Here is a 57671-nt window from a genome sequence, read left to right on the forward strand (position 1 = left end):
AATGCATTGGCAGCGGCTGGAATACAACCAAATAAAAATAATGATGCGCAATTATCTGAGGCAATTAGGAAATTAATTTCCAGTGGAGCGCTCGAAAAATCCCGTAACGGCGCAGATATCCCCAACAAATCTGAGTTTGTGAAAAACCTCGGTTTAGCGGGAACCCAGCGACTGGCGGAAAATGCCTTATCCAAAAAAGCGAATGGGGCAGATATTGAGGATAAAACAAAATTTATTGATAACATAGGGTTAAAAGATACTGTTAATAGGGCATATAACGCGTTAAACAAATACGCTAACGGTGCGGACATTACCGATAAATCGGTGTTTGTGAGCAACCTAAATTTCATGGACCAGGTAATTCGAACTGATCTGATTAACGGTAATCAACAACGTATTCAGAGCGAGTTAATAGTAGATAATCGTCTAACTGTGACGAACGAAGTGTACTGTCAGTCGGGAAATGCAGCTATTGCATTGAAATCAACAAAAGGCGGTCCCCACATAGCGTACACTTGGAATAATTCCCAATGGCATGATGTGCGCTTTCCGGAAGGCAAAGGAACCGCCATCGTTTTAGGCGCTAATTGCTGGATAACCGGGGATGGTTACCTGAAATTAGCCTCGCCCATTATCAAAATTTGGCGTGAGGGTAAATTTGAAACCAATAACGAGTCTGAAGGTGCTATCGTGGAGCGTTTGTCCGAGGGTATTTATCTCATCAAAAACGTGCTGGGATTCAATGCCGATGCCGCATGGGGCGGAGTCGATGGTGGGGTTGAGATACCGCTGTGCAAAAATAAATTACCGTTGATTTGGGTCGATTACCGCGTGTTACCCGACGGTTCAATCAAATTGATGACCTATCACCGTGAACATGCAGATGCCCCCGCATTCGCCAGAAATGTACGTGAGGGCTATGCCGACGGCGACCCAATTGATATTCCCAGTGGTAGATTTATTTCCGTTCGTGTACAAATGCCGGAAAATTCTATTTGGAATCAACAGCAACGGAAATTAGCTGAATCAAAATAGTGTTTAGGGGCACGCAGCCCCTAATTGCTACTCCGGCGCTTTAGGCCAGTCAATGTTTGGTGCTGTCGAACAATCTACGCGGTTTAATAAAACGCAGTACCGTTTCCATTCTGTCAGTTTGCTCTGTTCCGTATCCGTCGCCATCTGGAGATCGACAGCGTATTGCAGCGGGGCAATGGCATTTGCCGCCTGCGTCATTAGGTGCCGTTTCCGGGATTCCGCCTGTTGCTGTTCATGCTGGCGTTGTGCCTGAATATCTGTTACCCACCATTTGCCATTCCATTTGTCAAATGGTGTTGTGGGTGCCTCCGGCGCTGTTTTCGACGGATAATCACCGAGCGCTGTAATCACCTGTGCGGCACCTGTTTCAATACTGTAAACAGTTTCGCCGCGGTGATCTGCGACGTACTCCCACGCGGACAAATCTGCCGTTCGGCAAATGGCATAACCCTGTTTGTGGTCACCCGGCGCATCAATACACGAGTGAGCCGGAATCCCCAGACCGACGAGTAAAAACTCCACAGATGCAGAACTATATTCTCGCGTTTCGCTGTGATAATTATAAACAGTAATATTACCTGCGACAGTGGCGATATGATTTTTGTCTAATTTTGCCGTCATTATACAGCCCTCACAATGTAGTTAAATGCAATGTTACGGGGACGAGTTTCATTTCCACCCCCATTCCTAGTTTGATATCTGTTGTTGACGGTTCCATTTTGATCACCTCCACGTCCAATTGCGTTGTCGGTTGACAGTAGTGCGTCCCCTAATCTGTCATTGGGTGTCAACACCGTGGGATTCCAGGCATCAAACGCGGTGATTCCATGATCATGTGCGCGAAAACTATCATCCTGCCAGCTCAGTAGTTCGCGTCCGTCATCTATCCCGCGTCCGTCATCCCACCCACGAATAAATTCCCCACGCAAATCCGGTAATCTCAGTGAGGGGTATACACGCGCCAGTTCGGGATATTGAGCAGCGGTAAACGTCGCACCATTACATTTCATCCACCCAGCAGGCGGGGTTTCTAATGGCCATGGAATGGGGACTCCAACCGGTAATGCCGAGCCTGCCGTTAAACCGAGGTTTTTCACAAATTCGTTCTTATTTGGAATATCCGCGCCATTTTTGCTTTTTTCCAAACGGGTGTTGGCATTATTATTTGCATTAGCCGCATTTTGGTTTGCAGTGTTAGCTAATGCTTTAGCTTCATTTACTTTAGCGTCAGTTTGTGCTGTGTTATACGCACCAACATCTGTTGCATTCAGTGCAATATCCGCCGACAGTACTTTTCCATTTACTTTGCGGGTAGAAGGCACGCGAGTGTTTGCATTAGCATTTGCGGCATTTGCCTGTTTTATCGCTTCCCCAACCTTAGTATCTGTTTCGCCTTTAGAATAAGCTCCAACATCCCCCGCATTCAGTGCAATATCCGCCGACAGCGCCTTACCATTTACCTTACGCCCTGCCGGAACGCGGCCATTGGCATTATTATCCGCCGCTTTCGCCAAATCATAGGCCGCCTTCACCGCTTTCGGTGTTGCCGCATGAGTTTCGCTATTGCTGTCCACCGCGCTGCTTAGGATCACAAATCCCTTTTCTTTCAGCGTCGCATCAGGATGGTTACGGCTATTTGCATGTTTCTTAATAGAATCATCAACATACTCACGCGTAGCCAAAATCACAGACGGGTCAACTTTCAACGTTACCGCGTTAGCGCTGCTGACAATCAGGATCATGCGGATTGTCTGGGTACGGCCGGAACCTTCCTGTAATTGGGGTTTGTAGGTTTCCGCGCAGTTACCCACAGCAATCAGAATGCCGTCTTTGTCATACAGGCCAATTTCACGGATCCACCAGCCACCTTCATTTTCAGGAATAACCTGTTCCGCAATGATTTGGTTGGTGTTTTTCGGATCAATGCTCAGCGTGTTAATCGCTGCACGACGCTTTTCATTAATCAATTTGGTTTGTTTGGTGTCCGGTGTCGGCAACTTGCCACCACCATCACCAACGGCCATATGGGTAATTTCAATTTTAGTACCCAAGGCCGCAGCATTTGCTAACTTATCTGCGCCTAACTGCGTCAGTAGCGCAAAATATTTGGTACTCATGATCTAATCCTCATGTCATCAATAATATGTACGCCCGCGCCCACGATTTCTGAGCCGGAGATTGTTACTTGTTCCGGAAAATAAGGGTAAACCGTTAGTTCGTCACCACTGTAAGTCGCCGCCGAATAGTGATATCCACCGCGTGTATCCAGGTTGATGTCCAACCCAATCAAATGTCGGCTCACTGGCTTGGCATCAAAAATCAGGTTTTCCAACTCCTCGAACATTTCATGGGTGATGCCGTTTTCCAGTACACCGATATCCAGCCGGAAGGTGCCTGGAGCATCGTTGGTTTGCCACCACTCTTTTACGCGGATGAGATAACCCAATGGCTCGACAACTCGCCGAATCGCACCAATTGTTCCTTTATGTTTATGCAGGAATAACGAACTTTTGATCACTTCCCTTTTGGTGCTCTCAGACCAACGTTCGTCCCAGCGATCGACTGACCACGCCCAGGCCAGATAAGGCAGTAGTGATGCCGGACAAGTGTCTGGGTCCCACAACTCGCGTAAGGGAACCTTGACCTGCTGCAATTCAGCGCAGGCTTTGGCCGCTGCAAGTTCTAGCTGAGTCGAGCCCATCGGCAGAAGACGATCACTCATCCGAACCTCCCATCGTCAGGGTAGCTTTGGTGCAGTAAGATGCCTGAGTTTTATCCAGCACTACGTCTTTCAACGGCGCTTTCAATTCCACACGCTGGATACCTTCCACATGCAGTGCGGCATAAATCGCTGACAAACGAATGTCACGCCCCAGACGGTGCTGTGCTTCAACATAGTGTTTCAATCGCTGTTCTGCCGCCTTGCGGATAGGTTCTGACTCTGGTGTAGGGAAGATGTATAACACCGCGTCAATTTCATATTCCACAATGCTTGCTGACTGGACTTTCAGACGATCCGCCACTGGACGTACGTTCTCATCGTTCAGCGCTTTTTCGACTATTTCCAACAACTCTTTGGAAGCAACCCCCTTGTCTTCCCGCGACATAATGGTCACGGTGACATTCGCTGGCGACGGGCTGATAGCCGAAGCGTCAGCGACACGGCCATCCGCACTGCGTGCATGGTATTCATACGCGCCAACGGGACCGGCAACGCTCAAACCTTCAAACGCCTGTGGAATGCGTACGCGGTAATCGTTGTCAGATTCCATCACCGCTGGTGTCGGTGGCACGGTAGAATTATCCGCAGGATGCAGAACCATACGGGATACATTGTTATTCGCCCCCAACTGATCCAAATCGCTGCCTGTTGAATAGGCCACCATCACCGCCCGCGCTGCTTCGTTAACCCGTTGACGCAAAAGCAGCTCACGATAAACGTTCTCTTCCAACAGCTTGACCAAAGGTTCAGATTCCAGTTGCAAAGTACGTGCAATAGCGTCTTGCTGATCTTCTGGATAGAGCGAGATCAAGCCTTTTTTACGCTCTTCCAGCAGTTGTTCGTAATCCAGTGACTCAACCACATCCGGTGGTGGCAACTGGCTTAAATCGATTGTTGGCATGACTTATTACCTCACCGGGAATGCCTCACCGGAATAGAAAGTGAAAATTCCTTGGCGGATTGATGATAAGTACCCGTAATATCCACCACCATTTTGCCGTCCTGTCGGGTTTCCATCGTGATGGAGGTCAGCATCACGCGTGGCTCCCAACGGCTGATTGCGGTATAGCTGGCCGCCATAACCTGAAGCCGGAGCGCTGCGTTTTGCGGCCAGTCAATCAGCTCTGACAGCAAAGAGCCGTAGGTACGACGTGCGATACGGCTGCCCACAGGGGTTAATAAAATATCGCTGACGGATTGCCGGATATGTGCCAAATCTGTCAGCTCTCGGCCCGTCTGCCGATTCATCCCCAGATACATCATACGGGGCCTCCTGATGTGTCACCGCCTGACCTGATGCCGGTGTGTTTATGGGAATCCACGACCACGCCATTGGAACTGAATGTGCCTCCGGTGTGTTCAATATTGCCTGTCATTTTGCCGCCGTTGCGCACAATCAAGTTGCCTGTGCTCATTAGCTGCGTACAGATGACCTCCGGTGTGTCCAGCGTAATTCGGGTACTGGCGACACAGGTGATTTCCGGCGCGGTAATATGGACGGAATCCGAAGCAGTCACTGTCGCGGTTTTGATGCCAGTCACAGTCAATGCGCCAGATTGCGGTTCATACTCCATTACGGCACCATCTGGAAACTTGATATGCGTCGCTTCAGGTGATGTTGATGGCGCCGGAAACTCATCTGAAAAAATCGCAGGCAATACAAAGGCGGTGGTCAGCTCTCCGCCTATGGACAGTAATAAAACCTGCTCACCGACACTGGGCGCCCACCATGTGCGGGAGTTTCCCGCTCTGGATGTCAACCAGTGCAGCCAGTTGGTTTCAAGATTGCCTGTCGCGACGCGGCACATTCCCTTTGTGGTATCCACTTGGGTAATGACGCCGGTTCGGATCAGGTTGCGCAATAAGCGCATCAGTTCAGTGAGTTGTGTGTTCATGACGTAAGAATGCCATGAAATAACAGGCTGGACATTAAACTGGGTTTGTAGGAAACAGCATACAAATCCAGAGTGAAAATTGTTTTATGCGCATAAAACTTCAAGTTGCAATTTACAACACGCTATGAAGCTTGATATCTCCCCCGCGAAGCGGGGAGATATCACATGCATCTTGAAGTGAGATTGGTATAAATCAATAAAATAAAAGGCCCCCTTTGGAATAAAAGAGGGCCTTGAAAACAGCATTGCAAGTAAGATGCGATCATTCTGATTTACATTGCCGAACAACATCCCGCACATATTGTTGTAAATAGTCTAATTTGGCTTGGTCTTTGATGATGCCGGTTCGGATATCGTAAATAGCGCGTCCAGCTTTTGCAGTGAGTTCGACTTGGGTTCCATCGCCCATGCTGCGGGGGCGGGGATCTCGGTTTTGGGTGAGCTGACAGGTAGCAAGGTTGGCGGCGGCGATTTGCACCCGCCGATGACCAGCAACAATGTCAGCACGTAAAACCGTATTTTCTTCGGTGACATGCGCTAATTTTCCTGAATAATATTCATCCAATTGTGCAGCCCGATTTTGTGCATCTTTCATTTGCTGAATAGCTGCCAACGTTTCTGAATGGGCTTGTTGATTGATGGCAGCAAGCTGTGTAGCATGTTGCTGTTTCAAATCCGCCACTTCGCTGAGAAACAGGGTGCGATGTCCCCACCAGCCAAGACTCCCACCAATAACCAAGCTCATGATTAAGGGCATCTTTTTTAGTGTGTTTATTCCCAACAAACGAGTTCAGCCTCCCCTCAATCCCAAAGCTGGATGATCGGTTTGCTGGCAACAGGAATAAAATCCGGCATTTCAATTTTCGTTCCATGAGGCAATACTGCACCAAAATCCGCCAATCCAGGGTTTGCCAACAACACACGCTCAGTCATTCCCAATGTACGGCCATAATGACGCCAACAAATGGCATCAACCGTCTCATTTTGTTGTGCGATAACTTGCATACACGCTCCTTTCTCTTTGCCAAAGTCAGTTAGTAAATCGGAGAGTTATGATCAAATAATTAGCGAACTGCCTCAATAAGGTGAAATTGTTAGGTCAATAATACATAAGCCAAGGGCAGGAAATGGTTTCCTGCCCTTGGCTATTATCTTTTATTACAATGACATGCTATTCATTGGAGGATATTGCCCCTTTGTCAGCGTTCATCTGATAGCCAACTATCATCCTCCCAAACCTCTTGAATAAGTTCCATCATACGATCATGTTCACTACTTTTTTTAGTCCCTGTCACTTTTACGGAGGTGCTACTGCTAATTCCAATTCTAAAATTTGTATCAGGATAGTGTGGTAATATTCTTCTTTTTAGTTCACTTTCTAATGAAGATATGACTGATTCAGAAACGTTAGCTCGTTTATCGAAAAGTATTTCTACTCGCATGCTTTCCCCCGCCAAATCTATTCTTCTATTGTTGCACCTGCATTCCCTAATATTGTGTTGCTGCTCACCTCATTACCTAACAGATCGCTTTCCTGTTTACCCTGGTAACTGTTAAACCTTTTTTCATAAGGTGCAGATAGCTCTGCTATCCAAACCAGTGCCAGCTCTTTGTCTTCCGCATGATTGCATTCGCAACTTGTTGCCATTCTGGCAATGAAATTGATACGTTGCGCTACCAATGATTCTATAAGAGATTCCACTGATCTATCTGCCTCCATATAAGAAACTGTATGTATATACAGTACACGTAATAAGACTAAAATTAAAGTAGTTTTTACCTGTTTTAGTCATTAAATTTAATAGTTAGTAACTATTGTTTGTTGTTTTGGCAGAAATATTTGCCAATTTGATTGTTTTTTCCGCTATGACAATTCTACGGTCTATATAACCCGCTATTTCCCTACCTCCCTGTTCATCCGTACAGTTATTGACAGAACTCCAAGAGGAAAAATTTTTGCTTCTTTTATAAACTATTCGTTCAGATGTCACTGCCGATTCTGATTTTGGCACGATGGTCCATTGGTGGAGCCGCGTACAAATAAATCCTGCATGAGACAAAAATGGTGAGGTCACGCCCTGTATGGATTGAACATCTTCACCATAAGGACTGCCAAAAGGGATCTTTTTGTAAGATAAGCGAATAACTAAATCACGACGTGAAACCCAAGGCCCACCCTGTGCTTGGGTATAAGCAGCCCAATTCCCTTCATCTGCCGCCTGTAATACTGCGTTTATCTTGTGATCAGACAAACGGACTTCCCTGAGCCGACGCAATTCGCGCCAAACCGAAACTGGAGCGCCACCGATTTGTTGAAATTGGCGAATACGCCAGCGACTCGCCCAGGCAGTCACTGATTTTGCCATATCGCGCAGGGATTCACCGGTTTCATGGTCTTTTTCTTCTTCCAGCGCATAACCATCAATATTTTTAGCAATATACTTGGCAATATAACCTGTTGCACTGCCTTTATTGGGATCGATCGCCCGATAATTAAAACGCGCCTTTTTAGCTTCATCGTTCTGCAACTCTTCCTGCTCTTCCTGACAAGCGTAATGCTCAAGCAAACTTCTGACTTGCTGCAAATACTCCGGCAACATAAACAGCACCATATGCCAATGAGGAGTGCCATCATGATGTGGTTCCACCACACGGAAACCAAATAGATTAATACCTGCCCGTGCCAACGCCGCCCGAGCTTTTGCCCAAACACCGCATAAATAACGTTGAGTATCACGTGGCGTTGCGCCATTCCAGGATTTGACAAACCCGCCCTTGTGCTGGACAGCATGATATTTTGCAGGGGCTGTGATGGTATAAAATTCCCCAACACAGTGCATCTTATTGGCAACATCTTCGAAACCGCGCATTCTGACCATCAGTTCACAACGTCGGATTGCTGGATTCGCGTTGCTATGAACAACGGTTTCTGCCAGTGAGATTCGTTCCCCTTTTTCATTTTCCAAATCAAAATGCTTAAAAAATTCACGATTGCGGCGCTTTTGTTCCACCCATTCCCGCAATGCCTGGCGTGAAACATATGGAGAAGCGACTTGCTGTACCTGTCCAACCGCAATTGCCATATGTTCAGCTTGGATATCACGCAAACGCTTTAAACGGAAATACCACCAACGGGCAGACATCATGCGCAACATGCCAGAACAGAGTTGATCAACCGATGGCATTTTGCGGCCATGATTGAAACGCTGCCAATAAGGAGGATGAGTACCACATTGCAAAGTCAGCTTTGCCAGTAATCGGTACAACTTAGCGACACGAGAAAATGCCTCATCTTTGCAGCCAACAGACGTTGATGAGTGTTTTTGGGAAACACGTAAAGAATAGTGCTCATAATTACCAGAAATAAAAACGGAAATATCGTGAGCAAGTTTCAAGAGACGTTTGCGATCATACGTCACCATATTTTCCAATTGATCAATAAAAGGAAAAGGCGTCATACCAGAAACACAGTGACTAAACTGATACCTTTCTTTTACCCGTTGCAATCTCGGCAGGACATTCTGTCCAACCGTGTTTCTCAGAAAAGAATTTGCATCACGGCGGCCTGAGCGATTAAAGATATCGATATAACGGCGGCTAAAGTATTTAGCCAGGAAATCTGGCATTTGTCCTATATACTGGTGACGCCATTGATGATCTTCCGCGTTAACCTCCCATAACAGGCGCTCCGCCATTGAGACACCCAACGGTATGTTTTGTTTATAAGTGATAGCGTTACTATTCATCAATTTCACCATATTCAGGACGAATCAGAGCCTGGCGTATTCATGCCATTTGTTCAAAAAGAGATAATTTGTTTAGAAAGCGGTAGTTAATTAGGTAATGTCAGGTACTTGGGAAATTGGCTGACAACGACCTTGATATGATTCATCGCTTTGATCAGCGCCCGCTTTTCCTCTTGAGTAAAATGATTGTATTCACTGTCGTGGCGGGAGCGCGGGATATTCGCCAAATAGAAAATGGCAGATAACGCTCGTTTATTTTCTTCGTAGTAATCGTCTCTTTTATCGCGCATATCGGCAAAAAACCGATTTAGCTCCTTTTCATTGTCACCCCAATATGTCGCCCTAATCCTCGACAGGTAATTCAATCCTTCCAGCCGCTGGCCGAGGTTAATCTGGGCAAACTTTTCTTTCTCTGTATTCGCCATATTTTCCCTCAACATTTTTCTACAAACCGCTCCTCAAAATTCCCCGCGATTTCCAACATTCTCTTCATTTCAAACTCTCCACCTATCTTCAATGGCATTTCCGAAATACTTCGATATCAGGCATAAAGATTGAAATTTGGGCGTTCATGATGCAATATCTCTCAATGGTTTTCGTCTTAACCAATCTGGGCTCACCAAAGATCTCATATCGAGAACTTAGGCGGGATACTAATAGCTCTTATCTGTACTGTCAATGAAAAATACCAATATTGAGATCAAAATGGGGGCCGATAGTGGGGGAAGACCTGCTATTGAACGTCTTGTCCGCGCATATGGATTTAAATCACGTCAGGCCCTAAGTGACCATTTGGGCGTTTCCAAAAGCACGATGGCAAACCGCTACCTTCGTGATAGTTTCCCTGCGGATTGGATCATCCAGTGCAATCTCGAAACTGGCGCTTCACTGCTGTGGCTGAGCACGGGTCAGGGAGAAATGTTTCCAGATGGAGAAAGCAACAAAAAAGCGGAACGGTTGGAAGATATCATTGCCCCATCCATCTCTCGTGTAAAATTATCGGGCGGTAAACTCAACGAAGTTAGCCCTGTGATTCTGGACAGCGAGTTGATTTCCAAGGAACTCAAAAATCCACTGATTGTTGATGATGGTGCCTCATGGTATCTGCTAGACACGCAAGAAGACAATATTCAAGATGGTTTATGGCTGGTGGATATTGAAGGTATGCACAGTATCAAAAAGATTGCCAAAATCCCAATCAGCAAGATTCGGGTCAGCGATAGCGACGTTACTTTTGATTGTGCAATCAGCGATATCAAATTTATTGGCCGCGTCGCTCTGGTCATATCCAGGCAGTAATAACCTGACATAAAACCGCTTCCATCAAGGTTATCTCTATCCGTTAGGATAACCTTGATGGCGTTCAACCATTTTCATACAAAATCTGAACGCCGAAGCCGATACAGGACATGCTTGTCCAGACGCCAGCCGATTTCAACAAAAGGCGAGAATGAAAATTTGATGTTCGGAACATTCAGTCCTACAGAGCCGATAAACTCACCATTTTGTTTTAATTCAACCGCCCATAATCCCCAGCCACCCTGCATTTCAAACTTGCGAATACAATTATCAATAAAAGTATCGCTCTGCGTTTTAGTCAGTATGTCAGGAAAAAATTCCATTACGTCGGGATTACTACTTAAGCGAAAGAAAGGCTCTCTGTCTTCGGCTTTCCAGGCACGGAGCCGCAATCTTTCTGTTTCTAATTCGACAACCACAACGCCTCCTTGATTATCGATTATCAAGCGTTACTTTTTGCTTTTGGCTTATCACCTTGATTTTCTCTAATGGAAATAACTCGTTCCATTTCTGGTTTTTTCTTATTATCAACCTGTTCGGATTGGCCAAAAAACAATCCACCGCGTCGAATTGACATACTGCCACAACGACTAATGCCCCGTAACTCGCCATGTTCAAGGATATCTAACGTTTCCGCACAGCATGTGCCTTCAACATGACCATCAATGATAATTTCAGGTGCATTCAGCTCACCTTCTACTTTGCCGGCATGCATAATCCGAATGGCACCACCTTTTACGCGAATATTGCCAACAACTTTACCCCAAATCTGGATATCGCCTTCCATTTCGACATCCCCTTTGAAGACTGAGTTTTTTGCAATAATAGTATTAGGGCGGATCTCAGCTTCAGGTAATTTTTTCTCTTCAGGCTTGATACCCATAGTGGATGTCGCAGAACTGGCAGTTGCTGCCTCGGTTGTTTTTTTTCCAAACATAGCGTTTATTCTCAATTTCATTTTCATAAAGTAAAACACTAAGGCTAAAAAAGATAAAATTGCTGTCATGGCGCAACTAAAATGCGCACCATACAGATACAGTCCCAATGCAATTCCCCAAAGGAGCCATACACTGTATAAAAAAGCGTTATCTAAAAAACGATACATTGTCATATTGTTCTCGTTTTTGTGGTTTTTTCTTATATTCCATCAGCAAAATATATCTATACATATGCCTTAGCAGGTAACAAAAACAGGCTGTGGGAGCACATCCTACCATTGTACAAGTATAAAAAACAATCTACGAAGCTATAACAGAGGGATTTATAGCGTTATTACACGGATAAAGTTTCTATTTGAGTTTAATCCTCTGATTTATCGTTGAATTTTCTCACATTTATGAAAGAAGAAAAGCCAGAAATATAAATTTAATTTCTTATTTCATATCACAAATCACAAAAAAACAACTCATTAACAATTAACACAAAAAGTTAATAAATACATCATGGTTAAAACCTGAAAACACATCATCCCCAATAATTATTTGATTTATGGTTATTTTATCTATACCCATCTCACTTCAAGATGCCCCCCCGCTTCGCGGGGAGAAACAATGAGTTATGTTATCTTATAATGAGCAACTTGAAAGGTAACGCGTATATACCAATCCAACTTCAAGATGCGTCTTATATCTCCCCGCGAAGCGGGGAGATATTAAGTTTCATATCGTGTTGTCAATTGCGACTTGAAGTTTAATGCGTATATGCCAATCCAACTTCAAGATGCGTGTTATATTTCCCCACGTAGTGGAGAGATATAAACAATCACATTGATTTGCAAGCTGCAACTTGAAGTTAGATTGATATATATTATTACTACACAAACATTTAAATGAATAAAAACACTTATAACGAAATTCATCTCGCCATTGATATTCTCCACGACTAAAAACATTCAAAATAAATAACCCAATAAAAAAACCCTATAAAGAAATAAAAATTATTTTAACATTAACAACATCTTAAAATTGGCCATGCAGATATTGTTCAATATAAGGTAAAAAAACAGACAAATCATTTTTAATCACAAAAAATTACACTTAAATCTAACACAAATATTTATTTAGCTATATAATACCAGCGGTTATTTAATAATAAAAAACACTTCATGCACTCATCAAAAAATGATTACTCACGATACGGAAAATTAGGAGTATTAGATGAAAAGGACGACGGGCTTAAACCAAAAGAATATTTGTACGTTCCAATTAATTATGCCGGATTTCAATATCCTGGAGCATAAACAAAGAGGGCTATATATTTTACTTGATGGCGAAATGGTGTGGAAAGATTGTATAAACACTTATCACATTAAATCGAATGAAATCCTTTTTACCCATCCTGGAAGTTATGCAGCTAAAACCAATACAGAAAGTTGCCAGCTATTATGGTTACCCTTACACATGGAGTTTTTACGTAGTTTTTTACAACGTTTCGGATCATTATTAAGTCAGTTAGAGCGACAAGAATTTCCTGCTTATAGGTTGATTCCTTTTAACCAGTTTCCCTTGTTAACGGAAAGCATTCGCGGGCTGGCGAACTTACTGGCGCATGATTCCCCTCCTGCTTTGGTTCAACTAAGAGTTGAAGAGTTATTGTTGCTGCTTTCCTTGGGTAAGCAGGGAACACTACTAATGTCTATTCTACGGAAATTAAGCAACCGTCCGGTAAAACGCCTGCAAACATTTATGGAAGCTCACTATCTCAAAGAATGGAAATTAAATGACTTCGCACGTGAATTTGGTATGGGATTAACTTCTTTTAAGGAGCTTTTTAACAGTGTCTATGGTACTTCACCCAAAGCCTGGATTAGTGAACAACGCATTCTTTATGCACATCAATTATTACTCAATAGCGAAATGAGTATCGCCGATATTTCACTGGAATCGGGTTTTTCCAGTCAGTCCTATTTCACTCAAAGCTATCGCCGACGTTTTGGTTGTACACCCAATCGCTCCAGATACGGCAAAGATTAGTGATTCATTTAATAACTAATCGTTAGTGTGATATTCCATAAATCAAGGCTTTCCAGTTTCATATAAACTCGTTTAGATCAAACTGAAAAGCCGCAACCACAATTAAGCGAAGATATTATGATCGTTTTTATCGATCAATCTCCTCTTATTGATCTGTGCAATCCATTGGACGACGGTATCTCATATCACATATAGTCATGGTGACTCATCACTGTTTAGAGCTAATCCGACTAAGCTCTAAGTCACCACCAGGGATTTTTATATTTGCCGTATCTTTGGCCTGCTTCCGCGCAGGCTTTTTTATTCTTTTTTCTTGCTATCCGCACTATAAAAGACCGTACCTAATTTAATTCTTTCACGGCCGGTAGCCAGGCGATGACGATTAGTATCCCGCAGCGAGTAAATACAGCCACAATATTCCTGCTGATAGAACTCTTCTCGTTTACTGATTTCTATCATACGGGCAGATCCGCCCCCTTTGCGCCAGTTATATTCCCAATACATTAAGTCAGGATAACGGGAAGCGGCACGAACTCCACATTCATTGATTTGTTGCATATTTTTCCAGCGTGAAATACCGAGTGAGCTGGTAATCACTGGAAAACCATGTTCATGGGCATAAAGCGCCGTTCGTTCGAAACGCATATCAAAACACATTGTACAACGAATACCACGCTCAGGTTCATTTTCCATTCCTTTCGCGCGTTCAAACCAATTATCACGGTCGTAATCGGCATCGATAAAAGGAATACCCATCTCCTGCGCAAAACGGATATTTTCATCTTTGCGCAACTCGTATTCTTTCAGGGGATGAATATTCGGGTTATAGAAAAATATTGTGAAATCAATCCCTGAAGCCAACATTGCTTCCATCACTTCCCCAGAACATGGTGCACAACATGAGTGCAGCAGCACTTTCTTGTTCCCATTTGGCAATGGAAGAGGTTTACGCTCATAATTCAGTGACATAATATTTCTTACCTGATTCAGACAATAAAAAATCAGGAAGAGAACAAATCCCCTTCCTTGTGTTTACTGGGTAGACATTTTACCTTCTTCTACTGTCTTACGACAATCTTTGTAAAAGGATCAAGCCTCTGGTACTTCTGGTAAAACTTGTCCACCATCAACGACTATCGTTTGTCCGGTAATATATTTCGCTTCATCGGAAGCCAGGAAACAGGCAGCATAGCCAATATCTTCTGGCGAACCCAAAGCCCGCATTGGCGTGATCTCTTTCGCATAACTGAGGAATTCATCACCAAATGACTTTAAACCTTCCGTCATGATCATACCTGGCATAACTGCATTAATGGTGATGCCTTGTCCCGCGTATTCCAACGCGGCACTGCGCATAAACCCGAGTTGCCCTGCCTTACTGGCACCATAGTGGCTGTAACCCTGAATGCCTGTTATTTCCCCCGTTATTGATGACGTGATAACAACACGCCCGTAACGCTGCTTTTCCATGACATTCAATGCCGCCTGTACCAGGAAAAATGTCCCTTTAAGGTTGACCGTGTGCACTAAATCCCAATCCGCCGCTGTCATATCTTTCAGATAATGCTGTGGAAAAATACCTGCATTGGAACAAAGAATATCGAGCCTACCGTACTTTTCAACAATCTGGGCAATCACGTTTTTACATGCTGCTTGATCAGTCACATCAAGGGGAATGAAATCAACTTCCAGCGCTTTGGCAATGGTTTTTCCTCTCAGCTCATCAGTGCCGGCAATAATAGTAACAGCCCCCGCTTGCTTCAATACTTTGGCAATGCCCGTGCCAATACCTTTGGTGCCGCCTGAAATGAAAGCAATTTTTCCCGCTAAATCGAACATAGCTTTTCCTTTTATATTTAGTAGTGAGCGTTTTTTTATTATCTATACCTATTTCACTTCAAGATGCACATTGTTTCTCCCCGCTTCGCGGGGAGAAACAATGAGTTATGTTGTCTTATAATGAGTAAATTGAAAGGTAACGCGTATATACGCATTACAATTGATAACATTATATTAAACCTGATATCTCCCCCTCTTTGCGGGGAGATATCAGACGCACCTTGAAGTTAGATTGGTATAAAATGGAATTATTCAATTTATTTTTAAACCGTAACTTTATCAGGTTTAATTAATGAAAGCTGCATATTAAAAAAATAAAATAAAGCCGCATTATTTACATGAAAAATTGAAATAAAACACCCTCCTTAAATTTTTCCGACATTGCTTATTCTTCTGCCAGAGATTATTTTTAAAGTACGTAACATTTTATTAACGATAATGAGATGGAGTGAAGAGTATGACTCTCAATAATTCATTCTTACGTGAATATACCGGTACAGCATTATCACCGATTTTATTTCTTAAAAGGGCTGTATTAAGCAATGGTAGTGATATTGCCATTATTGATGGCAAACAACGTTGGACCTGGCACCAATATGCCAATCGCTGTGAAAGGATTGCTATCTCTCTCCAACAATTGGGAGTAGATAAAGGGAGCGTAGTCTCGGCTATTTTACCCAATATCCATGAATTGCTTGAGTTACATTTTGCTGTTCCTTTATCCGGCGGTATTCTTAATGCCTTGAGCACCCGAACAGATGCAGCCACATTAAATTTTGTTTTTGAAAAATTGCATCCCAAGATATTATTTATCGACAAAAACTATCTTTCGCTATTAAATAATGTCTCTTTCAATAATCCAATTAAGATAATTATTGTTGATGAAAATAATTTAGCGATTCCTATATCCCCTGCCAGCCATGAATTTATCGCTTACGAATCACTGGTAACCGAACACTCATCAAAGTCACTCTCATTTATCCAAATTGACGAACAAGCCACTATTAGTATCAATTGCACTTCGGGCACCAGCGGGCAACCAAAACTGGTTGTGTATTCTCACCGTGGGGCATTTTTAAATGCTATTTCCAATATCCTGGATTGGGACATGCCTAAACGTCCCATCTTTTTATGGACTCTTCCCATGTTTCACTGTAATGGTTGGTGTTTCCCCTGGACAGTTGCGGCACGGGCTGGCACACACATCTGTATCAGAAAATTTGATGCAGAAGAAGCAATGCAACTGATCCAGGAACATCACGTTACCCATTATTGTGGTGCCCCGATTATTCACTACTCTTTAGGCAAGATAACGCAAAAGCATAAAAAGCATTTTAATGGTCGTGTTTATGGCCTGATTGCTGGTGCCCCACCGACAGAAATGATGTTTTCATTGCTGGACGAAGTCGGTATCAATGCAACGCATGTTTATGGATTAACCGAAACTTATGGCCCTATTGTTGTTTGTGAAAACAAGCATGAATGGCAATCACTGCCAAAATCAGAAAAAGTCTTAAAACGGATGCGTCAGGGAATAGTCTCTAATTTACAAGGTCAGGTGAGCGTTATTGACGAAAATAACTCAGCAGTGCCTTTTGATGGCAAAACCATCGGTGAGATCGCAATCCGCGGTAATATCGTAGCAGCTTATGATCCTGTACGTCATGTTACACCGGAGGTCACTAACCAATGGTTTTATACGGGTGATTTAGCCGTCGTCGATCCTGATGGCTATATCAAAATCATCGATAGGAAAAAAGATATCATTATTTCCGGTGGTGAGAATATTTCCAGTCTTGAACTGGAAAATGCCTTATCCAGTTACCCAAGTGTATTAGCGGTTGCTGTTGTGGCGAAACCCGATCCCTATTGGGGAGAAGTTCCCCATGCTTTTATTGAACTCGATGAAAATACAACAATCACAGAGCAAGAGTTAGACGATTATATTTGTACGGTAATAGCACGCTATAAACGCCCTAAAGGATATACTTTTTTAACTTTACCGCGAAATGCCAATGGCAAAGTGGTAAAAGATCAATTGAGAAAACGTGTCAAAGACTAATATAGCCAGCATAAAGAGAATAACGATAAATTAATCCCTTGGGCTTAATTTACGGCGCTATTACGTGCGGCCTTTCTAACGCCGGTAAATTGATCCCACTGCTTGCCAATTTCCCCATATGGCAATACATCGAGCAGGCTGCATCAATCAGCGACATCGCCATGGCCGCACCACTTCCCTCACCAAGGCGTAAATCTAAATGCAAGTAGGGTTGCAAATTCAAATATCGTAGCGCCAACGCCGCACCTTTTTCTGCCGACAGATGGGAAGGGATGCAATACTCCCGTGCGATGGGAGATAGTTGACATGCGGCTAATGCTGATGCATAGGACAAAAAACCATCAAGTACCACAGGTACACCAGAAGCCGCTGCCCCCAGAATCACACCAGCCATGCCGACAAGTTCAAATCCTCCCACTTTTGCCAACACATCAATGCCGTTATTGTGATCTGGCTGATTGATGGCAATAGCCTGTCGCACAATGGATTGTTTATACGCCAGCCGCTCAGAAGGAAAATTAGCGCCTAACCCAACCACATCACAGGGATCATTGCCTGTCAGGACACTGATAACCGCGGCTGCCGCAGTCGTATTGGCAATTCCCAGCTCACCAATACCAAATACCGTTATTCCTGCTGCAATACGCTGTTGCACCAATTGTGCGCTTGCCAGCAACAACATTTCAGCGTGTCCATAATCCATCGCAGCCCCCTTGGCAATATTACCGCAGCCCCGTGCGATTTTAAGGGACAACATATGTTCGATAGGATCACAATCTATGCCAATATCCACCGGCAAAACATGTGTTCCACTGTTTTTCGCCAGCACACAAACACCTGTTAATCCTTTCAACATATTGCGTGCCTGTATGGCCGTAACGTTTTTAGGTGAAATAGCCACACCTTCGTCATATACACCATGATCAGCACACATGACGATAATCTCTTTTTGCAGATTTTGTAGGCCAACAATACCTGGCATACCCGATAATTGTATCGCCAACGTTTCAAGACGCCCCAAACTTCCCAATGGCTTGACTAGGCTGTCAATGTGCTGTGCCGCTTTTTCCATATTTCCCCGATCCAAGGGTTGGATCGCATCAATCAATGATTGTAGTGTCATGTTTATCCATCCAACCGACATTCTGTCGAAGCGTTGAATACGTACAAAGTGGTAAATTCCGCATGGTGATGGCTCCTTGCTGGAAGGCAAAAGACCACACAGCATTGATAGGTCGTTATTGCCAAATCATTGCCAGCAAAAAAACAACTTCCCCTACCTCAATGGAAGCTCCCAGCGTATCGCCCGTTTGTCCACCAAGACGATAATTGAAATAGAGGGCAAGCCCGTAAACCACAAGCAATGACACCATCATTGCCGACAAAGTTTGCCAATTCCCCAGCACCATCACCAATACAATACCAGCCAACAAAGTCAGCGTAGTTGCAGAGAAGCTAATTTGGCCAACGTAACTGCTTCCCATTCCCTCGCCTTCACGGGCGTCACGTTGCGCATACATTAAAAGCACCACGGCTGTTCGTCCGACAATCGATGCACAGGTCAACAAGGCAAGTAAATAAAAGGGAGGATGATAAGATAATTCAACAACAGCGAATGTTTTGAGGGCAAGACAGAAAATTAACCCAACACCACCATACGTTCCAAGTCGGCTATCGCGCATAATTTCCAGCATTTCCTTACGCTGTCGGGAGGAAAAAAGCCCATCACATGTGTCTGCCAGTCCATCTACATGTAAGCCTCCCGTCAATAACACCAAAGCCAACACATAACCCATCGCACCAATATACATTCCCCCACCCGACTGGCTGATCGAAAGTGATACCAGCCCAGCCAGACCACCAACAATGAACCCAATCAACGGGAAATAAGGCACACCACGCCAATATTGACGAAAATCGACACCTGTCGCCCACTTTTTGGGGATCGGAAGCCGTGTCATAAACTGTAGTGTGGCCCAAAAAAGATGCAGTTTCATTTGATCTTGACTCCAATGCCCGAAACTATCAGCCAGACTTCTTTAGCCGCTTGTGCCAACTTTTGGTTGGCACGTCCAGCAATATCGACAAAATGGCGTGCCAGTCGATTTTCAGGTGTAATGCCCATCCCCAACTCGTTGGTCACCAAATATACTGGCATCGGACACATCAAGCTAGCATCAATCAGGTCATCAATCTGACGATGGATAATCACCTCTAATGAAGTGAAATCAAGTTCATCAGGTGATACACCATCCGATAAATCAAACAACAAGTTAGCAATTAGTGTGGTAACACACTCTAGTATAACGCCCTCTTGGGGTTGGCGGTGCTGGCGGATAACAGAGCCTAAATTTTGATGACCTTCCCAGGTTCGCCAATGTGCTGGACGCTCCTGTTTATGTCGCTTAATACGCGCCGCCATCTCTTCATCTGTGACCTGTGCCGTCGCGATATATAACACTTGCTCGCACTGTTTAGTGAGCAAGCGTTCAGCATAGCTACTCTTGCCACTGCGAGCACCGCCAGTCACCAAAATCATGGCATCACTCCGCCAGAGGTGTGTTCATGCATTAATTGATAAATCCGCGCGATATCCAGATGCTCACGCATACTGGCAGCCAACCTATTGAATTGTTTTTCTTTGTGCTGGAAGTAATTAAACGCCCCATTTTCCAGTGGAACGTCGCCTTTTCTGATACGCAATTGATTTAATAGTGGGCGGGTAAACGTGTTTTGATCAAACAGGCCATGCAGATAACTGCCCATTACCAACCCATCTTGAGCAACTGCACCCTCAAATCCATTTTTTTCCCCACTATTGCGCCAATGTATTTGAGCAAAAGGTGTTGCCTGCTGGCCAAGCCGAGTAGTTCCCATATGGATTTCATAGCCCGCAATGGGTTGTTCGCTGCATAGTTTCAGCATACCCGACAATGCAGGCATAACTACGCCCTCAACCTGCGCGGTCTGCTTTTCATTGGCAAAGTGGGTTTGTGTATCCAATAAACCTAATCCGGCCATTTGAGTTAAGCCGGATTCCACGCCATCCACAATCTGCTTACCTAACATTTGATAACCACCGCAGATCCCGATAATCGGCACATTTTTCTGCCGGGCTATGATAATTGCCTGCTCAAAACCCTGGCTTTTCAACCATGCCAAATCTGCCAATGTATTCTTGCTGCCAGGAAGAATAATAAGATCGGCTTCCTGAAGTTCAGAAGGTTCGGAGACATAATGCAAAAACACATCCGGTTGAGCAGCCAGCGCATTGAAATCGGTGAAATTGGCAATATGAGGGTATTGGATGACAGCAATATCCAGACAGTCTTCTGTTTTTTGTTGCTGTCGATCATATTTACCTACCTGTAACGCGACGCTGTCTTCATCTTCCAGATCAAGCTCCAACCACGGCAACACCCCCAATATCGGTACTTGTGTCAAGGCTTCGATCTGATCGATGCCTGATTGCAACAAGGCGATATCACCGCGAAATTTATTGATGATCACCCCCTTGATACGCGCTTTTTCCGCAGGTTTAAGCAAGGCTAATGTGCCGTAGATGGATGCAAATACACCACCCCGATCAATATCTGCTACCAAAATGACTGGAGCATCCACTAATTCAGCCATCCCCATATTAACAATATCGCGATCACGCAAATTGATCTCAGCCGGACTGCCCGCCCCTTCTAACACCATGATATCCGTTTCTGCCGCTAACCCGTTATATGCCATCAAAATCTGCTGGAGCAATTGCGGCTTATATTCGTGATATTCCACCGCATTCATGCTGCACATCACTTTCCCCATAAAAACCACCTGGGCCTTGCGATCGCTGGTGGGTTTTAACAATACAGGATTCATCCGTACATCCGGCGCAATCCCTGCTGCTTCCGCCTGAAATATCTGCGCTCGTCCCATCTCTTTACCGTCTGCGGTAACCCCAGAATTAAGCGCCATATTCTGTGATTTAAAGGGAGTGCAGCGATAGCCATCTTGGGCAAATATCCGACAAAATCCCGCTACCAGCACACTTTTACCCGCATCAGATGCCGTTCCCTGAACCATCAGCGATAATGTCATTCTATTTTCTCCTGTATTTTAACCCACCCTCACCACTTACCTTGATAACTGCCCGTTTTTATTAACCAAAATCGTTGAAAAATATGATAATTCCTGCATCCTCTCTTTTTCGCTGAAGGACAGTGTGGCGAGATTATGCCAACATTGCTCAGTCGGCAAAGTCGCATCAGCCATCATCAACGCATGTTCTAACAGATTGTGACGTTGCAGCAGGTCACTGATCTGGGGAAAACGCGAGTAGACTTTCATCAGGACAATGCAGTCGTAATTGAGTAATGCTTGCTCTAAGACAGCTTCAGAAGCGGTACAGGCAATCACAGCCAATGTTTGATCTTCCATCGCCAGTGGCATCGCACTGGCGGCAGCAATAGCGGAAAATGAGGTGATCCCTGGCACAATTTCCAGCCATGAGGGAGAAGTCATCTGTTGCGACACCAACCGCTGCAAAAGAAATACCCATGTACTAAACAACATAGGATCGCCCAAAGTGATAAAACCGACTTTCCTGCCATTCGCGACTTCCTCTTTCAAATTTTGCGCCACTTCGTCCCACACCGCTTGTTTTGCTGACATGTCGGCTTTCATTAAAAAGTGATAAGTGCAAACGTGAGTGTTCGGCGAAAGGTATTCTTCAATGATGGAGTGGGCGAGACTTTTGGTGCCTTTTTTTCCCGTCGGGGTATAGATCACATCAAGCTCAGAAAGAATACGCGCAGCCCGTACAGTCACCAGATCACTGGCTCCTGGGCCAACACCCATAACATACAGTTTTCCTGCTGTTGCAGTTTCGTTCATAAGGCTTTCTCCTGATCATTAAGCGCATAGGCAAGGTGATCGACGAACATCTGCCGAATCATCGGGTTTTCTCCCAATCCCTGTAACCAGGGGATCGCAACAATTCCCGCATCCTCCAACTGTGATTTCCAGGAGTCGTCTTCATTGGAAGCCATATCATTAGTGGCATGATCGCCTGCCACCAGCATCAATGGCATCAAATAAGCCTTGCGGATTTTTTGCTCTTTTAATCCTTTGATGATCAGAGGAAGTTCGGGGTAACTTTCGACCGCGCCTACCCGTGCCGGAAAATGGGAGTGGCTCATCAGGTGATCTAAACAGGCGTAGGCAGAAAAAGCCGGGTGGGTTGTACCGTGTCCCATAAAAACGACACATTCATTCTCTGCCAACCGCGGAAGCTGGTGGCGCAGTGCCCGCATCAATTGCAGATAGTCATCAAAGTGGCTAAGCAGAGGCGTACCCAGCACCAACCGCTTAAAACGAGGGCGAAATTTCTCAACCTCGCGCCGCACTTTTTCATATTCATCGCCATTAATGATATGCAGGCATTGAACAGCAACATCGTGATAACCTGCGTGATGCAATCTGGTCAGTGCATCGTGGGGAGTATCAATGTGAATGCCATCGCGCTGACGCAATTTGCGAATGATCATGCCAGAGGTAAAGGCCCGAAATAGTTCCCTGTCTGGAAACACTGAGGCTAATTGCTGCTCACAGGCTTCAATATTGTTTTTCAGCGTTTCGGGATAACTGGTTCCGAAACTTATCACCAATAATGCTTTTTTCATTTCGCTTTTCCTTATTGGTTTATTTACGTACCAAAATTCGCCAATAACTGTGCCATCTCTTCCAATCCATTGGCCTGCGTGATCCCTTCTCCGGCAAATTGCTGCCCTGGGCGACAAAGCACAATGCAGGGCAACCCAAGGGAAAGGCAAGGCTCCACTTTTTCCCTGAATCCTCCTTGCTCACCAGACTCTTTGGTAATTACAACCTCTGCCTGACAAAACTGGTAAAATGCCCGATTGAAATCGGCACTGAATGGCCCTTTCAGGGCAAAAATCTGATCAACTGACAAACCACAAGATTCACACAACGCCAAAACTTCTGCGGTGGGCAATACACGGGCCAGTACGGTTTTTCCTGGCAGGTGCGTCACGTAATCGGCCAATTGCTTACTGCCGGTTGTCAGCAAAATACGGGTTGCCAAACTGGTTGCTATTTCACACGCTTGCTTAATAGTTGCCACTTTATAGATAAGGGGATGTTCAATAGCATCAATATCGCTGGGACGAATATAACGAATAAGAGGGATGCCTAGCGTTTGGCAAGCATCGACAATGTTTTGGCTCAGCCGTTCAGCATAAGGATGGGACGCATCAATGACCATTTTCGTCCCTCGCTTTCGCAAATATTCGGCCATCTCTTCGGCTTCCATCCTGCCGGTAACAATTTCACCGCGAACCCCCATCGCCTGCTGTGCCCCCGTCGGCGTTGCCACTGATAAGCCATAATCTATTCCGGCAACATCCATCATCACACAAATCTGGCGGGCATCGCTCGTACCGCCAAAAATGTGAATCAATGGTTGTCTCATAGCTTGTATCCTCTCGGCGTGATCATCAGGCCATCACGTATATACGTTGACTGGTTACCCACTATTACCAGACTGCGCATATCAACACGGGAAAAATCCATTGAGCCAAAAGTCGTCAGCCATTTATCTTCCTGTTTGCGCCCTGCCGCTTTCACCACACCAACGGGCGTTTCTGGTGATTTCCACGGCGCCATCAAGGAAAATGCCCGTGCCAAATGCTCTTCCCGTCCGCGACTGCGCGGATTATAGAAACAGACCACAAAATCGGCTTCTGCCGCAGCCTGAACCCGCTTTTCAATGACCTCCCACGGGGTGAGCAGATCACTTAGGCTGATATGACAAAAATCATGCATCAATGGTGCACCAAGCAAGGCAGCGCAAGCCGTACTTGCCGTCACTCCCGCCACCAACCTAACGTCTACATTGCGCTTTTGCTGGCTGACCAATTCCAAAATCAAGCCTGCCATGCCATAAATACCCGCATCACCACTACAAACTACCGCCACATTTTTACCTTGCTCAGCCAACTCAATGGCTGTCTGGCAACGTTCAATCTCTTTGCACATGCCAGTTTTGATAATTTCTTTATCACCGACCAGTGGTTTCACCAGATGGGTATAGGTTTTGTAACCCACCACGATGTCAGCCGCTTTCAATGCCGCAATCGCCTCCTGCGTCATCATGGCTTCACTGCCGGGACCAATTCCAATGACTGTTAACATGGATGCAATACTCCTAATGTGATGGTGACGCCCTGCTCACGCAGGGTATGGCCAACCAGATGCCCCTGACTCATTAGCCAGGCCACAGGTTGGGAGACACAGCCTATGCCCACCGTTTTTCGGACAAACTCAGAAACCGGAAATGTCTGTTCACACTGAGCAAGCTGATTAACAGAGAAGATTTGGTATGGAATTTGGCGCCCTTGTGCCAATTGAATTAACGCCGGTTCATTTTTTTTCAGTTCAACACTGCCGACGGCTTTTAACGCCAAAGATTCAAGGTTATGTTCCGCCAGATGGCGATCTAATAATTCGGCGAGCCGCTCCGCTTCCACACCCCGCCGGCAACCAATGCCTGCAACAATACGGCAGGGGATTAATTTAAAAGTCGGGATTGCCAGTGCCAGATTTGTCCGTTCATAGCTGATGTATACCAGAGCATCCAGCTCAGGCCGCTCTTCCAGAGAGTCAACGGGAATAAACCCACGCGTGTCATAGCGATCTTTTTCATCACTCAAGTTCGGGTGCCACCATATTCCTACCCGCTTGCCATTAACCAGCATTTGATTAACGGTTTTGACATTCGTCCGGAAATTCTCCATTGTCCCATCAATTTCTTGCGATAACAGATCCAATGCGGCAACCTGGTTAACATCGGTTGCAGTGGTGATCACCGCCTGACCATCGAGAATATCTGCAATTTGTTGTGCCAGTTTATTCGCGCCTCCCATATGTCCCGATAATAAACTGATAGCAAATTGTCCTTTTTCATCCAATACGACGACCGCTGGATCAGTCATTTTGTCCTTGAGCAGAGGAGCGATAATCCGAATGGCAATCCCCGTCGCGCCAACCATGATCAACGCACCATATTGGGTGAATACCTTGCGTACCGTATTGGCAAAACCGCCTTCAAATGCCTTGAACCCGTTACCACCATCTATAACGTCACTTGCCACCAAGTCCGGGGAAGTGAAACAATCCACCGCTAAGTGGGTTCGCAAACGACGAGCCAATGCCATTCCCCCTTCTGTCAGGCAAAACAAGGCATATTCTTTGTTAGGTGACATTATTTTAGGTAACTCAGTCTTAGATAAGATTAAGTTAGGCGCTACGGTATTCATGGCTGAACCTCGCATCGTACAATTTCGAGTAGTGATACTCTTCGCCAAGAAAAGCCCCTACCAGGATCAAGGCCGTTTTATGGATGCCGGCGCTGCGTACCTGTTCAGCAATCGTCGCCAATGTTCCCCGCACTATCTGGCAATCCGGCCAGGTTGCCTTGTAAACCACCGCAACCGGGGTTTCCTGTCCATATCCTCCCTGAATCAACCGAGCCACAACCTCTGTTATGTTTTGTACCGAAAGGAAGATCGCCATTGAAGTTTGGTGAGCAGCGAAGGCTTCCAACGTTTCGCGTGGCGGCATTGGCGTTCTGCCTTCCATACGAGTGATAATCAAACTTTGCGCGATTTCGGGCACGGTGTACTCCACGCCCAACTGTGCAGCAGCCCCAAGAAACGAACTCACTCCGGGCACAGAAACAAAACCAATAGCATGATTTGCCAGTTCTTCGGCCTGTTCACGTATGGAGCCAAACAGCGATAAATCCCCCGTTTGCAGGCGAACCACCAATTTGCCCGCTTTCACGCCATTTACCATCAATGCCGTGATTTCCGCTAACGTCAATCTCGCACTGTCATGGCATTCGGCATCTGCACGGCAATAATCCAGTAACTCCCGATTAACCAACGAGCCGGCATAAATCACCACGTGCGCCTGACGTAATAATTGATAGCCTTTCAGGGTAATCAAGCTCTTATCCCCTGGCCCCGCACCAACAAACCAGACTTTTTCAGGATCAAAACTGACGTTATCTATCGGTTCAGAATTAATATATTCAGGCATCATCCCCCTCCTTTTGCTCAGACTCTTTCTGGCAGGACAGTAAATAAGTGGGATTGTTGGGTTTGAAATAATGTCCTTGCCCTAGTGCCGTCAGTTCTCCCACCTGAATTTCACGCCCATCAAGCGCTGTCACCCGACAAGATTTCAGGTGCGATAATGCTTGCGTGAAGTTTTCCAGCAGGATAAAAGTCATGACTAAACGTCCACCTGAGTTCAGGTGCAATAATGCCCAATCAATGATTTCTGTCAGATACCCTCCCGTTCCGCCAATGAAAATAGCATCCACGGTATTGTCCAATGGAATAGGGGCAATACCAGACTGGATACAAACCCGATGGCAGCCAAAATGCCGAATATTTTCAGCAAGCAATAACAGGGCCTCTTCCTTGCGTTCGATGGCAAGAATATCCAATTCGGGATAGCGCAAGGCCGCTTCAATACTGACGCTACCTGTACCTGCACCAACATCGATAAAACGGTGGGCTTTTTCCAGTTCCAATCGTTCCAATGCCAGCGCCCTAACGGCTTCTTTGGTCATGGGGATGCGATGACCGCGCAAAAACAGTTCATCTTTCATTCAGGTTCACCATTTAAAATCACCACTGCATTCAGGCCATAATCAATGTCGCCGCGTTGCACAACCTGTTCCGCCTGCAAACAAATAATTTGTTCCTGTTCATGGGATAAATTTTTACCAATCACCATGCGCCGCTGCTGCCCGCGTGCCAGAATTTCTTGCGCAATCTGGTAAGGGCCAATGGCGTCATCCGTTACCATGGCGATTTTTTCGTGTTGCAGGAGCCAATCAAAATCCGGTTTGCGCCCGTGGCTGCTGGTGAGATAAATGTCGTTCATATCCAGCAAAATTTGGGCGCATAAATATTGGATTGAACTGATGCCAGAGATAATGCGGATATTTTGTCCAAAAAAATGCTCAGTGATCCGTTTGCCAATGCCATAAAAGAGAGGATCACCCGATGCCAGCACAATAATTTGCCGATGCTGATTCTGTTCAAGCCATTGCATCAATCCATCTACATCAGCATCCAAACGGCGGGTTTCCCCGTTGAAATGAGAAAATTCGGCAAGATGGCGTTTTCCTCCGACCAATACTTCCGCCTGTCTGATTGCTTCCAACGCCGCCAGTGTTTGGTTTGCAGCAGCGCCGGGGCCAATACCAACAACGGTGATCATCGGCAATCCTCCATAAAATCCTTCACTATCGAGTCCACAAGCCGATTGCAGCCCAAGATCTGGTTATCAAAAGAGAAGAGAATGGCATCACACTGCGGCTTACCACTGGCGAAACGTAGCATTTGGTCAATACGCCCGCAGATTTTACGGGCAATCTGTTGGTATACAGCCTGCCAGCCTCGTTCTGCAATCAACTCAATGGCCGCTTCGGTGGTATCACATTGATCCACGGCCTGAATCAGTTCGAAAGGTGCTCCTATCAAGGCCAGATTGGCAATCAGAGTTTCCATGCGACCATCAGCAATATGGCTGTGGGTATGAAAAATACCGGCAGCGATTTTCACCAACTTGCCGACATGTCCTACCAGAACGATATGGCGGAACTCCAGACGCACAGCTTCCTGCAACATATAACCGACAAAATTACTCATTGTGACGACATAATTCGCATCAATACCCAACTGCTGACTGACAAAACGTTCACCGTGATTTCCTGGTACAAAAATAATGCGATCCAACCCAGCGGCTCGTTTGGCTTCTAATTCCAGTGCCAGAGAACGTTTCCAGCTCTCTTCCGACATCGGTGTCACAATGCCTGTCGTGCCAATAACCGAAATGCCCCCCTTAATTCCCAATCTGTCGTTATAGGTTTTCTTCGCCCGTTCCTCGCCTTCTGGAGCAAAGATGACGATATCTGCCCCACGGTGCGAACCGATGACCTCCCGTACCGCTTCTTCGATGGTATGGCGAGGGGTTTTATTAATGGCTGCCCAGCCTATCGGCAAACCAATCCCCACTCGCGTTACCCTGCCAATGCCTTCACCGCCATCCAGTGTGATCACACCGCTGTCATTCAGGGAAACACGGGCAAAAATCAACATACCGTGGGTTGCATCCACATCATCGCCACCGTCTTTACGGATAGCGGCAACCGCCTGCTGTCCCTCAATCAAGGGTTGTTCGACATTCAAGGCCAAGGTGACACCAGAAGGCGTGACAATCGAAACCTGGTGAATAATCTGCTGGCGCAAGATCATCAATGCAGCAACCCGGGCAGCGGCTGTGGCACAAGATCCTGTGGTGTAGCCCTTGCGATACTGCTTGCCCCGATGCCAAACCATTCCGAGGTCATTGGCCTGCGTATCACTGATTTCATTCATGCCTGACCTCCGGCATCCGATACAGAATGGCGTTGATAATGGCGGCAGCAATATTACTGCCCCCCTTACGCCCTTTTGCTGCAATGCAATTTAACCCGCTATTGATCAGGACATTTTTTGACTCTTCTGCGCCGACAAACCCAACTGGCACACCAACGACAGCAATCGGGGCAACTTGATGTTCCATCAAACGAAACAGCGCAGTCGGGGCGTTGCCGAAGACAAAAATCTTCTCCCCCGCTTCTTGCAAAGCCAGATCGACTGCTGCCATTGAACGTGTGATTTGCTGGGCTTTTGCCATTTGTATGGCACGGGGATCGCTGACATAACAACGGCATTCGCTGCCATATTGAGCCAGACGCGTTTTATTGATGCCTGATAGCGCCATTGTCGTATCGGTATATAACGTACAACCACGCAAGATACCGTCGCGAATATGGCGCAAAACATCAGGGGAAAAATAGAGAATATCAAGCCAGTCAAAATCAGCCGTGGTATGGATCACCCGTTTGATCACCGCTTCTTGATCCGCATCCACAAAACGATAATCAGGCCACGATTCGAAAATAATCTGGCTGATAATGGCAAAGCTATTACTTTCGATCTGTTGGGGTTGACGGATGTAATCATTCATGCTGTTCCCTCCTTACACCATTACACTGACCAGACTATGCAGCAGCGCAAACAGCAGGAGTGCTATCACGGATGCCACCACCATCATCTGAACAGACTGTGGGATATCATTAGGCGTGACTTCACGCCTTGCATCACCAATCCACGGCTTTTCGACAAGCTGATTAAAGTAGACATTCGGCCCGCCAAGACGGATACCCAATGCCCCTGCTACAGTTGCTTCCGGCCAGCCACTATTGGGGCTACTGTGTTGGTAACGATCACGCCAGCCAATGCGTAACGCCTGCCTAAAATTCAATCCCTGCCATTTCGCGGCCATTGCCAGCAGAAGCCAGCCCAAGCGGGCAGGCAGCCAATTCGCCACATCATCCATACGTGCCGAAAACATCCCCAATGCCCGATAGTGGGGTGTTTTATAGCCCACCATTGAATCAAGGGTATTGATTGCCTTATAAGCCATGGCAAGTGGAACACCACCAAGCATTAAGAAGAACAATGGAGCAATCACACCATCCACGCTGTTTTCTGCCACGGTTTCAATTGCGGCACGGCTGATTTGTGGTGTTTGTAATTGGCCAGTGTCCCGACCGACAATTTTGCCAAGCTGTTGACGGCTGGCCGCTAAATCTCCCTGACGCAATGCCTGATAAACAGCGTTTGCCGCATCGCCTAAGCCACGTCCGGCCAATACGGTATAAATCAGCCAAACTTCAACCAAACATCCCAGCCAGAACGTCACGCCATAGGCCAATTGCAAAACCCAATAGCTCGCCAGCCAGCCACTCCCTACAACCACCAGCCATAACAGTACACCGCCCCATTTCAAGTCGGTTTCAGTTTGGCAAATCCGGCGAATAAGTTGCTCAATTTGGTTGGTAAGTTGCCCCATCCAGCGCACTGGATGCGGCCAATGGGGAGGATCACCCAATTTCATATCCAGAATAAAAGCCGCAAACCACAATAAGACGGTCATAACAGCCTCCGTGCCATCATCAGCCAACGCCGGAGCAAATGGGGGCGTTGAGCAAAATGAATATGCAGATAGCTCGCCAGGGTATTGCCATTCTGATAGCCTCCCAGCCAGCTTTTCTGCACTGTTTTTAAGGTTTCTTTTGGATCACTCCATTTAACACACTGAAAAACGGGTGATTGGGCCGTGATAAAATCCGAATAATGGAATTCATGCCCGCGTAACGTTTCCCCTTTCGCCACTACAGGCGTATCACACAGCGCCATGGCTTCACAGTAACCAAAGCGTTTCAGGTGATCTCCCATCTGGCTTTCACCGGCAATCAACCCTACCATGCCATGCCGAACACCATCTGCATCAATCAGGGTATCGCCGAGATACATCAAACCGCCGCATTCCGCATAAATGGGAATGCCTTTTTGCTGCGCCTGACGTAATGCCGTATGCATGGCATGATTGCAAGACAGGGCCTGAGCATAAATCTCAGGGTATCCACCCCCCAAATAGATCATCTGGCATTCAGGTAACCGATGATCATGCAGGGGACTAAACCGTTTGATAGTCACACCCGCTTTTTCCAACAACAACAGGTTATCAGGATAATAGAAGTGGAATGCCTCATCTTCTGCCAGAGCCAGCGTTAAGCCTTGCCCCATCACAGGATCAACAAGAGAATCAATATTGCCTTTTGGCAAGGAAGATAGCTGGGTTAATGTCAGCAACTTATCCAAATCCACTGCGGCTTCGATCTGCTGAGCCAGGCGAATCCAGCATTCTTCGCGTTGGCTGATTTGCTCTTGCGCAGAGATCAGACCGAGATGGCGGGAAGGAAGGGTAACCTCTGGCATCACCGGCAACCGCCCCAAAACAGGGATACCGCAATAGCCCTCAATTGCCTGCTTTAATAACTGAAAATGGCTATCGCGATTGACGCGATTGATCAGCACGCCCACAATATTGACCACTGGATCAAATTGCTGAAACCCCATCACTGTAGCGGCTATTGAGGTGGAAACCGCCTTCCCGTCCACCAATAAAACCACTGGACAGCCAAGTTGCTTTGCCATTGCCGCACTACTGCAATAATTGGGATCAGTACCATAGCCATCATATAACCCCATCACCCCTTCAATTACGGCAATATCTTGTTCAGCCATAACTTGGTTAAACAAACCATTCAGGATGAGTTCGGGTAGCATGAAAGCATCAAGATTACGTGAAGCAACGCCCGTCACAGCATGATGCCAGCCACCATCCAGATAATCAGGCCCGATTTTAAACGGCTGTACCCGCAGTGAACGGTTCATCAAGGCTCGCATGATGCCGAGAGCGACGGTGGTTTTACCACACCCACTACCTGTACCTGCAATGACAAAAGCATGTTTCTGTTGCATATGCTTACCCCAAAACATTTAAATTCTGTATTGGTGTTAAAATCGGTATTAGTTTTAAATCTGCAACGCAGATTCTCATTCATTGATATTTATCAAATAAACGTCGTTTAGTTCGTTTTCGACAAAACAATTAATATTCCATGAATAACATGGATATCTACACCCCTTTATTCCATAACAAATAAGCAACTTAATAAAAAGTATTACCACAATATTAATTTCGCACAAAAACAAAACTGAGAAATAAATTTATTTTCAAAATACACACTTTTCATTTTTATAAAAACACCCTCTATTATTTTTGTGATCTTGTTCATGATTATGAATCATTAAAAATGATCTTTATTTCAAACAAAATAAAAACCAATGTAAAACCACAAATCCAGCAATTAAAAAATTAACGCCAATACATTGAATTAATTAAAAAATAACAAAATTCAATTGGTTAGTAAGATAAAGAAACTTTCATATGTAAAAATATTTCCAACAGATAACGAAATTCAATTTTAAAATAATTCATACTTAAGAATGCGGATATTGATATAAATCAATTTCACTTTCTCCACATTAAAGTAATAATTATAAAAAACTGAAATCGACATAACACTGCTCATAAGAACAAGAAGAAACAATCCATAAAGCAATAAATAAAAAACATAAAGCAGAACAAACAGGATTTTATAAAAAAACAGAGCATCACTATCCTGATGAAAATATATTTTTTCATTTGATAATTTATACGTATTAAACTTCAAGCTGCCATTGACAACACGATATGAGACCTGATTTCTCCCCGCTTCGCAGGGAAAAATCACACGCATCTTGAAGTTAGATTGGTATATATTTTAATTCCATAGAGGTAATTCAATGAATAAAGGCAATGTATGGTTAGTGGGAGCCGGCCCTGGTGATGCAGGTTTAATTACAGTCAAAGGGTTGCGCTGTATTCAATCTGCGGATGTCATTGTCCATGACCGTCTCGTCAATCCTGAACTTATTGCCCAGGTATCCGACCACTGTGAAATTATTAATGTTGGGAAAGAACATGATTATCATCCCATCCCACAAGAAGAGATTAATCAAATTCTGGTCAGACATGCGCAAGCGGGAAAACGGGTTGTTCGCTTAAAAGGCGGCGATCCCTATGTTTTCGGCCGTGGAGGGGAAGAAGCAGAAGTACTGGCACAACATGGCATCAAATTTGAAGTCATTCCGGGGATCAGTTCCTCAATTGGTGGATTAACCTATGCCGGTATTCCCATTACCCACCGCAATTATGCATCGAGTTTCCACGTTGTGACTGGACACACTTCTCAAGGCAATGAACAACAGAATTGGCAGATACTCGCCCAATTGGAAGGCACATTGGTTATTCTAATGGGGATGACCCGCCTGATGGAGATCTGCCAACAATTGATGCTATATGGTAAATCCCCCACAACACCTGCTGCGGTGATCATGTATGCCAGCCATCCCAAACAAGAGAGCGTGACAGGCACATTGGAAACCCTGGCGGCAAAAGCGGAAGCGAAGCATTTACATGCCCCCGCGCTGATTGTGGTTGGTGATGTCGTCAATTTAGGGGCAATGCTCTCCTTCCCTCCCACTTACGGAGCAATACCATGAGTGAACATGGCGGCAATATTATCGGCATTGCCCAGCAATATGGCCTTCCCGCCAATGAGCTGATTGATTTTAGTGCCAATATCAATCCATTAGGCGCGCCAGAACGGGTTAAGGTGTTGATCAAAAACAGTCTTGCCGACATCGAAAAGTACCCAGATGTGGAATATCGCCACTTACATCAGGCGATAGCAAAAGCCCATCAATGCGATTACAACTCAGTAATCGCAGGCAATGGTGCAACAGAACTGATCTATGCTGTCACCCGTTATCTCAATCCTAAGCGCGCCTTGCTCCTTATCCCAGGATTTGCTGAATATCGACGAGCTTTGCAGCAAATTGGCACAGAAATTATCGATTATCCACTAACAGAGGAAGCCGGATTTCAACCTGATTTACGCCTGCTTAATACGCTTTCCACCATTCAACCCGATTGCGTTTTTATCGCCACACCCAATAATCCTACCGGATTAATGCCGGACAATCCGTTTATGCAATCGCTAGTAGAACATTGTGAACGACAAGGGATTGCATTGATTGTCGATGAATCCTTTATTGATTTTCTCCCTGAGAATCGAGGGTTGATTCCGCAAGTGACTGTCACTAAGCATCTTTATGTATTACGTTCAATGACCAAATTCTTTGCCATTCCTGGATTACGTTTGGGCTATTTAATTAGCGGAAATATCGCAGGGATTACAGAGATGAAAAACCGGCGTGAACCGTGGTCAATGAATGCCTTTGCTGCGCGGGTGGGAGAAATTTTGTTTGATGAACATGACTATATTGCTGCAACACATCAATGGCTAACATCACAGCAACATTATCTATGGACCCAGCTTTTAACTTTCCCAGAACTGACTGTCTGGCCGCCATCGGCTAATTTTCTGCTCTTCCGTTGTCATAAGCCCAATGTTGATTTATGGCATGCTTTACTTAAATATCGGTTGTTAATTCGCCATTGTAAAAATTATGTCGGGTTAGACGAACGTTACTATCGCATAGCCGTGCGCAGTGAGTGGGAAAATCAGCGCCTAATTGCAGCGATGCAACAGGTTTTTGCCTATGGCTGAAGCCTCTTGTCCCGCTTCCTGCGGAGAACTGCTACAAGGATGGCTGTTTGGGGGAGAAAAGTTAATCTCCTGTCCAATCAACTGGTTCAGTTGTGTTTCCGTGAGTGAAGGCATTCCTATACCACATGAACGGCCACGTATGCGCCAAATGGTAAATTTACTGCTGAATTACTGGCAGGAACCACCAGAATTGACTGCTGGCTTGCGTATTGAATATCAATCGACAATTCCAATCGCCAAAGGCATGGCCAGCAGCACAGCGGATATTGCTGCTACCGCCCAAGCCACCGCCAGATTATTGGGTAAGTCACTGGAAAGCACGGAGCTAGCACAACTCTGTGTCAAACTGGAGCCTACTGACAGTACAATATTCAAACGATTGACCTTGTTTGACCATCTCACCGCCCAGACTCAAATTCCCTTCGATTGGCAACCTGATATCGATATTTTGCTGTTGGAAAGCCCACAAACCATTTTGACAGAAGAATATCACCAACAGGATCATCACGCACAATGGCGGGATAACGCCCTTTTATTCCAACATGCCTGGTGGCAATTTCATACCGCGAACCAACGTCATGACTATGACCGCCTTGGGGAGGCTTGCACGTTAAGCGCCATCGCCAGCCAATCGATACTACCGAAACCCTGTTTTGATCAACTACGGGATTTGGTCGAGCAAACGGGTATCTATGGCCTGAACGTTGCCCATAGTGGCAGTGTCGTCGGCCTGTTGTTCGACTCACATCGCCATGACGTCAATTACCTACGCTGGTGGCTGCATCAAAAGAAGATTTCTGAGCACTATCCAAAAACTCACCAGGTTAAACTCATTGCGGGGGGTGTTCGCTGAAATCTATACATATATTCATATTTTCCTTATTATAAATAGCATAACTTGGATTCGACTAATAAGAGTACTCTTTATATCCTGGATCAATAGAAACAAAGTCATCAACCTTATTTAAAATAGGTATATACGCATTAAACTTCAAGTTGCAATTTACAACACTCTATTAAGCCTGATACCTCCCCATGAACCGGGGGAGATATCACATGTATCTTGAAGTGAGATTGGTATACCACTCCTTATCAACACACGTTAATAAATATTAACCAATCCATACTCTAACAATATCATTTCAATAATCAGTGTGATTTTTTAAAGCAAACTTACATTTTTTATATTTCATTTTGCCATGTAAATATGTTTAGAATAACTGCGGTCATAAATACATAGTTCTTTCTCAAGAAAAAAACAAACATTATTTTAAGAAAATAACTTACCATAAGTATAGATAATCACATACTATAACCATGGTAAAAAATACGGTAAAAAGTAAACCTCAACATTAAAAGCAATATAAAACCATTGTTTAATCAACATGTAAAATAGGATAACATATTATGAATACAATCAATATAAATATAAGTGGCAGTAGTAACATTACCATCATAAATAATAACAACTCTAATCCAGAACTATTAACTTACAATACCAACACACCAGCATCAGAACCTCTTGCTGTCAATCCTTATAGGGATATGACAATAGAGCCACACTCATCTATAGAGGCAATAAGAATTGACACCCCCATTATTCCCGAAACACGCCCTAATTACTACGTAGCCAATTCTGGCCCCGCTTCATCAGTCAGGGCTGTTTTTTATTGGTCTCATTCTTTCACATCTGAATGGTTCGAATATTCCGCTATCACAGTGAAAGCTGGAGAAGACGGCATATTAAAATCACCAAGCAACTCTGTGTATTACAGCAAAGTCGTCATTTATAACGATACAGATAAACGAGCCTTTGTTACTGGATATAATAAATAACAATACGAAAAACATTTATAACTAATAAGTTTTAATTTCATAACTATTTAACTAAGGAATTAAGGTGAAATAAAATCATGAATACCACACCGATTAATATATCTGAAAATGAAACATTGCCTGTACTCACTGACATTATGCTTATAGCACCTTATACAATGTCTACTCCCGATTATGAATGGGATATGTCATCAATTATAAAGGATGCCATCATTGGTGGAGTAGGGTTTATTCCAGGAGCAGGTCCCGCAATGTCCTTCCTGTTAGGGCTATTTTGGCCTCAACAGAAAGATAACACCTGGGAGCAAATTCTCCAAAAAGTAGAGCAAATGATAGAGAATGCCGTTCTACAAACTATTAAAGGAATACTTAATGGAGATATACAAGAGATCAAAGGAAAAATGGAACATGTGCAATACATGCTGGAAACCTCACCTGGCAGCCAAGAAAGCCATGATGCATATATGTTCCTGGCCAGATATTTAGTGAGTATAGATGAAAAATTCAAGTCTTTTGATAATAAAACAAACTACCAGATCCTGCCGATGTACACTAACACGGTTATGTTACAGATCCCTTATTGGAAAATGGGGATAGAGAAGAAAAATGATATTGGGCTGACAGATATTGAAGTCAATGAGTTAAAACAACTTATCGACAAATTGGTTGACAAAGCCAAGAATTACATCCATACGATGTATACCAATGAATATAACGATGCCATAAACACATCAACAGCAGAAAGTGTCACTAATAATTTATTGTCTGTAAGAGGATATTGTTTATTACACGGTTTAGAGTGTATTGAATTAATTGAACATCTACAAAATAATAGCCTGGAAAGTGGTTTCAATCCTAAAACTATCAGTTATTCAACCGTGTTTGATCGTCCTACTAATAAGACGAGAATTCAGGCCTTGACAGAAGACGATCAAATGCAGGAACCCTTCAAGCCATCTTTAATCGATGGCAAATACAATAAAATCAAATCATTGCTTGGGTACGTACAAAGAATTGGCAATGCCCCTAGAGTGGGTGGTATTAAAATCACATTTGCCAACGGTTCATCCTATACACTCGGCACAGTCACATCAGAAACCAGTTCAATTGAACTCAATGACAGTGTTATTGAAAGGTTGGAAGTATGGGGCAATGGCGCTGTTGATGAAGCGTTATTTACGTTAAGTGATGGACGTCAACTCAGAATCGGTGAGCGCTACGCGACAAAATACAGAAAATATGCTGTTGATGGTCACTATATTGCAGGGCTGTATTTAGCCAGCGATGAACCTTCACTTGCTGGTCAAGCCGCAGGTATTGCCGTTTCGTACCATCTGTTAGCTGATAAAAAATAACATCGACTAATAGAACTTGAGTTTTAGATCCTCCCTGGTTACATCGCTAATTATGTAACCAGGGGTAATTTTTTCTCATTATGTACTCCAGTCTGACCTCGCCATGAAAATCAGCAAATCATAAAAACCAAACACATGTTTGTAGTTTCCATAAATTAACCCAACATACTGATTTAAAAGAAGTTATAACAGGATAAAATATAGTTTACTCACTTGATGTATTTAGTTACCTGATTCTTCTGAATTTTTCAGCATAATATTCGAGATATACATCACATTTTTATGTCATTTGCTGGCTTTACTAATCTTACGATCATATTCTCATAATGAAAAAGAAATATAAAAATAGCCTTTACTGTCTGTCAGACATGAAATAAAACATCAGAACAAAAAAACAACCAAAGGTATGATATGTCAAAAAGGGAAAACCAGATATTGCAACTTCTAAAGCGTGATCCTTTCATTCAGCAACAAGAAATTGCTGATATTCTCGGAATCAGTCGCTCATGTGTTGCGGGACATATTATGAACCTAAGTAAAAAAGGTTATATTAAAGGCAAAGGGTATATTTTATCTAACGATGTTTATACTGTGACTATTGGTGCAGCGAATATAGATTTAACAAGTTATACCTCAGCCAAATTAATTTATGAAGATTCCAACCCAGGGAAAATTATTTCTACACCAGGCGGCGTAGGGAGAAATATCGCTCAAAATATTGCGCTATTAAAAAATGAAAGTTATTTAATTTCCGTTATCGGTAATGATGCCAATGGCAATGCCCTGTTTGATCATACAAAATTGGCTGGTGTTAATGTTAACTATTTCTATAAATTAGAGGGTGAAAAAACGTCAATTTGCAACTCTGTTATCGATGAAAATGGGAAATGTATTGTTACTGTTAATGATATGAGCATTCTGGAAAAATTAACCCCTACGTTATTATCTCAAGCTAAATCTTTAATTCAGCATGCTAATGTGTTAGTGATTGACTGTAATTTAACTGAAGAAGCCCTAAAATGGCTATTTAATCATTCCGGTAATGTGCCAATTTTTGTTGACACGGTTTCAAGATCCAAAGCAGCCAAAATTCGCCATTTTCTATCGCAGATTCATACCTTAAAACCCAACCGAACTGAAGCAGAAATCCTTAGCGGCATAAAAATTGAAACTCAAAAAGATGCCGCTGTTGCGGCACACTGGTTTCATCAACATGGCGTCCAGCGCTTAATTTTGAGTATGGATGCAGAAGGTGTTTATTACAGTGAAATGGATAATACATCAGGATGTTCAAGTGCAATCAATACCCATATTGTTAATGCCAATGGTGCGGGTGATGCTATGATGGCAGGCCTTGTACATTGTTGGTTAGAAGGCATGGAACTGAAAGACAGTGTTCGTTTTGCACAGCAATGTTCAGCACTAACACTCTCTTCGGAAGATATTGAAATACTCCCTAAGAATCGTATGTATTTTTGAACGACAAAATTAAAATCCCCTGATATCAAACACTGGCTTCATCATTCCTATCACACCTGTCAGGCCGAAAGTAAAGGGCAACTCATTGATCTCACCATGGATAAGCCAGATATTCATATACCGTCCTGGCATTACATATCAACATTAATGCTATTTCTTGCTAGAATCTGCGGCGTGAAATCAGCATTATCATAATGAATTAACAACAAATAAGACCAACAGGGTTAATTAAATGGAAAGTATGAGCCAGAAACTAAATGTTCTGCGTAAAATTGATAACGTCTTAATGGATCATAAGCCCAATAACAGCACAGGTATTAAACGATTTATTTTAGAGTTTCTTTTCTTTGGATTGATTAATGCACGCTCGTGCTTATTTGCTGGTTTCTTTTTTTTGGCTTTATTTTTGGTTCCCGCAAAAGGCATCATGGGTATACCACGTTATGATGTACTATTAGTATTCGCAGTAACCTTTCAAGCATTTCTAATACAATCAAAACTCGAAACATGGGATGAATTGAAAGCGATCTGTGTCTTCCACTTAGTTGGTTTTATAATGGAACTATTTAAAACGTCAGCATCTATTAGTTCATGGCAATACCCTGATGCTGCGTTTACTAAGCTTTGGGGTGTCCCACTATTTACAGGTTTTATGTATGCGGCCGTGGGGAGTTACATTATACAGTCATGGCGCTTTTTTAAGGTACGGATTGAGCATTACCCACCGTATTGGATGGCAACGCTGGTGGCAGTGGCAATTTATATTAATTTCTTTAGTCATCACTATATTGATGATTATCGCTGGTATTTAACTGCTTTTATTTTCGGTTTGTATGCACGTGGTACTGTTTTTTATACGCCGTTGGATAAAGAACGCAAAATGCCTCTCTTACTTGCTTTTATACTGATTGGTTTTTTTATTTGGTTGGCAGAAAACTTCGGTACCTTTTTTGGGATCTGGCAATACCCGAATCAATTAGGCGCTTGGTCTGTTGTTCATGCAGGAAAATGGGGAGCATGGTCATTATTAGTGGTTGTGACCTTTACGATTGTCGTTCACCTTAAACATATCAAAGCAAGTGTGGCAATTGCCCGTTAATACAGAAATATCCCTTTTTGATGCATAACGGTATGAAACGATATCATCATCAGGGGAATCAGGATCTAAATATATAAGGAGCCAATATGGCACTGAATAAAAAAGCATTACCCGTTTTCAAATATCATCCAGACCCCATTGGAACAGAGGCTTTTTCTACCGATAAAACAGTTAAATGTGATTGTTGCCATCAACCGACCGATATTTATTGATTTAATTATATTTTATAATTGACTATAAGAGAAGTGTATTTGGAGCGAGTGAAGGGAATCGAACCCTCGTATAGAGCTTGGGAAGCTCTCGTTCTACCATTGAACTACACTCGCATCAACGAAGTGATGGCGTTAAATATATACCTCTTACTAAATCTCAGCAAGTAGTATATCGTTAATATTTGTCTATATTTCAGTCAGTTGTTTAAGCTTTTTTGATGTATGTAAAAAAACGCTGTCTGGTTAACCGGACAGCGCTTTTAGCTGGTTTTAATCGAGAAACGATTATTTATGCGTATGTGGACGCATTGCCGGGAACAGGATAACATCACGGATGGTGTGGCTGTCAGTAAACAACATCACCATACGGTCGATACCAATCCCTAAGCCTGCTGTTGGCGGCAAGCCGTGCTCCAACGCAGTAATGTAGTCTTCATCGTAGAACATCGCTTCGTCATCACCCTGATCTTTCTGGCGAACCTGCTCTGCAAAACGTTCTGCTTGATCTTCCGCGTCGTTCAGCTCCGAGAAGCCATTACCAATTTCACGGCCACCAATGAAGAATTCAAAACGATCAGTAATGAATGGGTTATCATCGTTACGGCGTGCCAACGGAGAAACTTCTGCCGGATATTCTGTAATGAACGTCGGCTGAATCAGATGGCTTTCCGCGGTTTCTTCAAAGATTTCACACTGAATACGGCCTAAGCCCCAGCCCTTTTCAACGTCAATACCCAAGGATTTCGCGATAGCAACCGCTTTGTCCATATCATCCAAATCTGCCATGTTGGTTTCTGGACGATATTTGCAGATCGCTTCTTTCATGGTCATCTTGGCAAAAGGCTGACCAAAATCAAATTCCTGTTCGCCGTATTTCACCGATGTTGTACCCAGTACTTCTTGAGTCAGGGTACGGAACAGTTCTTCAGTCAGTACGATCAGATCCTGATAATCCGCGTAAGCCATATAGAGTTCCATCATAGTGAACTCTGGGTTGTGGCGCGGAGAAACACCTTCATTACGGAAGTTACGGTTAATTTCGAAAACACGCTCAAAACCACCGACGACTAAACGTTTCAGATACAGTTCTGGCGCAATACGCAGGTACATGTCGATATCCAACGCGTTATGGTGCGTAATGAATGGACGCGCACTTGCACCACCAGGGATCGCCTGCATCATTGGCGTTTCAACTTCCATAAAACCTTTTTGGATCATGAAGCTGCGTAATGCCGACATCACGCGGGAACGGATCTGGAATGCCTTGCGTGATTCATCGTTCGAGATCAGATCCAAATAACGCTGACGATAGCGAGTTTCCTGATCCGCCAAGCCGTGGAATTTATCCGGCAGTGGGCGCAATGCCTTAGTCAGCAAACGCAACTCAGTACAATGGATAGAAAGTTCACCCGTTTGGGTTTTGAACAGCTTACCGCGCGCACCTAAAATGTCACCTAAATCCCATTTCTTGAACTGAGTGTTGTAAATGCCTTCCGGCAGGTCATCACGGGAAACATAGATCTGAATGCGCCCCCCCATGTCTTGCAGGGTGGCAAAAGAGGCTTTACCCATGATACGACGTGTCATCATGCGACCAGCAACAGTCACTTCGATGTCAAGCGCTTCCAATTCTTCCTTGGTCTTGTCATCGTATTTAGCATGTAGATCTACGGAAATGTTTTCGCGACGAAAATCATTTGGGAAAGCAATGCCGTTGCTGCGCAAGGCAGCCAGTTTTTCACGGCGTGTTTTCAGTTCGTTATTTAAATCAGGAGCCTGTTCAGCACCTTGTTGTTGTTGTGACATTTTAGTTCCTCATAGGCCAGCTTTTAAACTTGCTTCAATGAATTTGTCCAGATCCCCATCTAGCACAGATTGAGTATTGCGGGTTTCTACACCAGTACGCAAATCCTTAATGCGAGAATCATCCAAAACGTAAGAGCGAATCTGGCTCCCCCAACCAATGTCCGATTTGTTATCTTCCATTGCTTGTTTATCTGCATTCTTCTTCTGCATTTCCAGTTCGTACAGTTTCGCTTTCAACTGCTTCATCGCCTGGTCTTTGTTTTTATGCTGAGAACGGTCTGTCTGACATTGGGTTACAATACCTGTCGGTACGTGGGTGATACGTACTGCAGATTCGGTTTTGTTAACGTGCTGACCACCAGCACCAGAGGCACGGTATACATCAATGCGTAAATCAGCTGGATTGATTTCGATATCAATATCATCATCCACTTCTGGATAGATAAAGGCAGAACTGAATGATGTATGGCGACGACCACCTGAATCGAAAGGACTTTTACGTACTAAGCGATGAACGCCCGTCTCTGTACGCAACCAACCGTAAGCATATTCACCCATAATTTTGATGGTGGCAGATTTCAAACCCGCAACATCACCATCAGATTCTTCAATAATTTCTGTCTTAAAGCCTTTGGATTCTGCCCAACGCAGGTACATACGCATCAACATGCTGGCCCAATCCTGCGCTTCTGTACCGCCAGATCCCGCCTGAAGATCCAGATAGCAGTTTGCACTGTCATATTGGCCAGAAAACATGCGACGGAATTCCAGTTGGCCCAGCTTCTCTTCCAGCTGTTCCAACTCAGCGACGGCTTCATTGAAGGTTTCTTCGTCATCAGCTTCAACGGCCAGTTCCAGCAGGCCGTTCACATCTTCCAATCCCTGAGTCAGCTGATCAATGGTTTCTACGATGCTTTCAAGTGATGAACGCTCTTTACCCAACGCCTGTGCCCGTTCCGGTTCATTCCAGACATCAGGCTGTTCGAGTTCAGCATTGACTTCTTCTAAACGTTCTTTCTTGGCATCATAGTCAAAGATACCCCCTCAGAACTGCTGTCCGCTCAGACAGGTCCTGAATGTGATTTTTTACCGGATTAATTTCAAACATATTTCGTGTCTTATACGTTGTGTATTATGAATAAACGATGGTCGCATGGATATTTTCGAACCGTGCATTGTAACGGATCTATCAAGGGGTTCATACCCTTCACCTTTTTAAATGCAACTGGAAACCTAAGTTCATTCAATAGGGCCAAATATGCTGGATCAAAAGCTGAACATCACGATTACCACGAAATTCGTTAATATCCAGTTTATAGGCCAATTCTACTGTTTTGATACTATTATCCGGCCAGCAACTGACATCAATATTAAATGCAATGCCATCTAACATTGGTCCACCATTTAAGGGTTCCAGCATGACTTTCAGGTGCTTTTCACCCACAATACGCTGTTGCAGTAGTTTGAATTTGCCATCAAAAACCGGTTCCGCAAATGCCTGCCCCCACGGACCACCATCACGTAGAATTTCAGCCACTTCCAACGATAACTCTTCCAATGCTAATTCGCCGTCGCTCCAAATCACACCTTCAAGTTGGGCTATATCCATCCAGTCAGCGACCAGTTCGGAAAAATAGCGCTGAAAAAGATCAAATTTGTCTTGTTCAATCGACAATCCCGCTGCCATCGCATGACCACCAAATTTCAACATCAGTCCTGGATGCAGAGTATCAAGACGTTCAAGTGCATCTCGCATATGTAAACCATTTACGGAACGCCCAGAGCCTTTCAAAGTGCCATCACCTGCCGGAGCAAAAGCAATGACTGGGCGATGGAAACGCTCTTTAATACGTGATGCCAAAATGCCCACAACCCCCTGATGCCATTCGGGATGGTAAATGGCTAATCCGTAAGGTAGCTGGGTATGGGTTCGCTCGATTTTATCGCAGATCTGCAAGGCTTCTTGCTGCATACCTTGTTCGATTTCCCGACGGGTTTGGTTCAGGCCATCCAACTCGCAAGCAATCTGGCGGGCTTGCGCCATGTCATCAGTCAGTAATAATGCCACCCCAACGGACATATCATCCAGACGTCCGGCGGCATTTAAGCGTGGCCCCAACGCAAATCCCAAATCACTGGCGGCCAATTTTGTCGCTTCCCGTTTGGAAACTTCGAGCAGCGCCCGTATTCCCGCACAGCAACGCCCTGCCCGAATGCGATTGAGTCCTTGATATACCAGAATGCGATTATTGGTATCGAGGGGAACCACGTCAGCCACTGTACCTAATGCCACTAAATCCAGCAGTTCCGCCAAATTGGGTAATGGAATACCTTGTTGCTCAAACCATGCCAGTTTGCGCAATTCAGCCCTGAGTGCAGACATCAGATAAAATGCAACACCAACCCCTGCCAACGCCTTAGAAGGAAAAGCGCAGTCAACTAAATTAGGATTGATAATGGCATCTGCGGCTGGTAATGTTTCGCCCGGTAAATGGTGATCTGTGACGATCACCTTGATGCCATGTTGATGTGCCACGGCTACACCATCATGGGATGAGATCCCATTATCCACGGTGATAATCAGATCTGCGCTTCTTTTGACAACTTCATCAACCACCTGAGCGCTTAATCCATAACCATCTTCAAAACGGTTTGGCACAAGATAATCAAGGTTGCGATATCCCATGGCCCGCAAAGCGCGGATGCTCAAAGCGGTACTGGTTGCTCCATCTGCATCAAAATCGCCAACTACCACGATGTGCCAATGTTCATGTAATGCAGTGACCAATAGGGTAACAGCCTGCTCAATACCATTGAGGGATTGATAATTGAGGAGTCCCTTTGCACTACGCTCCAGTTCACCAGCTTGCTGTATGCCACGCATAGCATATAAACGGCGCAATAACGGATGGATATCGTTGGGAAGATGGCCAGGATCCGCCACCGGTCGGCGGCGGAGTTGTATTTTTCTACTCACAGTTTCTTATTCACTGATTTTTTATTCACGAGTTTTTGTATTTACTGAATGGGAACATCAACTATTTCAATTAGTTGCCATGATGTTCCAACGCAGCCAGTAAATCTTTTGGTGACAAATAACCACCGAGCACACTGCCATCTTTTAAGACGATCGCCGGTGTGCCCTGAACACCAAACTGCAAGCCTAACTGATATTGTTTAGCAATATCTGTTTTACACTCTTTAATTGGAGAGATATTTTCTCCTTTGAAAGCGGCATTCAGTGACTTATTCGGTGTTGCACTGCACCAAATAGACTGCATATCTTTAGCTGACTGGTGTTGCAAACCATGACGAGGAAACGCCAGGTAACGAACAGTAATCCCCAATTCGTTGTATTCTTGCATACTCTCATGCAATTTACGGCAATAGCCACAGGTAATATCAGTAAAAACAGTAACAACATGTTTTTCTTTTGGCGCTTTGTAAATAATCATTTGATTTTTCAAAGCTTCCAATTTTTTAACCAGAACCTTATTGCTGATATTTTGGGGTACTTTGCCACTAACATCATAAAGTGGCCCTTGTAACAGATACTTACCATCATCCGACAGGTAAATAATGCCATGCTCAGTTAAAATTGAACTCACACCGGGTAGTGGTGATGGCGTGATACTTTCTGCCTTAATTCCCATTTTAGACAATGTGTTATTGATAGCACTCTCATCAGCAAAGGCATTGCTGGCAACAGCAGTCAACAGTAATGAAAGGCAAAACGCGATCTTCTTCATTATTTGTTCCTTTATTTTCACTTAATCCCGCAGTTACCCACGGGGGTGATGTTGTTGATGCAGCACTTTGAGACGTTCGGTGGCTACATGGGTGTAAATCTGAGTTGTGGAGAGGTCACTATGGCCTAGTAACATCTGCACAACACGTAAGTCTGCACCATGATTAAGTAAATGTGTTGCAAAAGCATGGCGTAAGACATGGGGTGACAAGCGTTCAGCATCAATACTTGCCAATACAGCATAGTGTTTGATCCGATGCCAGAACGTCTGGCGTGTCATCTGTGTTCCGCGCTTACTGGGGAAAAATACATCAGATACAGAACCATTTAATAGCCACGGGCGTCCATATTCCAGATATTTTTCCAGCCAATAAACAGCCTCTTCTCCCAAAGGAACCAATCTTTCCTTATTGCCCTTACCCACAATTCTGATCACTCCCTGGCGTAAGCTCACATCAGATAAGGTCAGGCCAACCAGTTCTGAAACTCGCAATCCGCAAGCATAAAGCACTTCCAGCATGGCTTTATCTCGCAATTCGAGTGGTTGGTCAACCAAAGGCGCGTTTAGCAAATCCTCAACTTGTTTTTCACTTAAATCCTTGGGCAGACGTTTAGGCAATTTAGGCGCAGATAATAATGCGGTTGGATCATCTTCCCGCATTCTTTCACGATATAGATACTGAAACAACCGCCGCATTGCACTCAACAAGCGGGCTGAACTACTGGCTTTATAACCGCCATCTACTCGCTCAGCTAAAAACGACTGTAATTCTATCGGCTGTACTGAAAGTAAATCGTGATCATAATGCATCAACCAATTGTTCAAAGCTTGTAAATCAAGCCGATAAGAAGCCAGGGTGTTTTCGGCCAGATCTTTTTCCAGCCAGATGGTATCGAGAAATTGCTCTATCAGGGGATTAGCCGATGGGTGTTTATCTAATAGGTTATGTTTTTTTGGCATTATTTCTCTTTATTCCTTCTTTCTGTCTGCCTATCTGTGCCTTCCAATCGGGCTATTATGCCTGAAAAAGCAATTATTCTGTTACAATACCGATCTTGATATTCGAAATTCCCTGATAACTAATGATGAAAATTGGTCTCTTTTACGGCTCCAGTACCTGCTATACAGAAATGGTAGCAGAAAAAATACGCGATATACTCGGTGAAGATCTGATCGACCTGCACGATGTCAAGGATTGTGATCCCTGCTTGATGGAAGAATATTCTGTCCTGATCCTCGGTATCCCGACTTGGGATTTCGGCGAATTACAGGAGGATTGGCAGGCTATTTGGGATCAACTTCCCTCGTTAGATCTGGCAGGAAAAATCGTTGCTATGTATGGCATGGGTGATCAGATCGATTATGGCGAGTGGTTTCTGGATGCATTGGGAATGCTGTATCACCATCTGCTACCAACGGGTGTACAGTTTATAGGGTTTTGGCCAACAGACGGTTATGAATTTACCAGCCCGAAACCGTTGTCCGAAGATGGCAAACATTTTGTCGGGCTGGCTCTGGATGATGTGAACCAATTCGAACAAACAGATGAGCGCTTAGGCGAATGGTGTATGCAGATATTGTCTGAAATGGAAGCGTTGTTTTAGCCATCATGACCGTCCAGGGTATTGGCGCATCAATTGATTCAAATGACGCCAGGCCGCAGGCGATATACTATCTGATGCTATCCATAACCGAACGCACCTATTTTCTGCCTGACTAAATGCACGGAGCATAACCACCATTCCATAGCGATGGAACCACGGGGGCTGAGCGATACGCCAGGCAGCTTTTTGCCAATGCACTTTGTTGCCTTCGAACAGTACCAACCTGCCCTGACACTGCCGGATATTTTTCTGGCTCCACGTCCAACTGCTTATAACGATAGCAAACAGTGGAAACCAGAAAAATAAAAGCCCCAAAAAAGCAGGCCAGGGTGCCAGCAAAGCAGCAATTGCGACTGCACCATGTACGCCCGTGGAAAACAGGCGAGTCTGGCGAGACGCCCTTAATTTATTGTTCCACAGGACCACGGGCTTGGTTTCTGCTCTGGATCAATTTCACCATATGATACAGTTCATCATCTTCGGGCTGTCCATGATTCATCAACCAATTGAAAAGGTCAGGATCAGGGCACTCCAGCAAACGAACGAAAATCCGTTTGTCATCATCACCCAATGAATCATATTCATATTCAAAAAATGGCATGATAGAAATATCCAGTTCACGCATTCCACGACGACATGCCCAGTGAATACGTGCTTTATTCTCAATATCCATGTTTAAAAAGCCTCTTTATCATTTTCATTCGTGCCATTAAGACGGTAAGCAGATTATCAACGATTCTGGGCTGTTTTTCATCATCTGCCTCGGTGAGATCACAAGATATATCGACAAGATGCGAAGCCTATCGCAACAAATTGACCATGCATGCCTTATCTGTAAATAACAAGCATAATCCCTTTGCATTAAACCGCATCTCTTTTACCATTAGTGTTATTTCTTAGTTAGTTTACTGGCAGGAGCTGCTATGACTTACCACACACCGTTTTCTGCACAAGATCCATCCCCTTCGGCAACACTACCACTGACTTTAATTTCCCTTGATGATTGGGGGATAGTGACAGCCATAGGCGCTGATGCGAAGAAGTATCTGCAAGGTCAGATTACGGCCGATCTGACTTCCCTGAATGATAACCAGCACGTATTAACTGCCCATTGTGATGCCAAGGGCAAGATGTGGAGTAACTTACGCCTGTTTCAGCGTGGTGAAGGTTTTGCCTATATTGAACGCCGTTCATTGTTGGAAACCCAATTAACCGAATTGAAAAAGTATGCTGTGTTTTCCAAAGTAACACTTGCCAAAGATGAAGCAAATATCTTGCTCGGTGTTGCTGGCACAGGAAGCCGGGAAGCGCTGACTCCCCTCTTTCCAACCCTGCCTGATACTGAGTCTCCTGTTATCCAACACGAAGCTACCACCCTCCTCCACTTTGCCCTTCCCGCTGAACGTTTCCTTATCGTCACGGACAAAACAACTGCCGCTAAATTAACCGAAACGTTAATCGCAGCATGTCAACCGCAGTTGAATGACAGCCAGCAATGGCTGGCGTTGGAAATTGAAGCCGGGTTCCCAGTGATTGATGCTGCCAGCAGCGCACAATTTATTCCACAGGCCACCAACCTGCAAGCAATCGAAAATAGTATCTGCTTCAAGAAAGGCTGTTATACCGGTCAGGAAATGGTAGCCAGAGCCAAATATCGTGGGGCAAACAAGCGAGCCATGTACTGGCTGGCAGGTAATGCCACTTCCCTGCCGGCTGTTGGCGATGATTTGGAATGGCAATTGGGCGAGAAATGGCGTCGAACCGGTTCAGTATTGGCGGCAGTCAAACTGGTTGATGGCGCAATCTGGGTACAAGTGGTCATGAATAATGATATGGAAGCAGGGAGTGTATTTCGTATTCGCGATGATGAAAGTAGTACTCTTACCATTCAAACATTGCCTTATTCACTAGACGAAGAAAAATAACTATTGAGGTTTTTGTATGTCATTAGCTGTACCTCCTGTTGATTTCGGCCCTTTTACCGATGTCATTGCGTTTCTTATGGAACTGGATCAATTAAAATATGTCCATCGCAAGACCAAGTTATTGAATAATACGCGCCATGAAAACTCCGCTGAACATAGCTGGCATTTTGCCATTGCTGTGCTTGGCTTTGCTCCTTATGCCGGAGATGTGGATATTAACCGAGTCATGCAGATGGCTTTAATTCATGACATTGTTGAGATCGATACGGGTGATGTTATCGCGTTCGATCTGGCTGCCCGTGAAGCCATTCACGAACATGAAGTGAAAGCAGCTAACCGTATTTTTGGCTTACTGCCGGAAACCCAGAGAAAATATTTTCTGGAACTGTGGCACGAATACGAAGATGCCATCACGCCAGAAGCGCGTTTTGCTAAAACCCTCGATAGAATTATGCCGGTATTTATGAACTTGCATAACCAAGGACAGAGTTGGGTCGAAAATAATATTCGCTTTGAGCAAGCTTACAACCTGCTCCACTTTGTTTCCGAAAGTTATCCTGAATTATGGAAATACCTGCTGCTACAATTGGAAGCCGCAAAAGAAAAAGGCTGGTTGAAATAATTTTTCGCCTTTTCTCCTCTAAAACAAGCTGTCAGGTACAACTGGCAGCTTTAAAATTCCTCCTTATCTCCTTTCTTAAGCAAAGCTCACGTTACCTGTCAGCTATTCTAAGCGGTTAATCGCGAACGGATAAATTAATCAATTTAGTTTATTAAAACCAAACTAAAACATTATATAATCTAATATTTTCATCATGAATAAATGGAAATAAAGCCACAATATGTCCACTATTTTTCGTTTTGACATATTCCACACAGCGTATATATTAAGCGGCTATTTTTAATTAATAAGAATTTATAAATATATAAACTTACCTGAAATTAATAAATTAAACATATACCCTATCTATTTCAGGATACCAACAATGCTGCCACTTGAAGGACAGGTATATATGCCAAGGGGTTATCCTCATAACATACCGCTTTAAGGAAAGGAGTTAGTAGTGAATCCGTTTGAATATTTTTATCAGTGGGAACTTGATTACTTAAGGCAACTTGCAAAAGCGGCGAGTGAAAACAAGTCACATCTCAGAGATGTCCTCAGTGGCAGAGATCCTGATGCCGAAAGGCTTAATGAGGGCTTTGCTGCTTTGATGGCACGCCTGAATCAAAAAGTGAAGGATGCCTTTCCTGAGTTAACTCAACCATTGTTACAAAAATTGCGCGCACAACCAATAAAAGGTATTCCCGCAACCAGCATTATTCAGTTTGACAGTGAGGCACAAGGGGATTTCGCTTTTTCTATTCCGGTGGGAACAGAAGTTTATACTCATCATCGGCAACCATTTGTAACGTGCCGTGAATGCCCTATTGCGCCTTTGGCATTGGTGTCACGTGAAATTACACATCAGGTACAGACAACCAAAATCACCTTAACATTCCGTTACATCGGCAAAGAAGAAGAGTGGTTGACTCAGCCGATTAATTTGTTCCTGAGCAGTGATGAGCAAGTTGCAGATACCCTGATGCTGGGACTCACGCAATATTATGATGATGCGGAATTACATCATGGTGAGCAAGTTTATAAAGCACACGGCGATCGGTTTGAACCGCTTTCAGGCGCTTCCCGATTGGCTTTATCATCTGCTGTCGGGGATAACTGGGCACCACAGCTATTAATTGAGTCACTTTACCTGCCACATATTAACCAATTTCTGAATCTGCCCTTGCCGACAATGGCAAAGCGATTGAAACTGGCAAAACAACGTGAATTCAGTGTCGTTCTCACGCTGAATACAATCCTGCCTTTGTCTGCGACTCAAATTGAATCAGCATTTCAGCTTCATTGTGTGCCTGTCATAAATATGGCGCGTAACCGACAGGTGACACTCCCTTTTACGCCAGAAACAGCGCGCTATCGCTTACCTCTCATGCCGACTCAAGGTGTTTTGCATATTGCAGGCGTTGAACTGAAAAATGAGCCGAATACAGAAAAAGAAAGCCGTGGAGGTGAATATCTGTTTTATCCGGTCAGCCTCCTGACAGGTATGGATCGCTATCACCCAGAATACGATAAGGCTTGGTTCTATGCGCTTGAAATCAATCAAGATGCACTGGGAAAAATACAGTACGAACTGGTTTTCTATGACAGTAAAGCGGAATTGATGCGTAAACCACCTGAGCATGAATTCATTTGCCATTTTTATGGTTTTGAACAGCATCAGGCACCGCTTGCCTTAGGAGAGATCTGTCTGGCGGGTGAAAATGTTCCCGAAGTATTTCAATTGAAGAATATCACGCCAGCTTCGCAAACATACCCGCCGATCGTTGATAGCCACCGTCATTGGAATTTGTTATCGCACTATTCTAACGGTAGCTATTTATTGGAGATGGTTGCGTCAGTCAGACAACTGTTACTGGACTTTGATCTGTATGCAGAGACTGACCGCACGTCCAGCCGGAATATCCAGCGTATGATCGGTGGGATCACCAATATAGCGGTGAAATGGGGTGACAGATTGCTTCGGGACAGGCCCGTTCGCTGTTTGCTGGTTACCCTGATGCTGGATGAAACCGTTTATACCGATGCCGGCGAAATGTATCGATTCGCCAATTCACTCTATCAATTCTTCCCGTTCTTCCTTGCCCAAGGGACATGGCTACGAATGCGCGTACTCAGCCAACCTTCAGGGACGCAATGGTATCTGTCACCGTCAATGATTCAAGGTTATCGCTCAATTATGTAAGGAGTTTCTGCAATGGATGGATTAGTTTTCACTTGCCAGATAGGTGCACTGCCGCAGACAACATTTCAGGTCGTGGATTTCAGCTTACAAGAAGAGCTATCACAACTGTTTCACCTTTCTATGACCGTCGTCAGCGCTTTTAGCAACGTGGCACTCAATGAACAATTGGGCGCCCAGCGCTTCTCTGACGATTACTCGTGATGGTGTCACGGAGCGAACTATCAATGGTGTTGTGGCTGGCGCTGAGCAAGGAAATACCGATGGGCGACAAACCTATTACACTTTCATTATCCGCCCGGAAATGTGGTTGATGACGCTAAATCAGGATAGCCGGATTTTCCACCATCAATCTGTGCCAGATATCCTTGGACAATTGCTGAAAGAGCATCGTATCAAGGCGGATAACAAGTTTTACAAAGATCACCAGCAACATTCGATACGGGAATATATCACCCAGAAACGCGAATCCGCTTATGAATTCTGGTGCCGACTGGCTGCGGAAGAAGGCATTATGTTCTGGTTCGAAGAGGACAAACTGTTTTACAGCAATTCTCATCTCGGCATGTTGGCGGCATTGACATTGACCTACAACGTACAGGCAAACACGGATAACCGTGATTCAACAGCGTGGCAGTGGAATTACGGTGAATATCTGTGCCCAGATGAAACAATTCACAAAGATAATAATTTTCTTCGACCTTCCTATCCCCTGCAACATCTGGCTGCGTTGGATAATGGCGGGAACCACTCTATCTTTGAAAGTTATGGCCGTTTTCAGAAGGATGCAGAAGGTCGCCCTTTCACCCAATTGCGTTTGGAGCAGTTGCAGAACCAGAGCAAAGTCGGTAAAGCGAAGACCAACTGTATCAAATTAAGGCCCGGCAGGATCTTCGTGCTGCAATCCCACCCGATTACGTCGATGAATGATCGCTGGCAGGTTGTTACTGTCACGCATCATGGACATCAGCCACAAGCTTCTGGGGATGCGGGAGAAGGGACAACATTAACCAATCACGTCACCTTTATTCCGGGCAGGCAGGATTGGCGCCCGCCATTCCGATATAAGCCGCTGGCAGATGGGGATGAAGTAGCAACTGTCGTGGGGCCGGTAGGTGAGGAAATCTACGTTGATAAACATGGTGCTATCAAAGTTCATTTCCATTGGAACCGTTACGATGAAGCGGATGATCGCGCGTCCTGTTGGGTGCGAGTCGCGCAAGGTTGGAATGGTGATGGCTATGGTTTTATGGCCATTCCACGCATCGGTCAGGAAGTGATTATTTCCTATCTGAATGGCGATATTGATCGCCCGATAGTCACGGGTTGTACCTACAATGGCCGCAACCGCCCACCACTGGATCTGCCCGCAGAAAAAACACGCACCACATTTAAAACGCATACCCATAAAGGAGAAGGGTTTAACGAACTGCGCTTTGAAGATGCGAAAGGCAGTGAAGAGATCTACATCCATGCTCAGAAAGACCAGCTTATCCAGATAAACCACGATAAAACCCAGCGTGTCGGTCACGATGAAAGCCACCATGTCCTGAACAACCGCAAACATGAAATCGGCAATGATGAATTTATCCGGATCATGCATGAACAGCATATCCAGATTGATGCTAATCAGTTTGAAACCATCACCAATGATCGCAAAACCTGCATCAACAACAACTGGCAGGAAAATATTTTTGCCGATCACCGGCAAGAAGTGGGGCGGGATAAGACCACCAGAGTCAACAACAACTATACCCTGAATGTGGTCAACAACATCCAGAGTCTGACAAAAGTCCATACCCTACAGGCCAGCGAATCCGTGTTGATCAAAGGCAAGGCGGGATCGATCAAACTGGATGGTTCAGGGGTGACGATCACCGGCAAGATCACCCTGAAAGGGGATGTTTCAGTCACAGGGGGCAGCCCAGGCACGGTGCCATCACTCAGCGGATCAGCTAATGAAGGGTTGGCAATGGCTGAGGACTGCCGGGAAAAAGCCCGTAAGCAGCAGGAGTCATCAGAATAATGTCCTGGATACCCGATTACGCCGAACATTGGGTGGTGGATTATTCCTATGCCACGCAACAAGGCGAACACTTCTCTGCCCAGGCGATTGTCCATGCAACGAGCAAGCCGCAAGCGCTGTCGGCGCTGGCGGAATATATCCTACAGGCAGGACATTCATCGGGGCAATACCAAAGTATTCAGCCGTTGACTGAATACCTTGCTGCCAGCACTTATGTCGAATTGCCGCTATTGCGACAGTTCCGGCTAGGGATGGAGCGGAATGCACAGGTGATTTCGCTGGGTGAACACAATATCAGCGCCCTCTTGCCTGCCGAGCGTGGCGTATTGCAGTTCACTGTCACCCAAACCCTGCCTGCCAGGGAGAGCGGGCAATACCGCTATATGGTGATGGATGCCACAATTTACCGTCGGATCATGGGTAGTTTTATCGTACCTGACCTGATGGTATCTAACCTACGATGGGAAAGCCTGTTTCAGGGGGAAACTCAAATCACTCTCGAAGACAGCGCCCCTTATCTGGTGGAATTAACCGATGACACAACGGTGTACTCTGCCTTTCAGCAAAAGATCACACAACCGAGTACGCCAGAACTGGGTATATTTATCGACAGTGACCAGCCTTTTCCTATGATCCGCAATCACCTGCGCAAATTCACCTATCTGAGAAATGAACAACAGCAATCATGGGTGTTTTACCGCTTCTATGCGCCGCAAGGCTTGCTCCCGTTACTAAAAAGCCTACCGGATGAACAACTGATGCACTTTATGCACCCGATAACGCGGATCGGTTATTTCGATAGCCAGACGGCGCAATACTACGCCCTTTCTTTAGCTGAGAATACCTTGGATCAGGAGAAAACGGCCCCCGTGGCAATTAACCCTTATCTGGTGAACCTATTGGCTGGGCAAACCCAAGAGCGGGCGGTGGCTCAGATAGTGAAATATATTGCAGAAACTCAACCTGAGCTGTCACCAGAACAAAAAAAACAGCTGCCGGCCTTTGTAGTGCAACAGATCAATTTTGCCTGTCTGGCGGGTTTTTCCCATCAGCGTTCCATTTTGCATTTGGTAGCGGGCCGAAGTCTGGCGCGGGATAACGAAGAGCTCTGGCAACGGGCATGGCAACATGCCTGTGCGAAAACCCAGGTGCAAGAGCTGCGTGCACTAATTTGTTATGGATATTGTTTTAAAAACCGGACATTAAGTTGACACAAGGAAATAAAATAAATGGGAAAATCGATATTAACGAACGCAAATGATGCGCTTGAGACTGTCGCGAAAAAAGTGGAAAAAACATTTGAAGAACTTGTCGATATGGCGAGGGAATATATACCCCATGAGTTGGATATGGATACCGTTGTCAGGCCCTGTGATGTCAATATCCGGCCTGTTTATCCTGTCAGATATGCATATATGAACTTTTTTGGTGACAAACAGATAAATGCGCAATTACCACCCCCCATCAGTACGTTTCTTGATCCTGATGACAATTCATTAAATGCGAGCGTCTTAGGGGGTTATAGCATTCGCTTGCCAAGAGCGGGTTGGATCTATGTCAAAGAAGAAGGACCGATTGAAACCAGAGGCTCCCAACACGAAGGCAAGTTACTAATTTTCAAATTCAGCCCTGAAATTGTCACATTAAAGGGCAAACGAGGGATGGTCACAAAATACACCAAATATGAGCAAAAAGCCGGAAGCTCATCATGGGAAGAAATCCACCCTGCTAGCGGCACAGCGGGCTTAGGTTATCCTTTTCTAGCGCTTGATAAAGATGTAACCAAGGTGAGTATTGTTTATAGTGAGGTTCCTTTTTCTGAACGAATCCTAGACAAGATAGATAAGGATGAATCTTTTCGCAGAAATGCAATGCAATTTGTGGAGTTAGATCATGAGGGTTCAGATTATGTCATGGAAGCCAAACAAGAACATTTCGATGGCTTAGTGGAGGATTTCAAAGTTCCTGAAAAACAATTTCAGGCATACAAAAATCAATTATCTGATCCGCTTTTACATTCTGTTGATTTAGGGGATATCTCGACGGAAGGCAGTTTTTTCATGGATGCCGATATGGAAATGCGTTACATAGACAGCTTACTATGCCCTTATTACAAAGATAAAGCGAGCATTGTGGTATTGCATGATCCGGTAGGATATCAGCGTGATATTTTAATGGCATATGAATTACTTAACCTTTGGGAGTTAAGTTATTCTGCGACAAATATTTATCCTCTGACAATAGGGCAATTTGTTGAGATAATTGCTGCATCAAAGGATGAAAACATTAAAAAATGTTTTAAAGAACATATACATCAGGAAAATTGGAAAACCTGGTGGCCTAAACTTACCGATCCTATTATAGATGTAAAAAAAAGACAGAAAGAAATTCTTGAAATATACAAAGAATTTTTTGAAAGTCCGAATATTGCGGGTAAATTAGGTAGCTTGTCACATTATCTCAAATACTTCTTTTCGTTGAATGATAAAAAAAGTGATCTGACAGAAGAAGATGGTCAGGAATTTGAGATATATTGCGATCTTATTGCAGAATTAATGCAGCCATTACAGAAAACAGCCGAGGGAACATCGGTATTAGAACATATTATTGGCGGCAAGCTTGCATTAGATGAGAGTAGTTCTTGGTCTGTTATTAACAATGGGATCGTCAATACGCTAGGACATGATGGTGCTAATAAGCTATTGATGGCAAGCTATGTCACAAAAGGCATAGATAAAATACTCTGTGCAACAGGTGAAGTTCTAGGAATGTTTCTTGCGTGGAGCGCAGAAAAAATAGCCCAAGGATCTGTCAGTTTGTATGAAAAAAGTATTGAAAAGGTAAATCAAACTTTTACCAATAAAATTCTTAATGCTTTGGGGGTAGAGGAATATAAAGGTTTTGTCTTATTGACAGAAAAAGAAGTGGTAAAATTGATTAATGATTTGGAAAAATATCAACAACAAGGACTCATCGGGAAATCGAAAAGATGGGGAAAAAAGACCAAAATCAATTTTCAAAAGAAAGGAGGAAAAGCAGTATTTAATTGGT

57 protein-coding genes, 1 tRNA gene and 1 pseudogene (2 of these 59 only partly in view) are annotated in these 57671 nt (G+C 44.4%); 19 read left to right on the forward strand and 40 right to left on the reverse strand.

Translation table 11 applies throughout. The annotated features are described in order from the left end of the window. A protein-coding gene (locus tag WDV75_RS15495; protein WP_338860094.1) for a hypothetical protein crosses the window boundary here: on the forward strand, positions 1–1035 show its 3' portion. The gene continues 132 nt to the left of window position 1, outside the view; only the last 1035 of its 1167 coding nucleotides appear in the window; its start codon lies beyond the left edge, outside the window; its stop codon occupies positions 1033–1035. A 27-nt stretch (positions 1036–1062) separates the two neighbouring features. Here the strand turns inward: WDV75_RS15495 and WDV75_RS15500 are convergent, their stop codons facing one another. From WDV75_RS15500 to WDV75_RS15555, 12 genes are all read right to left on the reverse strand, one after another. Further along, positions 1063–1656, reverse strand: a complete 594-nt coding sequence (locus tag WDV75_RS15500) for a tail fiber assembly protein (protein ID WP_337927193.1) — start codon at positions 1654–1656, stop codon at positions 1063–1065. Further along, positions 1656–3152 carry a phage tail protein gene (locus WDV75_RS15505; RefSeq protein ID WP_338860095.1) on the reverse strand — a complete coding sequence of 499 codons (1497 nt, stop codon included), beginning with the start codon at positions 3150–3152 and terminating at the stop codon, positions 1656–1658. Before WDV75_RS15505 ends, WDV75_RS15500 begins: the two co-directional genes overlap by 1 nt. After that, a complete protein-coding gene (locus tag WDV75_RS15510; RefSeq protein WP_273570480.1) occupies positions 3149–3757 on the reverse strand; it encodes a phage tail protein I in 609 nt (202 codons plus the stop codon). The genes WDV75_RS15505 and WDV75_RS15510 overlap by 4 nt, the downstream gene beginning before the upstream one ends. Beyond that, entirely contained in the window at positions 3750–4658 is a 909-nt protein-coding gene (locus WDV75_RS15515; RefSeq protein WP_189761081.1) for a baseplate assembly protein, read from the reverse strand. Before WDV75_RS15515 ends, WDV75_RS15510 begins: the two co-directional genes overlap by 8 nt. A gap of 11 nt (positions 4659–4669) precedes the next feature. Then, positions 4670–5020 (reverse strand): GPW/gp25 family protein, encoded by a 351-nt coding sequence (locus WDV75_RS15520; protein WP_273570479.1) that lies wholly within the window; start codon positions 5018–5020, stop codon positions 4670–4672. Beyond that, positions 5017–5652 carry a phage baseplate assembly protein V gene (locus WDV75_RS15525; RefSeq protein ID WP_099113846.1) on the reverse strand — a complete coding sequence of 212 codons (636 nt, stop codon included), beginning with the start codon at positions 5650–5652 and terminating at the stop codon, positions 5017–5019. Before WDV75_RS15525 ends, WDV75_RS15520 begins: the two co-directional genes overlap by 4 nt. Positions 5653–5914: 262 nt before the next feature. Further along, on the reverse strand, positions 5915–6397 hold the full coding sequence (locus tag WDV75_RS15530; protein WP_273570478.1) for a lysis system i-spanin subunit Rz: 483 nt from the start codon (positions 6395–6397) through the stop codon (positions 5915–5917). A 56-nt stretch (positions 6398–6453) separates the two neighbouring features. Continuing rightward, positions 6454–6657 (reverse strand): tail protein X, encoded by a 204-nt coding sequence (locus WDV75_RS15535; protein ID WP_273570477.1) that lies wholly within the window; start codon positions 6655–6657, stop codon positions 6454–6456. Positions 6658–6851: 194 nt separating this feature from the next. Continuing rightward, the gene (locus tag WDV75_RS15540) at positions 6852–7094 is read right to left on the reverse strand and encodes a DinI-like family protein (protein ID WP_273570476.1); all 243 of its coding nucleotides are present in this window, start codon (positions 7092–7094) and stop codon (positions 6852–6854) included. A 17-nt stretch (positions 7095–7111) separates the two neighbouring features. After that, positions 7112–7354, reverse strand: coding sequence for a hypothetical protein (locus WDV75_RS15545; RefSeq protein ID WP_273570475.1), 243 nt, complete (start codon positions 7352–7354; stop codon positions 7112–7114). Between the two features lie 103 nt (positions 7355–7457). Beyond that, a complete protein-coding gene (locus WDV75_RS15550) occupies positions 7458–9398 on the reverse strand; it encodes a replication endonuclease (RefSeq protein ID WP_273570474.1) in 1941 nt (646 codons plus the stop codon). 86 nt (positions 9399–9484) lie between these two features. Beyond that, complete coding sequence (locus tag WDV75_RS15555; RefSeq protein WP_189760750.1) at positions 9485–9823, reverse strand: DUF5347 family protein; 339 nt, start codon at positions 9821–9823, stop codon at positions 9485–9487. A gap of 253 nt (positions 9824–10076) precedes the next feature. On the opposite strand from WDV75_RS15555, the gene WDV75_RS15560 reads away from it, so the two are divergent. Continuing rightward, positions 10077–10697, forward strand: a complete 621-nt coding sequence (locus tag WDV75_RS15560; protein ID WP_223281815.1) for a phage repressor protein CI — start codon at positions 10077–10079, stop codon at positions 10695–10697. A gap of 74 nt (positions 10698–10771) precedes the next feature. On the opposite strand, the gene WDV75_RS15565 is transcribed toward WDV75_RS15560, so the two are convergent. Then, the gene (locus tag WDV75_RS15565) at positions 10772–11116 is read right to left on the reverse strand and encodes a GNAT family N-acetyltransferase (RefSeq protein ID WP_273570473.1); all 345 of its coding nucleotides are present in this window, start codon (positions 11114–11116) and stop codon (positions 10772–10774) included. Positions 11117–11139: 23 nt separating this feature from the next. Beyond that, the gene (locus WDV75_RS15570; RefSeq protein WP_273570472.1) at positions 11140–11634 is read right to left on the reverse strand and encodes a bactofilin family protein; all 495 of its coding nucleotides are present in this window, start codon (positions 11632–11634) and stop codon (positions 11140–11142) included. 1219 nt (positions 11635–12853) lie between these two features. On the opposite strand from WDV75_RS15570, the gene WDV75_RS15575 reads away from it, so the two are divergent. Then, positions 12854–13669, forward strand: a complete 816-nt coding sequence (locus tag WDV75_RS15575) for a helix-turn-helix transcriptional regulator (protein WP_273570471.1) — start codon at positions 12854–12856, stop codon at positions 13667–13669. A 300-nt stretch (positions 13670–13969) separates the two neighbouring features. On the opposite strand, the gene WDV75_RS15580 is transcribed toward WDV75_RS15575, so the two are convergent. Beyond that, positions 13970–14638, reverse strand: coding sequence for an epoxyqueuosine reductase QueH (locus WDV75_RS15580; protein WP_273570470.1), 669 nt, complete (start codon positions 14636–14638; stop codon positions 13970–13972). 120 nt (positions 14639–14758) lie between these two features. Then, a complete protein-coding gene (locus tag WDV75_RS15585; RefSeq protein WP_273570469.1) occupies positions 14759–15508 on the reverse strand; it encodes an SDR family oxidoreductase in 750 nt (249 codons plus the stop codon). 457 nt (positions 15509–15965) lie between these two features. Between WDV75_RS15585 and WDV75_RS15590 the strand changes: the two genes are divergently transcribed. Beyond that, positions 15966–17570 (forward strand): AMP-binding protein, encoded by a 1605-nt coding sequence (locus WDV75_RS15590; RefSeq protein WP_273570468.1) that lies wholly within the window; start codon positions 15966–15968, stop codon positions 17568–17570. 49 nt (positions 17571–17619) lie between these two features. Here WDV75_RS15590 and cobT read toward each other — a convergent pair whose 3' ends face one another. The 16 genes from cobT to WDV75_RS15670 form a co-directional block, all read right to left on the reverse strand. Next, positions 17620–18693 (reverse strand): nicotinate-nucleotide--dimethylbenzimidazole phosphoribosyltransferase, encoded by a 1074-nt coding sequence (gene cobT / locus WDV75_RS15595; RefSeq protein ID WP_273570467.1) that lies wholly within the window; start codon positions 18691–18693, stop codon positions 17620–17622. Between the two features lie 115 nt (positions 18694–18808). Beyond that, complete coding sequence (gene cobS / locus WDV75_RS15600) at positions 18809–19567, reverse strand: adenosylcobinamide-GDP ribazoletransferase (RefSeq protein ID WP_273570466.1); 759 nt, start codon at positions 19565–19567, stop codon at positions 18809–18811. Beyond that, positions 19564–20109: a bifunctional adenosylcobinamide kinase/adenosylcobinamide-phosphate guanylyltransferase gene (gene cobU, locus WDV75_RS15605; protein WP_273570465.1), complete on the reverse strand. Its 546-nt coding sequence runs from the start codon at positions 20107–20109 to the stop codon at positions 19564–19566. The genes cobS and cobU overlap by 4 nt, the downstream gene beginning before the upstream one ends. Continuing rightward, a complete protein-coding gene (locus tag WDV75_RS15610; RefSeq protein WP_273570464.1) occupies positions 20106–21656 on the reverse strand; it encodes a cobyric acid synthase in 1551 nt (516 codons plus the stop codon). Before WDV75_RS15610 ends, cobU begins: the two co-directional genes overlap by 4 nt. Before the next feature lie 36 nt (positions 21657–21692). Continuing rightward, a complete protein-coding gene (locus WDV75_RS15615) occupies positions 21693–22451 on the reverse strand; it encodes a cobalt-factor II C(20)-methyltransferase (protein WP_273570463.1) in 759 nt (252 codons plus the stop codon). After that, a complete protein-coding gene (gene cbiK / locus WDV75_RS15620) occupies positions 22448–23239 on the reverse strand; it encodes a sirohydrochlorin cobaltochelatase (protein WP_273570462.1) in 792 nt (263 codons plus the stop codon). The genes WDV75_RS15615 and cbiK overlap by 4 nt, the downstream gene beginning before the upstream one ends. A gap of 23 nt (positions 23240–23262) precedes the next feature. Continuing rightward, positions 23263–24048, reverse strand: coding sequence for a cobalt-precorrin-6A reductase (locus WDV75_RS15625; protein ID WP_273570461.1), 786 nt, complete (start codon positions 24046–24048; stop codon positions 23263–23265). Continuing rightward, positions 24045–24770: a precorrin-3B C(17)-methyltransferase gene (locus WDV75_RS15630; RefSeq protein WP_273570460.1), complete on the reverse strand. Its 726-nt coding sequence runs from the start codon at positions 24768–24770 to the stop codon at positions 24045–24047. The genes WDV75_RS15625 and WDV75_RS15630 overlap by 4 nt, the downstream gene beginning before the upstream one ends. Continuing rightward, positions 24764–25894, reverse strand: a complete 1131-nt coding sequence (gene cbiG / locus WDV75_RS15635) for a cobalt-precorrin 5A hydrolase (protein WP_420497537.1) — start codon at positions 25892–25894, stop codon at positions 24764–24766. The genes WDV75_RS15630 and cbiG overlap by 7 nt, the downstream gene beginning before the upstream one ends. Then, positions 25875–26681 (reverse strand): cobalt-precorrin-4 methyltransferase, encoded by an 807-nt coding sequence (locus WDV75_RS15640; protein WP_420497536.1) that lies wholly within the window; start codon positions 26679–26681, stop codon positions 25875–25877. The genes cbiG and WDV75_RS15640 overlap by 20 nt, the downstream gene beginning before the upstream one ends. Then, positions 26671–27255, reverse strand: coding sequence for a decarboxylating cobalt-precorrin-6B (C(15))-methyltransferase (locus WDV75_RS15645; protein ID WP_273570458.1), 585 nt, complete (start codon positions 27253–27255; stop codon positions 26671–26673). Before WDV75_RS15645 ends, WDV75_RS15640 begins: the two co-directional genes overlap by 11 nt. Then, complete coding sequence (locus WDV75_RS15650; RefSeq protein WP_273570457.1) at positions 27252–27872, reverse strand: cobalt-precorrin-7 (C(5))-methyltransferase; 621 nt, start codon at positions 27870–27872, stop codon at positions 27252–27254. Before WDV75_RS15650 ends, WDV75_RS15645 begins: the two co-directional genes overlap by 4 nt. Continuing rightward, entirely contained in the window at positions 27869–29032 is a 1164-nt protein-coding gene (gene cbiD / locus WDV75_RS15655; RefSeq protein ID WP_273570456.1) for a cobalt-precorrin-5B (C(1))-methyltransferase CbiD, read from the reverse strand. The genes WDV75_RS15650 and cbiD overlap by 4 nt, the downstream gene beginning before the upstream one ends. After that, the gene (locus tag WDV75_RS15660) at positions 29025–29666 is read right to left on the reverse strand and encodes a cobalt-precorrin-8 methylmutase (RefSeq protein WP_273570455.1); all 642 of its coding nucleotides are present in this window, start codon (positions 29664–29666) and stop codon (positions 29025–29027) included. Before WDV75_RS15660 ends, cbiD begins: the two co-directional genes overlap by 8 nt. Before the next feature lie 12 nt (positions 29667–29678). Next, positions 29679–30638 (reverse strand): adenosylcobinamide-phosphate synthase CbiB, encoded by a 960-nt coding sequence (gene cbiB / locus WDV75_RS15665; RefSeq protein ID WP_273570454.1) that lies wholly within the window; start codon positions 30636–30638, stop codon positions 29679–29681. After that, complete coding sequence (locus WDV75_RS15670) at positions 30635–32029, reverse strand: cobyrinate a,c-diamide synthase (protein WP_273570453.1); 1395 nt, start codon at positions 32027–32029, stop codon at positions 30635–30637. Before WDV75_RS15670 ends, cbiB begins: the two co-directional genes overlap by 4 nt. 867 nt (positions 32030–32896) lie before the next feature. On the opposite strand from WDV75_RS15670, the gene cobA reads away from it, so the two are divergent. From cobA to WDV75_RS15710, 8 genes are all read left to right on the forward strand, one after another. Beyond that, positions 32897–33655, forward strand: coding sequence for a uroporphyrinogen-III C-methyltransferase (cobA, locus tag WDV75_RS15675; protein ID WP_273570452.1), 759 nt, complete (start codon positions 32897–32899; stop codon positions 33653–33655). Next, positions 33652–34725, forward strand: a complete 1074-nt coding sequence (gene cobD, locus WDV75_RS15680; RefSeq protein WP_273570451.1) for a threonine-phosphate decarboxylase CobD — start codon at positions 33652–33654, stop codon at positions 34723–34725. Before cobA ends, cobD begins: the two co-directional genes overlap by 4 nt. Continuing rightward, complete coding sequence (locus tag WDV75_RS15685) at positions 34718–35578, forward strand: GHMP kinase (protein WP_273570450.1); 861 nt, start codon at positions 34718–34720, stop codon at positions 35576–35578. The genes cobD and WDV75_RS15685 overlap by 8 nt, the downstream gene beginning before the upstream one ends. A gap of 554 nt (positions 35579–36132) precedes the next feature. Further along, entirely contained in the window at positions 36133–36561 is a 429-nt protein-coding gene (locus tag WDV75_RS15690; protein ID WP_273570449.1) for a JHE-like toxin PirA, read from the forward strand. Between the two features lie 77 nt (positions 36562–36638). Then, positions 36639–37916 (forward strand): insecticidal delta-endotoxin Cry8Ea1 family protein, encoded by a 1278-nt coding sequence (locus WDV75_RS15695; RefSeq protein WP_273570448.1) that lies wholly within the window; start codon positions 36639–36641, stop codon positions 37914–37916. Between the two features lie 411 nt (positions 37917–38327). Beyond that, positions 38328–39395: a PfkB family carbohydrate kinase gene (locus tag WDV75_RS15700; RefSeq protein ID WP_273570447.1), complete on the forward strand. Its 1068-nt coding sequence runs from the start codon at positions 38328–38330 to the stop codon at positions 39393–39395. A gap of 232 nt (positions 39396–39627) precedes the next feature. Beyond that, positions 39628–40494, forward strand: a complete 867-nt coding sequence (locus tag WDV75_RS15705; RefSeq protein ID WP_273570446.1) for a DUF817 domain-containing protein — start codon at positions 39628–39630, stop codon at positions 40492–40494. Between the two features lie 86 nt (positions 40495–40580). Next, positions 40581–40706, forward strand: coding sequence for a CbrC family protein (locus tag WDV75_RS15710; protein ID WP_273570445.1), 126 nt, complete (start codon positions 40581–40583; stop codon positions 40704–40706). Positions 40707–40746: 40 nt separating this feature from the next. Here the strand turns inward: WDV75_RS15710 and WDV75_RS15715 are convergent. The 6 genes from WDV75_RS15715 to xerD form a co-directional block, all read right to left on the reverse strand. Continuing rightward, positions 40747–40820 (reverse strand) — tRNA-Gly (locus tag WDV75_RS15715). Between the two features lie 171 nt (positions 40821–40991). Then, complete coding sequence (gene lysS, locus WDV75_RS15720; protein ID WP_273570444.1) at positions 40992–42512, reverse strand: lysine--tRNA ligase; 1521 nt, start codon at positions 42510–42512, stop codon at positions 40992–40994. A 9-nt stretch (positions 42513–42521) separates the two neighbouring features. Next, a protein-coding gene (prfB, locus tag WDV75_RS15725) for a peptide chain release factor 2 (RefSeq protein WP_189760350.1) occupies positions 42522–43620 on the reverse strand; the annotation gives its coding sequence in 2 pieces (ribosomal slippage) (positions 42522–43544 and positions 43546–43620; 1098 coding nt in all). 135 nt (positions 43621–43755) lie between these two features. After that, the gene (gene recJ / locus WDV75_RS15730; protein WP_273570443.1) at positions 43756–45489 is read right to left on the reverse strand and encodes a single-stranded-DNA-specific exonuclease RecJ; all 1734 of its coding nucleotides are present in this window, start codon (positions 45487–45489) and stop codon (positions 43756–43758) included. A 70-nt stretch (positions 45490–45559) separates the two neighbouring features. Then, positions 45560–46261 (reverse strand): bifunctional protein-disulfide isomerase/oxidoreductase DsbC, encoded by a 702-nt coding sequence (gene dsbC, locus WDV75_RS15735; RefSeq protein ID WP_273570442.1) that lies wholly within the window; start codon positions 46259–46261, stop codon positions 45560–45562. 33 nt (positions 46262–46294) lie between these two features. Continuing rightward, positions 46295–47221 (reverse strand): site-specific tyrosine recombinase XerD, encoded by a 927-nt coding sequence (gene xerD, locus WDV75_RS15740; protein WP_273570441.1) that lies wholly within the window; start codon positions 47219–47221, stop codon positions 46295–46297. Between the two features lie 125 nt (positions 47222–47346). Between xerD and fldB the strand changes: the two genes are divergently transcribed. Beyond that, positions 47347–47865: a flavodoxin FldB gene (fldB, locus tag WDV75_RS15745; RefSeq protein WP_189760353.1), complete on the forward strand. Its 519-nt coding sequence runs from the start codon at positions 47347–47349 to the stop codon at positions 47863–47865. A 3-nt stretch (positions 47866–47868) separates the two neighbouring features. Here the strand turns inward: fldB and WDV75_RS15750 are convergent, their stop codons facing one another. Both WDV75_RS15750 and sdhE read right to left on the reverse strand, forming a co-directional pair. After that, positions 47869–48291 carry a protein YgfX gene (locus tag WDV75_RS15750; protein ID WP_273570440.1) on the reverse strand — a complete coding sequence of 141 codons (423 nt, stop codon included), beginning with the start codon at positions 48289–48291 and terminating at the stop codon, positions 47869–47871. Further along, the gene (sdhE, locus tag WDV75_RS15755) at positions 48272–48538 is read right to left on the reverse strand and encodes an FAD assembly factor SdhE (RefSeq protein WP_273570439.1); all 267 of its coding nucleotides are present in this window, start codon (positions 48536–48538) and stop codon (positions 48272–48274) included. The genes WDV75_RS15750 and sdhE overlap by 20 nt, the downstream gene beginning before the upstream one ends. 250 nt (positions 48539–48788) lie before the next feature. On the opposite strand from sdhE, the gene ygfZ reads away from it, so the two are divergent. The 6 genes and pseudogenes from ygfZ to WDV75_RS15785 form a co-directional block, all read left to right on the forward strand. Continuing rightward, positions 48789–49790, forward strand: a complete 1002-nt coding sequence (ygfZ, locus tag WDV75_RS15760) for a tRNA-modifying protein YgfZ (protein WP_273570438.1) — start codon at positions 48789–48791, stop codon at positions 49788–49790. Between the two features lie 16 nt (positions 49791–49806). After that, a complete protein-coding gene (locus WDV75_RS15765; protein ID WP_273570437.1) occupies positions 49807–50412 on the forward strand; it encodes an HD domain-containing protein in 606 nt (201 codons plus the stop codon). Between the two features lie 442 nt (positions 50413–50854). Next, a complete protein-coding gene (locus WDV75_RS15770; protein WP_273570436.1) occupies positions 50855–52597 on the forward strand; it encodes a type VI secretion system baseplate subunit TssF in 1743 nt (580 codons plus the stop codon). A 12-nt stretch (positions 52598–52609) separates the two neighbouring features. Then, positions 52610–54620, forward strand: a pseudogene (tssI, locus tag WDV75_RS15775) (type VI secretion system tip protein TssI/VgrG). Next, positions 54620–55831, forward strand: a complete 1212-nt coding sequence (locus WDV75_RS15780) for a DUF4123 domain-containing protein (RefSeq protein ID WP_273570435.1) — start codon at positions 54620–54622, stop codon at positions 55829–55831. The pseudogene tssI and the gene WDV75_RS15780 overlap by 1 nt, the downstream one beginning before the upstream one ends. An 18-nt stretch (positions 55832–55849) precedes the next feature. After that, positions 55850–57671, forward strand: the 5' portion of a protein-coding gene (locus WDV75_RS15785; RefSeq protein WP_273570434.1) for a toxin VasX. It continues 1307 nt past the right edge of the window; the window shows 1822 of its 3129 coding nt (coding positions 1–1822); its start codon is at positions 55850–55852; its stop codon lies beyond the right edge, outside the window.

This window comes from Xenorhabdus griffiniae, from assembly GCF_037265215.1.
GTDB classification, from domain to species: domain Bacteria; phylum Pseudomonadota; class Gammaproteobacteria; order Enterobacterales; family Enterobacteriaceae; genus Xenorhabdus; species Xenorhabdus griffiniae.

What these genes read in the sequence shown, in the direction of transcription:
- WDV75_RS15560 (WP_223281815.1), top strand. Translation starts at nt 10,077, where the DNA reads ATGAAAAATACCAATATTGAGATCAAAATGGGGGCCGATAGTGGGGGA.
- WDV75_RS15570 (WP_273570472.1), bottom strand. Translation starts at nt 11,634, where the DNA reads ATGTTTGGAAAAAAAACAACCGAGGCAGCAACTGCCAGTTCTGCGACA.
- WDV75_RS15685 (WP_273570450.1), top strand. Translation starts at nt 34,718, where the DNA reads ATGGCTGAAGCCTCTTGTCCCGCTTCCTGCGGAGAACTGCTACAAGGA.
- fldB (WP_189760353.1), top strand. Translation starts at nt 47,347, where the DNA reads ATGAAAATTGGTCTCTTTTACGGCTCCAGTACCTGCTATACAGAAATG.
- WDV75_RS15765 (WP_273570437.1), top strand. Translation starts at nt 49,807, where the DNA reads ATGTCATTAGCTGTACCTCCTGTTGATTTCGGCCCTTTTACCGATGTC.
- WDV75_RS15530 (WP_273570478.1), bottom strand. Translation starts at nt 6,397, where the DNA reads ATGAGCTTGGTTATTGGTGGGAGTCTTGGCTGGTGGGGACATCGCACC.
- WDV75_RS15710 (WP_273570445.1), top strand. Translation starts at nt 40,581, where the DNA reads ATGGCACTGAATAAAAAAGCATTACCCGTTTTCAAATATCATCCAGAC.
- WDV75_RS15615 (WP_273570463.1), bottom strand. Translation starts at nt 22,451, where the DNA reads ATGAACGAAACTGCAACAGCAGGAAAACTGTATGTTATGGGTGTTGGC.
- ygfZ (WP_273570438.1), top strand. Translation starts at nt 48,789, where the DNA reads ATGACTTACCACACACCGTTTTCTGCACAAGATCCATCCCCTTCGGCA.
- WDV75_RS15780 (WP_273570435.1), top strand. Translation starts at nt 54,620, where the DNA reads ATGTCCTGGATACCCGATTACGCCGAACATTGGGTGGTGGATTATTCC.
- WDV75_RS15705 (WP_273570446.1), top strand. Translation starts at nt 39,628, where the DNA reads ATGGAAAGTATGAGCCAGAAACTAAATGTTCTGCGTAAAATTGATAAC.
- WDV75_RS15625 (WP_273570461.1), bottom strand. Translation starts at nt 24,048, where the DNA reads ATGAGACAACCATTGATTCACATTTTTGGCGGTACGAGCGATGCCCGC.
- WDV75_RS15695 (WP_273570448.1), top strand. Translation starts at nt 36,639, where the DNA reads ATGAATACCACACCGATTAATATATCTGAAAATGAAACATTGCCTGTA.
- WDV75_RS15630 (WP_273570460.1), bottom strand. Translation starts at nt 24,770, where the DNA reads ATGTTAACAGTCATTGGAATTGGTCCCGGCAGTGAAGCCATGATGACG.
- WDV75_RS15660 (WP_273570455.1), bottom strand. Translation starts at nt 29,666, where the DNA reads ATGAATGATTACATCCGTCAACCCCAACAGATCGAAAGTAATAGCTTT.
- WDV75_RS15500 (WP_337927193.1), bottom strand. Translation starts at nt 1,656, where the DNA reads ATGACGGCAAAATTAGACAAAAATCATATCGCCACTGTCGCAGGTAAT.
- WDV75_RS15645 (WP_273570458.1), bottom strand. Translation starts at nt 27,255, where the DNA reads ATGAAAGATGAACTGTTTTTGCGCGGTCATCGCATCCCCATGACCAAA.
- WDV75_RS15580 (WP_273570470.1), bottom strand. Translation starts at nt 14,638, where the DNA reads ATGTCACTGAATTATGAGCGTAAACCTCTTCCATTGCCAAATGGGAAC.
- WDV75_RS15505 (WP_338860095.1), bottom strand. Translation starts at nt 3,152, where the DNA reads ATGAGTACCAAATATTTTGCGCTACTGACGCAGTTAGGCGCAGATAAG.
- cbiD (WP_273570456.1), bottom strand. Translation starts at nt 29,032, where the DNA reads ATGAATGAAATCAGTGATACGCAGGCCAATGACCTCGGAATGGTTTGG.
- WDV75_RS15575 (WP_273570471.1), top strand. Translation starts at nt 12,854, where the DNA reads ATGAAAAGGACGACGGGCTTAAACCAAAAGAATATTTGTACGTTCCAA.
- sdhE (WP_273570439.1), bottom strand. Translation starts at nt 48,538, where the DNA reads ATGGATATTGAGAATAAAGCACGTATTCACTGGGCATGTCGTCGTGGA.
- WDV75_RS15540 (WP_273570476.1), bottom strand. Translation starts at nt 7,094, where the DNA reads ATGCGAGTAGAAATACTTTTCGATAAACGAGCTAACGTTTCTGAATCA.
- WDV75_RS15510 (WP_273570480.1), bottom strand. Translation starts at nt 3,757, where the DNA reads ATGAGTGATCGTCTTCTGCCGATGGGCTCGACTCAGCTAGAACTTGCA.
- WDV75_RS15700 (WP_273570447.1), top strand. Translation starts at nt 38,328, where the DNA reads ATGTCAAAAAGGGAAAACCAGATATTGCAACTTCTAAAGCGTGATCCT.
- WDV75_RS15690 (WP_273570449.1), top strand. Translation starts at nt 36,133, where the DNA reads ATGAATACAATCAATATAAATATAAGTGGCAGTAGTAACATTACCATC.
- cbiB (WP_273570454.1), bottom strand. Translation starts at nt 30,638, where the DNA reads ATGACCGTCTTATTGTGGTTTGCGGCTTTTATTCTGGATATGAAATTG.
- WDV75_RS15525 (WP_099113846.1), bottom strand. Translation starts at nt 5,652, where the DNA reads ATGAACACACAACTCACTGAACTGATGCGCTTATTGCGCAACCTGATC.
- cbiK (WP_273570462.1), bottom strand. Translation starts at nt 23,239, where the DNA reads ATGAAAAAAGCATTATTGGTGATAAGTTTCGGAACCAGTTATCCCGAA.
- cobT (WP_273570467.1), bottom strand. Translation starts at nt 18,693, where the DNA reads ATGACACTACAATCATTGATTGATGCGATCCAACCCTTGGATCGGGGA.
- WDV75_RS15610 (WP_273570464.1), bottom strand. Translation starts at nt 21,656, where the DNA reads ATGACATTATCGCTGATGGTTCAGGGAACGGCATCTGATGCGGGTAAA.
- WDV75_RS15650 (WP_273570457.1), bottom strand. Translation starts at nt 27,872, where the DNA reads ATGATCACCGTTGTTGGTATTGGCCCCGGCGCTGCTGCAAACCAAACA.
- cbiG (WP_420497537.1), bottom strand. Translation starts at nt 25,894, where the DNA reads ATGAATACCGTAGCGCCTAACTTAATCTTATCTAAGACTGAGTTACCT.
- WDV75_RS15590 (WP_273570468.1), top strand. Translation starts at nt 15,966, where the DNA reads ATGACTCTCAATAATTCATTCTTACGTGAATATACCGGTACAGCATTA.
- cobU (WP_273570465.1), bottom strand. Translation starts at nt 20,109, where the DNA reads ATGATTTTGGTGACTGGCGGTGCTCGCAGTGGCAAGAGTAGCTATGCT.
- cobS (WP_273570466.1), bottom strand. Translation starts at nt 19,567, where the DNA reads ATGAAACTGCATCTTTTTTGGGCCACACTACAGTTTATGACACGGCTT.
- WDV75_RS15585 (WP_273570469.1), bottom strand. Translation starts at nt 15,508, where the DNA reads ATGTTCGATTTAGCGGGAAAAATTGCTTTCATTTCAGGCGGCACCAAA.
- dsbC (WP_273570442.1), bottom strand. Translation starts at nt 46,261, where the DNA reads ATGAAGAAGATCGCGTTTTGCCTTTCATTACTGTTGACTGCTGTTGCC.
- lysS (WP_273570444.1), bottom strand. Translation starts at nt 42,512, where the DNA reads ATGTCACAACAACAACAAGGTGCTGAACAGGCTCCTGATTTAAATAAC.
- cobD (WP_273570451.1), top strand. Translation starts at nt 33,652, where the DNA reads ATGAGTGAACATGGCGGCAATATTATCGGCATTGCCCAGCAATATGGC.
- WDV75_RS15550 (WP_273570474.1), bottom strand. Translation starts at nt 9,398, where the DNA reads ATGAATAGTAACGCTATCACTTATAAACAAAACATACCGTTGGGTGTC.
- WDV75_RS15520 (WP_273570479.1), bottom strand. Translation starts at nt 5,020, where the DNA reads ATGATGTATCTGGGGATGAATCGGCAGACGGGCCGAGAGCTGACAGAT.
- WDV75_RS15535 (WP_273570477.1), bottom strand. Translation starts at nt 6,657, where the DNA reads ATGCAAGTTATCGCACAACAAAATGAGACGGTTGATGCCATTTGTTGG.
- WDV75_RS15555 (WP_189760750.1), bottom strand. Translation starts at nt 9,823, where the DNA reads ATGGCGAATACAGAGAAAGAAAAGTTTGCCCAGATTAACCTCGGCCAG.
- WDV75_RS15640 (WP_420497536.1), bottom strand. Translation starts at nt 26,681, where the DNA reads ATGATGCCTGAATATATTAATTCTGAACCGATAGATAACGTCAGTTTT.
- WDV75_RS15670 (WP_273570453.1), bottom strand. Translation starts at nt 32,029, where the DNA reads ATGCAACAGAAACATGCTTTTGTCATTGCAGGTACAGGTAGTGGGTGT.
- WDV75_RS15515 (WP_189761081.1), bottom strand. Translation starts at nt 4,658, where the DNA reads ATGCCAACAATCGATTTAAGCCAGTTGCCACCACCGGATGTGGTTGAG.
- cobA (WP_273570452.1), top strand. Translation starts at nt 32,897, where the DNA reads ATGAATAAAGGCAATGTATGGTTAGTGGGAGCCGGCCCTGGTGATGCA.
- xerD (WP_273570441.1), bottom strand. Translation starts at nt 47,221, where the DNA reads ATGCCAAAAAAACATAACCTATTAGATAAACACCCATCGGCTAATCCC.